Origin of the sequence: Ruminococcus gauvreauii (assembly GCF_025151995.1) — a bacterium.
Taxonomy (GTDB): domain Bacteria; phylum Bacillota; class Clostridia; order Lachnospirales; family Lachnospiraceae; genus Ruminococcus_G; species Ruminococcus_G gauvreauii.
In genome coordinates this window covers 2,825,301-2,882,971 of the sequence record NZ_CP102290.1, presented here as the reverse complement: position 1 = coordinate 2,882,971, position 57,671 = coordinate 2,825,301, and the positions used below count along the sequence as shown (strand labels likewise).

The window sequence follows — 57,671 nt, the reverse complement described above, 5'->3', positions numbered from 1 at the left end:
AATTTATACATCTCAAACTCTTTGTTATGGAGCCCCACGCGCACCTGTTTGTAGATCAGCGGTCCTTTCGATGTCAGTTTGATCAGTATGGCACAAAGAAGCATTGCCGGGGAAAACACCACGATGGCAGCCATCGATCCAAAAATATCCGTGATCCTTTTCAGCGTAAACTGAAACGTGTTGCTGAGCGGAACGTAACGGATATTGACGACTGGAAGTCCCAGCAGATCTTCCGTATACGGTTTGGTCGGAATAATATTATTATAATCCGGGATAAATTTGGTGTGGACCCCCGATTTCTCACAGAGCGCCACGATCTCTTCCAGCCTGCTGTACTCATTCAGCCCCAACGTAATCGCAATCTCATCCAGCCTGTTCTGAGGCAGAATGATCATTAAATTATCTATTCTTCCCAATACTCTAATTCCCCTGTATTCTGTCCCGGCTTCCACGGAATCATCGAGAATCCCCCGCACGGTATACCCCCACTGCGGATTCGACAGAATACGGTCGATATATTCTTCTGCCGCCCTGCTGTATCCCACGAGCAGGATGTGCTTTTGATTCAGACCTTTCTTACGTATATCGCGCAGCACATGCCGGATGATGATCCTGACCAGCTCCTCCGCCACGATATTGATGAAGAAGAAGATAAAAAGTACAGTCCTGGAAAAATCATTCTCCTTCGTCACGTACAGAACCACGATCAGAATAAAGAGCCCGATCGTATTGGCTTTTACGATATTGGCCAGCTCCAGCCGCCTGCCCTGCACACGTTTCGGCGTATAAAGACTGAATGCCGAATACAGGATCAGATAGACCGGTACGATCAGCAGAAGCGTCCCCATATATCTCTGAAAGGAAAGGCGTCCGCCCTCGCTGTCAAAAAACGGAGTCTGGAACTTCAGAAACCAGGACAGCCAGTAGGAAACCATGATGACAATCGCATCGATCAGAATATGAAGACGGTTAAAGTATTTTTGGTTATCTTTTATCAATTTTGATCACCTTTTATACCCTTCCACGCTACTACTATACAATAAGTTGCAAATTTAGGCAATAAAATTTTTATTAACCTTTATGCAGCAGCCTTCTGATAATATTGATCCACAGCTGAAGCTGAATCCAGATATAGTTCCCCAGATGCCTCCAGGAGAACCTGACCTTTTTGCCCTGCCTTCGCCCGGCGGCAGCCAGTGAAAACCCGTTTTTGATTCCGGCCGCATACTCACGCCCGAATCCCCTGCGTGCAAAAAACAGCAGCTTAATGCCGAATCCGGCTGCCAGAAAAGGCAGATTCAGAAGGATCTGAAGAAACGGCATGTTTTTGTAGATCAGATAGATGTTGTTTCTGGAAGAGTAACGCACCTTAAACAGATTATATCTGGAACCGCTCGTTCCGCTGCCCGCATGGTACACACGTGCCCCCGGACAGAACCAGTTTTGATATCCCAGGATATTCGCGCGGTATGCGATATCCATATCCTCCAGATAAGCAAAATGTTCCTCGTCAAACAGTCCGGTCACATTCAGAAACTCCCTGCGGTAAATAACAGCCCCGCCGCAGGAGGCAAAGATCCGCCGCGGCCTGTCATATTTCTTCTCATCCTGACCTTTTCCTGCGGCGAACGCCCATCCGAGCGCATTGTAATAATTCCCCGCATCGTCGATCAGCTCCCGCTGATACATATTCAGCATCTTCGCCGCACAGGAAAACGCCCGTTTCCTGCGTTTGATATCGATGAACAGCTCTCTTACAAAATCCGGTTCCGCCTCGGTATCATTATTCAGCAGGATCACGTACGGCGAATCAGAAGCCAGAATCCCTTCGTTTACGGCACGGCAAAAGCCAAGGTTTTCCGGAAGCGCAACCAGTCTGACCTCCGGGAATCTCTCTTCCACCAGTTCACGGCTGCCATCTGTCGACCCGTTGTCGACCACGATCGTTTCGAACCCGGGATATGTCTGCCGTCTCAGACTTAAAAGACAGGCCTCGATAAACGAAATCCCGTTAAAATTCGGTATCACTACAGAGACTTCCTGCATGCCACCCTCCTGTATTTTTGCCCGGCCGCTCATGCCCGCAGTGAATAATTCCACTTGGACAGCGTCAGGTTTCTGTTATAGTAAGGATCCCCGTCCTTTAAAAGTCCGATCCAGCGGTTTCTCATAAACTCGATTTCCGTCTGGAAACGTCTTACTTTTTCCTCGCTGTCCTCGGCTCCCCGGGATTTCGACTCGTAATGGTAAAGCTCCGCCCACGGATCATAGACGATTAGATATCCGGCTTTGACGGTCCGAAGACACAGGTCCACGTCATTGAATGCTACCGTCAGCCTCTCCTCAAATCCTCCGAGCTGCTCAAACACACTTCTCTTCATCATCATACAGGCAGCCGTCACGGCGCTCACGTTGAGCTGTATCGAAGCCTTATGCATATAACCGGTACGGGAACGCGGCATATTCAAAAACGCATGACCCGCAATGCCGCCGATCCCAATGACTGTCCCGGCATGCTGAATGGTGTCATCCGGATAGTAAAGCTTCGCACCCGCGATGCCAACTTCTTCTCTCTGGCAGTTCCCGAGCAGTTCCTCCATCCAGCAGTCTGAGATCACCTCGACGTCATTGTTGAGGAACAGCAGGTAATCACCGGAAGAAGCCCTGACTGCAAAATTGTTGATCGCAGAATAATTAAATTCTCCCTGCCAGGCAACAATTTTTACATCCCGTTCCTGTTCCAGTTCACGATAATAGGAAAATGTCTCCTGCTCCACACTGTTATTCTCTGCAATTATGATTTCATAATTCGTATATGACGTTTTTTTTCTTACAGAATCCAGACATTTTTTCAATACGTCCGCATGATCTTTGTTTGGAATGATGACAGATACCAGCGGCTGTTCCTTTACCGCATACGTGACGCGGTAAAATCCGAAATCCTTCGTGTGCGTTACCGTGGCGTCTGCCCCGCAGCGTTTCAGGTTTCCCTCGATTGCACGCTTCCCCGCCTCAAATGCATACAGTTTGCTTGCGGGGTTGTCCGCCGTCGAGGCCCTGTGTGTTCTCCAGTGATAGAGCACCTTCGGCACGTGGCAGATCCTGCGCGCTGTCTCCGTGCACCGGAAAATAAAATCATAATCCTGCGCACCGTCATATTCTTTTCGAAATCCCCCTGCTTCTTCCACGATCGTCCTTCTCACCACAAAAAAATGCGTGATATAGTTATTGGAGCGCAGCAGGTCGATGCTGAAATCCGGTTTGAAGTGAGGCTGAAAATGTTCTGTCAGATCCGTCGTCACCTTGTCTTCATCCGTATACACCACATCCGTATCCTCAAACTCTGTGACCGCCTTCGCAACCTCATACAGTGCATCCGGTGCAAGCAGATCATCGTGGTCCAGCAGACCGACAAAGTCCCCCGACGCCATGGCAAATGCCGCATTCGTATTCTCGGCAATTCCGAGATTCTTCTCAAGACTGCATACCCGGATTCTCTTATCAAGTGCCTGATACTGCCGCAGCACCTGTCCCATTTCCTCTTCCCCGGGACTCCCGTTTGCGATGCACAGTTCCCAGTTATCATAGGACTGTTCCCTGACAGAATCGATCATCTGTTCCAGAAAGAGTTTCGGAGTCCGGTAAGCCGGCACCACAACACTGATCAGAGGTTTCTCTTTATTCCATCTGTCCTCTCTTTGTTTTTTCAGTTCCCCGGGATCGATCCTGTGCTTTTCGAACCAAGGACCGTACGGAACTTCATCCGGCTCCATCCGTTCTGAGAGACGCACCATGAACTCTTTCACGCCATAGTGCTTCAGGTATCGGATACCTTTTTGTATGTTATAAGGCCGTATTTTCTTTAAATAATTCACCCACTGGCCCATGCCGTGTACTCCTTTATCCGTTTACTTGAAAAAATTTCTGATTGCTTCCACGACCACTGCCGCTTCATCCATGGACAGGTTATAAAACATAGGCAGCCGCATCAGCCGTTCGCTTTCCCTCGTCGTATGGATATCCTCGCCGCAGAAGCGTCCATATTTCCGCCCTGCCGGAGAGGTGTGAAGCGGTACATAGTGGAACACGCTTAATATCCCCTGCTCTTTGAGGTTTTGAATCAATGCCCGGCGGACAGTCTCATCCTGAACCTTCAGATAATACATATGGGCATTGTGTTCGGCATAGTCGGGGACAAACGGCCGTTCAATATATCCTGCATCCTCCAGTTCTTTCAGGTTTGCATGGTAAAAGTCATAGATCGCGTGCCTTTTTTCATTAATGCTATCCGCGGCCTCCAGTTGTGCGTACAGATAGGCAGCATTCATATCGCTTGGCAGGTAAGAAGACCCGTAATCCACCCAGGTGTACTTGTCTATCTGTCCGCGGAAGAATTTGCTGCGGTTTGTCCCCTTCTCTCTCAGGATCTCCGCTTTCTCAAGATACGTTTCATCCTGAAACAGCAGGGCGCCGCCTTCTCCCATCGTATAATTTTTCGTCTCATGAAAGCTGTAGCAGCCGAAATCGCCGATCGTACCGAGGGCGCGCCCTTTATAGGCGGCATGAACTCCCTGCGCCGCATCCTCGATCACCTTCAGATGATACGTCCCGGCAATCTCCAGGATTTCATCCATTGCGCATGCCACACCGGCATAGTGTACCGGCACGATAGCCTTCGTCTTCTCCGTGACCGCATCTTCGATCTTATTTTCATCAAGATTCATGGTGTCCGGCCGGATATCAACGAACACGATCCTGGCTCCCCGGAGCACGAACGCATCGGCCGTCGATACGAACGTATAGGACGGCATGATCACCTCATCCCCCGGCTGGATGTCCGCCAGGTACGCTGCCATCTCCAGTGCGTGGGTGCACGAGGTGGTGAGCAGCACTTCTTTCGTATGATAATGTCTCTTCATCCAGTCTGAACATTCTCTGGTAAACGGTCCGTCCCCGCAGAGTTTTCCGTTTTCGATCGCTTTTTGCATATATTGTGTCTCGGTCCCCACATAAGGGGCCCTGTTAAATTCTATCATAAGTATCCTCCGGTTTGTTCCGACTAAATCGTATAAATAATGATTCCTGCTATAATGATCATGTTTCCGATCAGTTTCCCCTTCGTGATCTTTTCCTTCAGAATCAGCCAGGACATCAGCAGTACGAACACATAAGCAAAGGAGTCGATCACGGCTCCGTACTTCATGTCCACCCTTGTATAAGCATAGGTATTGAGCAGCAGTACGCCAAAAAACAGGCCGTAAGCCAGCATAACCCGCCAGTTCAGGTACTCATATATTGGATGCCGGTAAGTTTTCCCGGCACTTAATTTCAGCAGTATCTGCGAGAAAGCCGTAAAAAATGTTCCCGCAAACATCAGCAGCATATACATTCTATTCATATCTCTGCACCACCATCACTCCGATAAATACGATCAGCATACCGATTATGTTGTTCACCGTCAGGTTCTCTCTGAATATCAGAACTGCCCAGACCTGTGACCAGATCAGATACACGCTTTTATTCGCGTAAGCCGTCGACAGCGTAAACTTTTTTATCACTTTCTGCCAGGCTATGGCATAGATCCCACAGTCGGCGATCATTAAAAACAGAAACACATAGAGCCAGACGGAGGTAAGTCCTTCCTTATTATACTGGATAGAAGCCAGCTTCGAAAAAATCCCCGTCAAAGAAAACAGCAGAATATTCAGGTGCAGCTGTACGTAATCCTTTGTTTTTCCCATGATTTCTCCCGATTTTTCATTTCGTGAAACTAAAATATTGGGTCAAAAGGTATTTTTCATGATCTTTTGACCCCGGTATTAAACTAATTGATTATATCACGATTCCATCAAGGCTTCAACCAATATCCCAGATATCAGTTGAAATGAACTTTTTATAATGCTATGATAAAGAGGGTTACTTTTAAGTACCGCGAGTCACAAAAAAGAAACAAAGGAGACAGAACATGAGTTTATATTCTGTGGTTGTTCCCGTCTATAATTCAGAACATACCCTTGAAGAGTTATATACACGCCTGCGTGATGTGTTCGAACAGACACTCCGCGAGGACTTTGAACTTATCCTGGTTGATGACAGTTCCCGGGATAATTCGTACCAGATCATGAAGCAGCTGCGCAGCCGTGACCGGCGTGTCAGGATCATACAGATGGCCAGAAATTTCGGTCAGCATCCTGCCCTGCTGTGTGGTTTTTCCTATGCCAGAGGTGATTTCGTGATCACAATGGATGACGACCTGCAGCATCCTCCGGAAGAGCTTCCGAAGATGATCTCTGTGATGAATGAACGGGATGACGTGGATGTCATTCTCGCAAAATATGAAGGCCGCAAACATAACTTTATCCGGAGACTGGGCACGCGTTTCTCTGTCTGGGCGACTTCCAAGATGCTCGGGAAAGATCCGGATCTGGAGATCACAAGTTTCCGGCTGATGCGGAAGTTTATCGTAGACGCCATACTGACGACAAACACACACCTTCCGCAGATCGGCAATCTGCTGGTACAGACCTCCAACAGGATCATCAATGTGCCGGTACGCCACGACGCCCGTGCTTACGGGAAAAGTGGTTACCCTTTCAGGCGGCTGGTCAGGGATCTGATCTACGATATCACGAACCATACCGCATTTCCTCTTCTCGTCGTGCGGGATATCGGAATCCTGGGATTTGCAGTCAGCGTACTGCTTGCATTGTATTATCTGATACGCTATCTGATCTTTGGCGCTTCCGTGGAGGGCTGGACGTCTCTGATACTGATTATGCTCTGCGGATTCAGCCTGATACTGCTCTCCCTGGGCATTATCGGCATGTACCTGATGAATATTCTGAATGAATCTAAAAAAATGCCGCACTATACGGTGCGCCAGAAAGATACGGAGGAATAACATGATGGAAATAGGCGGATATTTCGAACTGGAACATCTGAACAGCCGGCCTTATTATTCCGGTCTCTGCGAATTAAACCTGGGCCGAACTGCCCTGGTTTATTTGCTGGAATCGCTGCAATGCAGGACTCTGCACGTGCCTTACCTTATCTGTGATTCGGTGACCAGCGCATGTGAGCGGGCAGGCTTTTCCCTGCACTACTATCATCTGGACAAAAACCTGGCCCCGGTGCTGGATTGTGAACTATCCGATGATGAATATCTCTACCTGATCAATTACTACGGCCAGCTGTCAGACGAACAGATCCTTGCATTTTCTCAGCGGTACGAACGGATCATCGTCGACAACACGCAGAGCTTCTTCCAGCGGCCGCTGAAAAACATTCCGACACTGTACTCCTGCCGGAAATATTTTGGCGTGAGTGACGGGGCATATCTTTCCTGCAGCCAGACACTGCCCCCTGTTCCTGTGACAGACCAGTCCCAGCACAGGATGGCGCACCTGCTCGGCCGTCTGGAGGATACCGCCTCCGATCATTACACTGAAATGCTGGCGGCAGCAGACAGTTTTCACAGCGAGCCCGTTAAAAATATGTCCCTCATCACCAGAAACATATTAAACGGAATTGATTATGACGCCGTGCGCCGCACGCGCAGCCGCAACTACCGGTATCTGAGTGAGCGCCTCGAACAGGATAACATCATGAATCATATCGTTCCGGACGGACCGTTTGCCTATCCGTTTTACACCAGAAACGGACCTGCCATCCGCAGAGAACTGGCTTCTTTGCATATCTATATTCCTGTCTACTGGAATAATGTCATTGCATCCATGCCGGAGGAATCAGTAGAATATGATCTTGCCGCCAACATTCTCCCGCTTCCCTGTGACCAGCGCTATGGAAACTGGGAGATGGAACACCTTGCAGATGCAGTCCTCACAGTGACGCAGCAGTTTGGAGAATAATCTATGAAAAAACGTTTAATGATTTTAGGTTCCCTGAATGAATTTACACAGCTGGTTAAACTGGCAAAGGAACGCGGTATCTGCACCGTTGTCTGCGACGGATACCCCGACAGTCCCGCAAAACAGATTGCGGATTTTGCCTACGATATCGATGTCCGCGAAACAGTGTCCCTGTCGCGCTATGCCCGCCAGCATGATGTAGACGCCATTATCACCTCGTTTTCCGACCTCCTGTTTGAATGCATGGTCAGGTCCTCCGATAAGGCCGGCCTGGATTGCTATCTCAAACCCGAACAGCTGCCGTTCTACCGAAATAAAATGAAGATGAAGCAGCTTCTGAATTCGCTCAGCATCGCAACACCGCGCCACGTATGCCTGAAACGCGGATTTTCCGATACGGAACTTTCAGAGCTTCGTTTTCCGGCCGTGACCAAACCGCTGGATATGTACGGCTCCCGCGGACTGTATGTGCTGAACTCCCCCGCAGAGGTACGCCGGTATTTTTCCCGCGCCTGCTCGACCTCGCGTGTGAAAGAAATTCTCGTTGAAGAATACAATACAGGGTATGAATTCAATCTGATGTCCTGGGTAATGGACGGCCAGGTTCATATTCTCAGTATCGCAGACCGCGAAAAGACCGGGACCGGAACGCGTGATGTTCCCATCAGTACCAGAAATGTCTATCCATCCCGCCTGATCGGTGATGTCTATGAACCTGCCAAAAATATTCTGGAAAAGTTCATCGCCGCCACTGGCCAGACTGAAGGGGCATTGTCTATGCAGTTCTTCTGGGCTCCCGGGCAGGCGGTCGAGGTCTGTGAGATTGCGGGACGCTTCCTGGGATATGAGCACGAGCTCATAGAATACAGCAGCGGCCTGTCCATCGAAAAACTGCTCCTTGATTCCATCTATGACAGAGATGCTCTCAGAAAAACTTTGAACGAACACTCTGCATTTATGGCAAAGCACAGCGCCGTCCTGTATTTTCACAGCAGGCCGGGGTATATCGGCAGCCAGCAGACCGCTCTTGAAATCACGGAATGGCCGGAAGTTGCGGAGAGCCAGCTGTTTTACAGGGAAGGGGAAGCAGTCGTTATGCACGGTCCGAATCCCTACTTTGCCCGCTATGACATTACCGGAAAGACGCGTCCATACATCGACAGCGTCACACAGCGGATCTATGATACGATGACCGTGAAAGATATTCGCGGAAAGGAACTTCTCTACCGAAACGAGATGCCCCGGTATCCGGAAAATCACTGAAATTCAAAAAATGCTGCCGGCTTCGATCATGAGAAGCCGGCGGCATTTTTTGTTATCTGCAGGACGGCAAGAAGACCGCTGCATAAGTATAGACCGCGCTGATGATAAAGAACATACAGGCGAGCAGGAAAAACCATCTGCCGGCCTTTTCTTTTTTTAATATCCCCGAGAACCATTGCTCATATCCGAGCGTCACGAAATACATGACAGGGATCACCGCAGGCATCACATACCTGCCCTGCGCCTGAAAATCACTTGTATAAGCATACCACACCAGCACGATGGGCGGAACAGCCATCGTCACAAGCATCGCCCACCGGAATACATTTTCAGGGTTCCATCGCTCCCGCCGGTAAATGACCTTCACCTGAGCACTCTCCATGCCTATCATGACTTTTCTGCACTCACATCTGTCCTTCCTGACAAAAAACAACCGCCGAATACCAGTCAGCACGCCTGCACCTCCGACACCGAACAGCAGAATATACAGCTTGCTCAGCAGGAACGGCATGAAGACCTTCATAAAACCGAACGTGCCGATGAAGCTCACCATAACCGTCATCAGCCAGTTGTGCTGCCAGTCCCCGGGCACAAACGCCATCATCCCCAGAATGGACATCCCCGTGGACTGTATCGTCTGACGGTTCGACGGCTTCAGCTCTTCCACCGCGTACATCTCGGCATACTGCGACGACGTCCGCATCCCCAGGATATCGCCGTCATAGATGATATAACTGCGTATGAACCACCAGCCCGCGATCGCCGCGACAAACGCCGTGATCAGCAGTCCCCTCGAAAGCAGAAACCGAACATCCCATTTCCGGTCTCTGCACAGCAGAACCGTGACGCAGAAAAACAGAATGCTCGCGAGGATCACTCCGTATGCGTTGTAGTATGACATGGCACACAGTCCGATTCCCGTACCGAGTCCTGCACACGTCCTGATTTCCCAGCCGCTTTCCAGCGCCCGCACCCACATCAGAATGATCAGGGCCGTCGAGAACAGCGCCAGTCCATCCGTGTTGACATAGGAAAACACGAACAGACAGCCCGGCAGAAACGTCACCGCTAGCGTGAAAAACCATCCGGCCGGCTTTTGAAACAGCCGCCGTGCGATCCGCCGCACCAGAAAGGCAAACCCGGTCCCCAGCATTACGTTCACCATGCGCGCGGCTATCAGCAGTGCCTGTTCACCCGAAGTGAAAAATGATGTGATTTTGACAAACCCCGCCGAAAAAATATACGAAAGAATCGGATTGAATCCATAGGAGATTCCCCACATCGCATCCCGAACTTCCGGGTCTCCGCCGTGAGGCAGCGTGCCGTGACGTGCAATAAAATCCACAATCTGATACCGCATCGCCTCATCCGGCGATGCATTAAACGGCTGGACAACTGCCCACAGAACAAGAAAAACGAAAACGGCAATCAAAAATACCAGCTCAATACGGAACTCTTTTTTTTCATCCTTCATTTGGCATCTCCCGGGAATCACAGGATCTCTTTCAGATAGCGGCCCAGCGCGTCCTGCCATGGCGGAAGTCTGTGAAAACCGTTGTCATCCAGCTTGTCTTTGTTCATACGGCTGTTGTAAGGGCGTTTCGCCTTTGCAGGATATTCTTCGCTCCCTACCGGAACTACATTCACATGCATACCCGCCTGGCGGAAAATCTCCGCTGCAAATTCATACCAGGTGCAAAGTCCTTCATTGGTCGCATGATAAAACCCGTATTTATCCGTCAGGATCATATCCACAAGCAGAACCGCCAGATCGTACGTATACGTCGGCGAACCTGTCTGATCATCCACAACGGTGAGCGTATCATGCGTCTCTCCGAGCTTCAGCATCGTCTTGATAAAGTTTTTGCCGTTTACGCCGAACACCCAGGCGATACGGACGATAAAAAATTTTTCTACGTGGTCTGTCACCGCCACCTCGCCCTCATACTTGGTCTGTCCATAGATGTTCAATGGGTGCCGTTCATCATCCGGTTCCCAGGGACGTGTTCCCTCGCCGTCAAAAACGTAATCCGTGCTGATGTACATCATCTTCAGGTCCAGTTTTTCACAGACTTTCGCTACATTTTCGGTTCCGTACGCGTTGACCCTGCGGCAGATATCCACATGATCCTCCGCTGCATCAACGGCGGTGTATGCGGCACAGTGGATGACTGCTTCCACACGCGCATCAGTGATGACACGCTCCACAGCTCCTGGGTCTGTGATGTCCATCTCCTCCACATCGACTCCTACGGCCTCATGACCGCGCTTTGTAAGCTCATTTACCACGTCATAGCCAAGCTGGCCTTTGACTCCAGTTACCAATATTCGCATCGTTATCTTATCCTCCTATATCCGTCTCAGTGAAAAATCCTGACTGTCAAGCGTCAGATTCGGGTTATAATACGGATCCCCCGTTTTGAAAATATCCGGCCATTTCTTTTCGAAAATCGCGATTTCCCGGTTAAACCGTGCCACTTTCTCCGGCGTGTCCTCCAGTCCCCTGGATTTGGACTCATAGTGGTAGAGTTCTGCATATGGATTGTAGACAATCAGTTTACCTGCCTTTCTTATCTTCATGCAGAAGTCAATGTCATTAAACGCCACCTGCAGCTCTTCACTCAGCCCCCCGACCTGTTCGAATATACTTCTCTTCACCATCATGCAGGCGGCCGTCACCGCACTGTAGTCCTGCGCACAGATGATCCTGTGGCAGTAACCCGTATATCCTCTTGGCTGCATCACGAAACAGTGACCTGCAATTCCGCCGAATCCGATCACGACGCCCGCATGCTGAATTGTATCGTCCTCAAAATACAGCCGGGCACCCACGGCGCCCACGTCATCACGCATACAATATCCGAGCAGCTCCTCCAGGCAGTCCGGGTTGATGATCTCCGTGTCGTTGTTCAGAAGCAGAAAATATTCGCCCTTTGCATGCTGCGCGCCGAAATTATTGATCAGGGAGTAGTTGAAAATGCCATCCCAGTAAATCACATGAGCTCTGGGGTTTTCGAGTTCCAGCTTTTTATAGTACTCAAACGTCTCCTCTTCCGTACTGTTATTTTCCACAATGATATATTCATAATTTTTGTATGTGGATTTCTCCTCGATCGACTGAATACACCGGTCCAGATCTTCCGTATGATCCTTGTTCGGAATGATAATGGATATCAGCGGATCATAATCCCGCAGAAATCTGGTACGGTACAGCCCCAGATACTCCCCTTTAGACACCTCCGCGCGGATTCCCAGCCGGTCGTAATGTGCCTGCACGGCACGCTGACCGGCGTCAAACGCATACAGCTTGCTCTCCGGATTCTCCGATGTGGAGTCCTCATGGCTGCGCCAGTGATAAAGGATCTTGGGAATGTGGCAGATCCTGTCGCTCGCCTCAATGCAGCGGAAGATAAAATCATAATCCTGCGCCCCGTCAAACTCGGGCCTGAGAACACCCGCTTTTTCGATCACGCTGCGCCTGGCAACAAACAGATGACAGATATAATTGACCGTGCACAGCAGATCCAGGTTAAAATCCGGTTTGAAGTGAGGCTGAAAGAACTTATGCCCGTCCATGGACATCTTGTCCTCATCCGAATAAAAAATTTCTGTTTCCGGCTGCTCGTTCAGCGCCTTCACGCACTCATACAGTGCATTCGGCGTCAGAACATCATCATGGTCGGCAAATACGATAAATTCACCCGTCGCGGCGGCGATCGCCGCATTTGTATTCTCTGAGATTTTAAGCGGCGCCTCATGAGAGATCACTCTGATGCGTTCATCAGCCCCCGCATACCGCAAAAGGGCGTCCGCGATCGGTGAATCCGGTCCGCTTCCGTCCGACAGGCAAAGTTCCCACTCGGGGTATGTCTGCTCTTTCACAGACGCGATCAGCGCCTCCAGATAAAGCAGCGGCGTCTTATAGAGCGGTACCACGATACTGAACTTTGGCCGGACCGCAAATACCGCCTGGCGCTGTCTGTCCAGCTCCGCCGATGTCGGCAGGTGTCTGGGCAGCCACTTGTCATAGGAGACAGGCGCCTTTTTCATACCGGCGATCTTACCTGCGACTTTTACGGCAAGCGCCTTTACGCCATGGGAAGCCAGATACCGCGTACCCTTTTTCGCCAGCCGCTGAACTTTATTTTTCACAATAAACGCAGACTGCATCTGGATCGGATAGACTGCTTTGCTGCCCTCCGCCCGGAATACGAGGTAAACCGTCTTCGTCTTCACGCCGTCAAGTTCCAGATAAAACCCACATTTGCTCTCGACTTGCGTCTCTTTAAACATTTCCACGGCGTCCACCCGGTTGTTCCTCTGAATATCGCAGGGAATTTTTTTGCCCTGCTCATCATAGACACTGATCGTAACCGGCGTCCGGTATACAGCCCAGCCTCTGACCTTCAGCGTTTTCGACGATGGACTGGCTTTTTCTTCCTCAATATAATAGAATGGCTTCCCCTGTCGTCTGACAAGGTCCCGCACCGCAATGGAAAACCAGAGAATTTTCTCATTTCCGCGCAGGGCATAAATCTTCAGACGTTTACACTTGTTCAGATCCTGCGGAAGCCGGACAAAAAGCGTAACTTTCTTTCCCTTCATCAGATCCAGATCCGCAAACCGTTCCAACGCGCTCGTATTTTCCCAGTCCTCAAGCCTGACGTCCGAGATGCGGCGGCCGTCCAGCAGGACCTGCGGTTCATATTCCTTCGGCCAGCTCCCCTGCAGAATATACACATCAGGGTCCAGCAGATGAAAGCGTTCTCTTTTTACTTCAAATAATTCTCTTTGCACGTGACTTTCCTCCGTCTTTTATCTTCCGGGAAGTTCTGTATGCCTTTTCAGACTGCAGTCCCCGTCCGCAAGTGTCAGATTGACATTATAATAGGGATCGCCGTTTTTCAGAATATCTTTCCACTTTTGCTGGAAATACTCGACCTCCGTGCGGAAACGCTCCAGTTTTTCCGGTGTATCCTCAAGTCCCCTCGACTTTGACTCATAGTGATACAGCGTCACATAGGGATTGAATACGACCAATTTCCCCTGCTCTCTCACCTTCAGACACAGATCGATATCATTGAATGCCACCGTATAACGCTCATCAAATCCTCCGATGCTGTCAAAATCCTCCCTTGAGATCATGAGACAGGCGGCTGTAACGGCGCTGATATCCTGCGTCGTCACAAGGCGGGCATTGTATCCATATTCTTTGCCGTCTGCCCGGCAGAGAATATGACCGGCGATTCCTCCCATGCCGATCACGACGCCTGCATGCTGTATCGTATCATCCGGATAGAACAGCTTTGCACCGACGATTCCCACGTCGCGTCGCTGACAGTAACCCAGCATCTCTTCCATCCACCCGGGTGCAATCACCTCAATATCGTTGTTCAGCAGGATCAGATAATCCCCTCTCGCGTGACGTGCGCCAAAATTATTGATACTTGCATAATTGAAGGAATCCGTCCAGGTCAGTACTCTCACGCGGTTACACCGCGCCTCCAGTTCCTCATAGTAGTCAAATGTCTCCTGATGCTCACTGTTATTCTCAATCACCAGGATCTCATAGTCAGGATACCTCGTCTTTTCCACAATCGACGTCACACATGTTTCCAGATCATCGATGTGATCCTTATTCAGGATGATGACAGAGACCATCGGATTGCCCTGCACCTTCATGACCGTCCGGTAAATTCCGAAAATATCCGTATTTTCAACCGATGCAGGAATATTCAAACGCTGGTAATGCTCCTCAAGCGCCCGTCTTCCCGCATCCACAGCATACTGTTTGCTCTGGGGATTTCCGGCAGTCGAATCCGGATGCGCCCTCCAGTGATACAGAGCCTTCGGAATATGGCGGATTCTGTCCGTCTGCTCGACACACCGCAGGATAAAGTCATAATCCTGTGCCCCGTCGAACCGGCTGTCAAATCCCCCGGACCTGTCGGCAATCGTCCTCCTGACCACGAAAATATGACAGATGTAGTTGACACTCCTCAAAAGATCAATATTAAAATCAGATTTAAAATTCGGACCGTAATATTTTTTGCCGTCCATGCTGACTTTATCCTCATCCGTATAGATTATGTCAGTCTTCGGATCATCATTCAGTACCTTTACGATCTCATACAGCGCGTCAGGCGCCACAATATCATCGTGATCCGCAAGCATGATGTATTCCCCCGCCGCCATCGCGAGTGCCGCGTTCGTATTCTCAGAGATACCCAGATTCTTCTCCAGTTTCTGATATTTCACACGGCTCTCCTGACCGTACTGCGTCCTGATGATCTCCCCGACACTTCTGTCCGTGCTGCCGTCGGCCAGGCATAACTCCACGTTCTGATATGTCTGTTCCAGCAGCGAATCCAGCATTTCCTTCAAAAATGCAGAAGGTGTGTTGTACAGCGGGATCACAACACTGATCTTCGGACGGTATGCAAAGGCATGATTCCGTTGTGCCCTCAGCTCCTTTTTGCTGACGGCATGTTCTTTCATCCAGATCTGATAGTCCGCATATACGGGTTCCAGCTCCCTTTGAATATGGCTGATAAAGGCCCTCATCCCGTGTTCTCTGATATACGCCCGGTTTTCTTTTCTGCGGGCGGGCGCCAACAGTTTTTTCAATTTTCCGCGTTTTGAGTGCTCATAATCAAATTTCTTAAGATCGACCACATACTCTTTCATCGTCAGACAGTTAGAGAACTGAAGATGATACTCGCGGCAGTCCGTCTCTTTGCGTTTAATGCGGATCTGAAAACCGCACTGCTCATTTTCTGCCTCTTTCGCAACTCCATACGCCTTGTTGACATCAGTGCGGATGATGCGCATCATCTCATGAGGAATTTCTCCTCCCGACTCATCGACCAGGCGTATCTGCTCGTCATGGAACATTCCGAGAACCCACCCCTGTATCGTCATCAGCCCCTCCGTCTGTTCTACGATATCGATTTTGTACGTGATCGTGACATCGTGATACAGCCCGCGGATCTCATCCGTGGTCTTCTCGAGTGCCTTCACCCGCGTCTGTCCGTCCGAGAGGTACAAAGCCGCAGTTTCATGGTTGGCCCAGAGTGCCTCAGCGTCCTCCACCGTCAGGCGGAACCCGATATCCGTCCTCTTCGTGACATCCGGGATCGCCTGCTGCACATCCGGCCGCTCTTCGATCTCCAGCTCGGCAGGATATGCTTTCCCGTCAGCCAGAAATTCATGGCTGACCATCCGCCCGTCCGGCCCGGATGCCCAGCCTCCGATCACGTATTGTATCCCATCCTCACAGTGTATTTCTTCAAAATCAACACTCCAGTATAGCTTCTCCATCAGTTACTTATCCTTTCCGGTCATCTTCTTCAGTTTCCGGTATGCCCTCCAGACTTTCGTATGTTCCATCTCGCTGATCAGCCGGTCGCGCTGCTCAAGCTTCTCCGAAAGGCGGGCAATCTCTTCTTTCTGCCGTCTCGGCACCTCCTGCATGCGGTGAAGAAAATCCGCAATCTCCTGTGTTGCCGTATCCATGATAAAATCCACCATCAGGGCTGTGGCGCCATCCGGGATCTCTGTGATCAGGATCTGCGGATCCATGGTATCAAAGATAATCTGCTGCGCATCCAACACAAACCCATTCGTGACATAAGAACATTTCTTCTGGCCGCCTCCGATATATTCCAGCTGACCAATCGTGAGCACACCTGCGTAAGAACATGGGTCCAGACGAATCTTTTTTATATGCTCAGGAAATGTGAGGCAGATCCGTATCCGTCCCCGGGGCATCGGATAATACAGTGACTGCTCCTCGGAGAATTCGCCGCCGTCAGAATAGAATACCTGCAGCTGTTCATCGCGCCTCTTTTTATGTTCCTGCTCGGCAAGCCGGTACACGGAGAGCACTCCGGGAGAAATGTCATCATACATCTCCCTCACAGGCACATGGTTACCCTGAATATATTCCTGAAAATGCTTTTCCATCTGCAGATACTGCGCGGTTTCCTCCTCCGTGATGCCCATCTCATCAAACAGATTCCATTCCCTGACACAGCTTCTTTTATCACTTGTCTCGGCATAGTAATGAATGATGCGGAACAACACAAATGAGAGCGGAACCGGAAATTCAAAGGTCCACTCGTAGTCGATCAGGTTCCATCCATCACTCACCAGCACATTGGCAAGCACCATATCAATATCCGTCACCGCCAGTGACTTCAGGCCCCTGGGAAGGCTGACATTCCCAAAGACACGGCAGAACTCTTCCGTCATCTGGAATTCAGACTGTTCCCCGCAATCCCGAATCGTGTGCAGATAGCACATCAGCCGCTCTCTGGCATCATCATAATTCTGGCCTGCGATCAGTGTGTCAAGCTGTTCCTCCAGGGTGCTCCCTTCCAGATAATCAAGTTCCACACCTTCTTCACACGCCCGGCATACATTCATCCTGATGGGCGTATTCTCATACTGTCCGGACAGCAGCTCATAAAACCGGCTGATATCCCCGATATGCCGCCGTCCCTCAGGGTAACACGGTGTTTTCCTCACGGTCCGCATACCCGCCTCGTCCTTTACGATATCCGTGCGGATCGCATACGGCGCCGACCGCTCATTGGAGTACTTGGTATAGATAATCTTCTTCATGGACGTATGTTCCTTTCCGTCAGGATTTCGTGCTGCGTCAGTATCACCAGAAATGAATTCGAAAACACCGGAAACAATTCGCTGTCCAGCAGCGTATCGTATGCCTTCGTCTCATCGAACAGCTGCAGCCGCTCTCTGTCAAAATTACAGATATTGCTGTTCAGCTCTCCCACAGACGGAAGATATTCATCGGAGTAGATCGTCATCGGAAATTTATAGTCCGGATACGGATAATAGAATTCCGCCTGAAAGCCTCCGGCGCGGCTGATCACGCGTTCCAGTTCTTTTCTGGAAAATGTGCGGACGCCGTCCGTGTTCGGATACCCCTCGATCCCCTCAAAGCACAGGCCTGCGTGATCCTCCGTGCATCCGGCCCAGTACTTCAGGCCCAGGCGGTTTTCGATCGCCATGATGATCTTTCCGCCCGGTTTCAGATGCCTCTTAATCTTCTTCAGCATATCAATATAAGGCGTACTGCCGCCTATGTAGCCCTGGGAATATTCAAACACACCGATCAGCGTGATGTAATCGTAAGTCTCCTGCATATGCTGCTCGATGTCCTGGAAATTCCCCACATCTATTCTGATATTTGAATATTGCTGATTGCGGTAGGCATTGATATAACTGCGCTTCTTAGACAACTCTACACAGTTGACATATCCGGCCTTTCTGGCGAGAGCCCCCGTGATTGCCCCGCAGCCGGAACCGATTTCCAGCACACGGTCTTCCTTCGTGATCGGTATCCACTCCACGATATTCTGGCGGATATGGGAGAAGTGATACATCACCGGCCAGCTCTTCTTTCTGGCAATCACCTGATTGTACTCGTCTTCCCGGTATTTCATCGCAATACTCAACAGTTCATCCTCGATCTTCCCGTCACTGTAAAGATCTCTCCCCGGATAGTATTCATAATCCAACGTAATGTTTCCAATTATCTCCTGCATATTGACCCTCTATTTTACAGATACTTCAGAATTCATATCATAGAATCCCACCGTATTTTTAACAGATACCACTGTGATATTGCAGGCGTCGTAGAGCCTGTGGTAGACATGAAACTCACCGTCCCTGTAGCCTGTACATCCAAAGGAAATCAGGTATTCGCCTCCCTGAAGATCCATCTTCTGGGTAAACGATGCCTCCCGCACATCTCCCTCATGCTGCGTATCAATGCTGACTTTCTCAAACATCGTATTCGTCCCTGTGATCTCCGTACCTTTGAGATCCTTCAGCGTATACGCGAAGATGGGGTCCTCAACCGTCTCATGAAAAGCCACCTTCATTTTGATGGTAAACTCTGTTCCCTTCTCGACGGTATTCGTGATCTTCCCGGAATCATCGAGCAGTGCGAAGTCTATGACCTCGGCGCGCTTTTCTCCGTACTCCAGTACCTGCGGATTCGTGACCAGCGCATCCTTCCAGAACCCGCCCTCAGGCTGTACATCCGCACCCTGCGCTGCCACGGTCTGCCCTCCGGCATCCAGCGCTTCTTCCCGGGCTTCCTCCTCCTGGTGAACCAGCAGTTTCTTGTACAGGTCCACCATGGGTTTCGGCTGTCCTTCGTCCAGCTTCTCACCGCGGTTCAGCAGTACGACACGGTCACAGTATTTGCTGATGCTGCCCAGGTCATGGCTGACAAATAAAATGGTCTTCCCCATTTTCTTAAAATCCTCAAATTTCCGGTAACACTTCGCCTGAAAAAACACGTCCCCTACGGAGAGAGCCTCGTCCACGATCAGGATTTCCGGCTCGATATTGATCGCAACCGCGAATGCCAGGCGGACGAACATCCCGCTCGAATACGTCTTGACTGGCTGATGGATAAAATCTCCGATATCCGCAAAACTCAGGATCGCATCCATCTTCCGATCGATTTCCTCCCTCGAAAAACCGATCATCGTTCCGTTCAGATAGACATTCTCAAGACCGGTATATTCCATGTTGAATCCGGCACCCAGTTCCAGCAGCGCCGAGATCCTGCCGTTTACGCTGACCTCGCCCCCTGAGGGATTCAGCACGCCCGTTATAATCTTCAAAATCGTCGATTTTCCGGAACCATTTGTCCCGATGATGCCGACGGTCTCGCCCTTATTCACAGTAAAGCTGACATCCCTCAGCGCATAATGTTCCTTCGCTGCTACCTTCATCCCCAGAGTCTCTTTCAGACGGTCCGACGGTTTATTATATAATTTATAGACTTTGCTCAAGTGTCCGACACTGATTGCTATTTCACTCATCATTTAACCTCGATTATAAAACGTCCGCAAAATGGACTTTCATTTTTTTGAACAGGCTTGCGCCGACTATGAAAATGACTGCCGTCACGACCCAGAAATATACGGTGAGACCCGGGTGTTCCCAGAACGCAATTTTATCTATCAGCGCATCACGGTATCCCGTGACAATATAATAGATCGGGTTCAGTTTCAGTATCGTTGCAATTGTACCACCGGACTCCAGGCCCAGATCCTTGAAGCTCCACATGATCGGAGTCAGCCAGACGCCCACCTGCAGAAAAATATTGATAATCTGTGATAAGTCACGGAAGAACACTACAACCGCGCTCGTCAGATAAGAAATGCCGAGCACCAGCATAAAAGCGCTGAAACTGTAATAAATCAGCTGCAGCACATACAGATCCGGGAAATACCCGTGAAGCGCATAGATCACCAGCACAACAAGTATGAAAAACAGGTGCACAAACAATGCCGAGATCACTTTGACCATCGGAAGGATACTGATTTTGAACACCACCTTTTTGACCAGGTAATTATATTCGATCAGCGCATTCGTCCCGTTTACCAGGCTGTCCTGCACAAAAAACCACGGCACCAGGCCGGCCACCAGCCACAATACAAACGGAACGGAGCGGTCGCCCCCGGCCCGCAGTGCAAGACCAAAGACAAACCAGTACACAAGCACTGTCACGATCGGCTGAATGAAAGCCCAGATAATGCCGAGATAAGACCCGGCATATTTCGTTTTAAAATCATTTTTTGCCAGTGAGAGGATCAGTCTTCGGTTCTGATACAGCTCCACCGGAAGCGAAAATATTTTTTTCAGCATATGAACCTCTTATCCCTGACGCTTCTTTGTATACTCTTGAAAGCTTCCCCAGTTCCGGTCCTTTTCAGAAATCGTCAGTTCCATCCCTGAGGGAATCGGCCATTCAATCCCGATCTCCGGATCATTATATGCCAGACCTCCCTCATCATTCGGATGATAGAAATCGGTGCATTTGTATGCAAATTCAGCGGAATCGGAGAGCACCACAAATCCGTGCGCAAAGTTCTTCGGAATAAAGAACTGTTTTTTATTCTCTGCCGACAGAACCACACCGAACCATTTTCCGTATGTCTCTGACCCCGGACGGAGATCGACCGCGACGTCAAACACTTCCCCGCTGACCACGCGCACCAGCTTATCCTGCGGATAATTGATCTGAAAATGCAGTCCCCTGAGCACTCCCTTTTTGGAACTGGACTGATTGTCCTGTACAAATTCCATATCGATGCCTGCAGCCCTGTAATCATTATAGTTGTAGGTCTCCATAAAGTAACCGCGCTCGTCACCGAACACAGCAGGCGTGATCACCTTTAATCCTTCTATCTCACATGTTTCTACTGTAATCTTTCCCATGATCGTATTCTCTCTTTCTTATAATCCTTCAGCAATCTCCAGCAGATACTGTCCATAAGCCGTTTTTAATAAGGGCTGTGCCAGTTCTACCAGCTGTTCTTTCGTGATAAATCCTTTTTTGTATGCGATCTCCTCGATGCAGGAGATGTAAAGACCCTGCCGTTTCTGAAACGCGGCCACAAAGTCGGCAGCGTCCAACAGCATGTCATGGCTTCCGGTATCCAGCCATGCAAATCCCCGGCCAAGGGTCTCTACATGGAGCGTTCCCCTCTGCAGGTATTCATTATTCACGCTCGTGATCTCAATCTCTCCGCGGGCGGACGGCTTTACGTTTTTCGCAATCTCAACGACATCGTTGTCATAGAAATACAGCCCCGGCACGGCATAGTTGGACTTCGGGCGTTCCGGTTTTTCTTCGATGGACAGCGCTTTTCCGTCCCCGTCGAACTCGACGACACCGTACTCCCTCGGATCACGTACATAGTATCCGAAGATCGTTGCCCCTTCTTCTCTCCCGGCAGCACTTTTGAGTACTTTCTGGAAACTCTGTCCGTAGAAAATATTATCCCCGAGCACGAGCGCCACGTTATCATCGCCGATAAACTCTTCCCCGATGATAAACGCATCCGCAAGTCCTCTCGGATATTCCTGCACGGCATAACTCATCCGAAGTCCCAGCTGCTCTCCCGTCCCAAACAGTTCCTCAAAGACAGGAAGGTCTCTCGGCGTCGAGATGATCAGGATATCGCGGATCCCCGCCAGCATCAGCGTTGACAGCGGATAGTAGATCATCGGTTTGTCGTAGACCGGCATGATCTGTTTGGAAATCGCTTTCGTCAGCGGATACAGCCTCGTACCGGAGCCGCCTGCTAAAATAATACCTTTCATTTGTTGTCCTCCCATCGCATAAGAAAGAAGGCTTATCCCGCCTGCGCGTGATAATCCTTCTTCCATTGATTACTGATACATTTCGTTATAATATTTCTGGTAATCACCGCTCGTTACATGTTTCATCCAGTCTTCGTGCTCAAAATACCATTGAATGGTCAGTTTGATTCCCTCTTCGAACATGGTCTCGGGGTACCAGCCGATCTCCTCTTTGATTTTATCAGGAGCGATCGCATATCGCCGGTCATGTCCTTTTCTGTCCGTCACATAAGTGATCAGATCTTCGCTGACGAGTTTTTTTCTCGGATCCCCTTCCGGCAGCATTTCCTGCAGGGTGTCCAGAATGATATGAATGATCTGAATATTCTGTTTTTCATTATGGCCGCCAATGTTGTATGTCTCGAAGAGTCTTCCCTTTTCCTGTACCATGTCAATTCCCTTTGCATGGTCTTCGACATACAGCCAGTCACGCACATTTTTTCCGTCACCGTATACCGGAAGCTTCTTTCCCTGAAGCGCATTGTTGATGATCAGCGGAATCAGCTTTTCCGGAAACTGATACGGCCCGTAATTATTGCTGCAGTTCGTGATATTCGCGGGGAATCTGTACGTATCCATATAGGATTTCACCAGCATATCGGAAGATGCCTTGCTCGCCGAGTACGGACTGTGCGGATCGTACGGCGTCGTCTCGTAGAAGTACTCCCCTTCATGTTCCAGCGACCCGTATACCTCGTCCGTCGACACATGGAGAAATTTCTTTCCCTCTTTAAAGCTGCCGTCCGGCAGCTCCCAGGCTGCCTTCGCCGCATTCAGCATCACCAGTGTACCCAGTACATTCGTCTTTACAAAGACCTCCGGATTGCGTATGCTGCGGTCCACATGGCTCTCAGCCGCAAAATGAACGACTCTGTCAATGTCATGCTCATCAAATATCAGCTGAATCGCATTGCTGTCGCAGATATCCGCCCTTACAAACGTATAGTTCTCTCTGTCTTCTATATCTTTCAGATTCTCGAGATTACCTGCATAGGTGAGTTTGTCCACGTTAATAATACGGATCTCATCACCGTACTTTTTAAACATATAGTGAATATAGTTAGAACCGATAAAACCGGCACCTCCGGTTACGAGGTAAGTTCTCATTGGTTTTTCCTCCGTGTTGGTTTTTTGCTGATTACTGTCTACAGTATACCATCTTATGCCATATTATTCAAGGCGGCTGTGCCCGCCCTCCTTAAAACGTATTTACCACAACCGCACTGTATACCGACGCCAGCAGCAGCAGTGTGCTTGCGCCTGTCAGTATCGCAGTGTCAATGTGTTCCGGCAGGGTATTCCTGATATATCCGGTCCGAAAAGCCAGCAGAAACATCATAGTCACTGGCAGATAGTACCTCCCCTGCACTCCCCGTATAATGTCTGCACCGACGGGGGTAAAGCTGAGATAAAGTGCCGACCACACGAGACAGATCGTCACAAACGCCAGAACTGCGGCGGCGGCTTTCTGGATCACAGTCAGATCCGCTTTTTCACGCCCGCGCACATCGGTGATGGTCACACCCGCCGCCAGCAGCGCCGTCGTCACCATACTCGAATCACCCGCAAGATGTCCCATCTGTCCAAGCCCCCGGTACCCGAAAGTAAAGGAGAAGAATTTCTCCCACAGGCTTTTAAGCAGCAGCTTCGCATAGAGAAGCGGGTGCCCAAACACATACCGCAGCTGTTGTCCCACGCTGGTATCCCCGCCCCTGGCATCCCCTGCCTGGTGCGGGTTTAAAAGCGGCGGCAGTGCAAACGTCGACAGCACCAGCAGAAATGCAAATACAATAAACCCTCTGAACATCCTGCGCTCTTTCACCGTCTTAAATCTTGCGGACGGAATAAAAAGCGCCAGCGCGATCATCGGTATATAGACGGGTTTTGGAAGGCTCGCGATAACAAATGCCGCGGTGAAGACCGCACAGTTTTTATACGATACATGCCTGTCCCTGTCAGCCAGCTCCGGAAGCAGATATGCGATGCCCAGAAAGGTAAACGCCGTCACCGTCGCATCATACGTGTAGGTCACTGCAGAAAACATGGCGGTCGGCATCAGTGCAAGCACCAGCATAATACGCTTGCCAAACGGGATACGGCGAATCGCCAGGAACATGACCGCACAGTACAGGAGCAGGTTCCCCAGTCTTCCGAGTTTGTAGATCGATGTAAAGTCCAGGTGCAAAAGCTGTCCCGCCTTTATCATCAGCGCCTGCGGAAGATAGCTGAAAGAATACATCTGAAATCCGTAATTGTTCTGCTGATTGTCATCCGACGGCTTCTGCGAATCCCAGGACAGGTTACTGTTCCAGAAAGCTTCTTCCTGTTTGTACTCTTCCTCCGACTGCGGGATACTGTACGGCCAGTTGTTCATGCTTGTCTGGATCAGGTCGTTCATGGCAGGCGTCACCGTTATGGTCTCCCGGCCCAGCAGCGTATCAAACAGATAATACGCCCTCCCGAAGTGGATCTCCTCATCCAGCCCTACTTTGTGCACCGGCAGCAGCAGGATCAGCAGACTTCCCACACACAGGCTGACCGTCAGAAAGATACGCTCCGGTTTCAGCTGTTTCCCGCCATGCAGCAGGAACAGGACCAGCAGGATGAGCCCCGCCGCTGCGCAGTGGAACAGAAACCGCCCGGCAGAGTAATTCTCCGTATTGTTGATCGCGACAGCACGGATATTGACGTGCTCAGCCTCCTTCGGCATGCGTATTGTAATCTTGTCCGTGGTATTTCTGATGTTCACGGTGGAAGATGTAAACATGTGATTATTATCATCGGCTATCTTTCTGCCCTTTGAGGAATCCTCCTCCTGATAGTCTCCCACGAGTATCGTCGCATGCAGCTGGCCTTCATAGTCAAATTCATAATACAGCTTGTCAACGTACTGTTCTTCAAAAGACAGCGTCAGGCTTGCTCCCGGGCGTTCGCTGACATAAACACCGTCTGTCAGTGTAAAGCCGTCCGCTTTGATCTGCTCCGCCCCGAGGTACTGGTAATCCGCCTGTTTTTTAACGGGCAGATTGTAGCATAGTTCTCCCAGGACACCCGCTGTAAGAATCACAAAAATCACAGCCGCGATACCGATATATTTATTCCTGAGTTTCTTCATCTTCATCACACGTCCCTTGTTCCTCCCGTTCTTTCTGCAGAAGTGCCAGCTCCTGTGCAAGCTTCTTCACCTTGTTTGATAATCTGGAAACCGCCATCGTCAGGGAAAATATCACGACAAGAGCAAAGCAGAACCCCGCAAAAAACAGCATATTAACCGGCGTTCCGATGCCAAGCACACCCGCCAGCCAGGAAGTCAGCGACGGAAAGCATCCGAACAGCAGCACGCCGATGCCGAGCACGAACCAGGACATTGCATACTTCAGTTCCAGCTTGTTGTTCCGGATCATGTTCACCAGCACAACCAGAGCGCCAACAGCGGCTGCAACCACCAGAATCTGCGTCCTAATATTCATCTGTCTCCTCCTTTCGGATACACTCAATGAGGATCGCCATTGTCACCTTTATCATATAATATACGGACTTCGTCATGGAAATAGACGACACACCGCCGCTTCTCTCTCTCATGACAACCGGTATCTCCTCCACTTTTTTCCCATGCCTCAGTGCAAACGTCACGCTTTCCGGCTCCGGGTAGTCCACCGGATAGTTGTAAGCAAACATCTTTATCACCGACCTGCCTGCCATTCGAAGACCGGAAGTCGGATCTGTGATAACTTTTCCCGTCAGAAGCCGGATCAGCTGCGTAAAATAATGGATCCCGATCCTGCGCATCCCGGACGACTGGAACCCCTTCTTTTCAATGAAGCGTGAGCCGATCACCATGTCCAGGTCATGCTGTTCCAGATGATCCGCCATTTTATTCAGAAACGCGGGGTCATGCTGTCCGTCGCCGTCGACCTGTACAGCCATATCATATCCTTTTTCCAGCGCATACCGGTAACCCGTCTGCACCGCGCCGCCGATCCCCAGATTCACCGGAAGGCTGATCACCGGAAAGCCGTTTTTCCTGCAGATTTCCTCCGTATGATCCGTGGAACAGTCGTTAATAATCATATAGTCAAATTCCGGCGCATACCGTTCGATTTCCAGCACCGTCTTCTCTATACTGGCGCTTTCATTGTAAGCCGGAATAATAATCAGTTTCTTCATGGGTATCTCCCGTCATAGTCCTAAGTGATGGATCTGATCCGCTGTCCTCTCCCAGGTGAAGTTCTTCAGCAGACGCTCTTTTGCTCTTTTGGCGGCTTTGTTGCGCCCTTCGCTGTCGTCCAGAACAGACAGCAGTGAGTTTCTGATCGTCTCAGGACGATTATCACGCATTATCATACCATAGCCTTCGTCCAGAATCAATTCCCGCGAGCCGCCGCGGCTCGTCGTGATCACATAGCACCCTGCCGCCGCTGCCTCCAGCACCGAGGTCGGAAACCCTTCCGGATAGTCCGTCGGCAGGCAATAGATATCCGTCTGCCCAAGCAGCGAGATCACTTCCTCGAAAGACAGCCTGCCGAGCGGCAGAATCCGTTCGCTCTTTCCGGCGCAGACGGCATCCCACTCTTCCCCGTCGCCCGCGATCATCAGAAATACCCTTTTTTCTTCAGGGATATCCCGAACCGCTTTCATGAGATTCAAAATCCCCTTTTCCCTGACCAGCCGCCCCGTATAGGTCACGACGATGTCCTCCGGCTGCAGCCCGTATTCCGCCCTGTAATCTTTTACCGGGTGATTCAGAATCCCTTCAATCTCCGCCGCATCCACCGCATTGTAAAGCGTGCCCTTTGCCCTGATATGAAAATGAGCCAGCCAACGGCAGCACGCCTTCGACACCCCGTAAAAATCATGACATCCCATGCGCTCCGCAACGGTCAGGGCGTGCTCAAACCATCCTCCCACGGTGTCCGCAAATCTGTTTCCGACTGTCATATGGCTGGTCCCGTGGTCGAGCACTATACTCCTGGCCTTGATCCGTTTCGCAAACACGATGCCATAAAGGGAGTGCAGATAAAAGCGCGTCTGTACGATCACCAGATCGAACCCCGTACGTTTCAGCCGCCGGTGAATCTTCCAGAACGTCCGGTCGGGCTTTGACACCGGATATCTGCCGTCCAGCATGTTGAAACACGGCATCCGAAAGACGGGAATTCCCTCCATGTAAGAGAACGTCTCCAGATGCATATCATTGGACGTCACGATCACCACCTTATCTCCCTGCTCCATCAGCGCTTTCGCCAGATGGTACGTATAACGCTCCACACCTCCCAGATAAGGAAAGTAGTGTGAGCAGAAAATACAGATTTTTCTAGCCATTCTCTTTCTCCTTCAGCCGCTTTTATCTCCCCTGCATGCGTTTCAGCATACGCGCAAAAAGACCGGCGGGTATCCACTTCAGCAGTATCTCAAACATTGCCACGGCAGGCGCCGTCCGGCGGTATTTCCACAGCTGCGCCGTCCTTCTTTTCTTTCTTGCCTGTGAAAATGCCAGAATCTGCTCCCTTCGGGGATGGTCGGGAAATTTCTCCAGCAGCTCCCGCACTACGGCACAGGACGTATCCACGCGCCACGTGTAATACTCTTCCTTCGAAGACAGGTGATAGAAAATACCGCTGACATTCTTCCCGTGGCGCCGATAGCTCTGAAGCACCTCCTCGATATAGCAGACCTTCCCCATCGCGGCTGCACACATCGTCACCCATTTATCATGTCCTGTATTCCCTGAAAATGGAAGCATCCGTTTTGCCGCATCCGTGCGCATCACGATCGTCATCCCCAGCGCATAGCAGGTAAACACGGCATTACAGGAGATATCATCTCCTGTACTCCATCGCTCATACGGGTATTTGCTTGTGCCGCGCACACTCTTTACCACCACGCGGTTATCCTCATCGATGATCCTGCGGTCTGAAGTCACCAGAATCGCCCGCTCCTGCTCCAGCACCTCCACACATCTGGAAAGCTTTCCCGCCTCCCACACATCATCCTGGTCGCAGAACGCCAGATATTCACCGGACGCGATCTCCGTCAGCGTCTCAAACGCACGGATGTACCCCAGATTCTCACTGCATCTGCGGTATGTGTACGGCGTTTTTACCAGGATTTCTGCAAGGAGTCCGCTGATATCCTCCCCCGCGCAGTCATCCCATACGATCAGCTCCGTCTCCGGATAATCCTGAGCCTCGATACTGGCAAGCTGCTGCCTTAAAAACGAAAGATCCGGCCGGTACACAGACATTAGCACGGATACTCTGGAACATTTTGACATAGGATTAATCCCTGCTTTCTTTCATCAGATAGTATATAAAAATCACCAGAAATACCAGCGACATCAGCGCCATCGAACACAGGTAGCTGACGGCCCCTCCCATAATCGCGTACCGCCTCACCAGCACAGGCGTGAAGACAAAGGTAAGCCCCGCCGTGACGGCACACCCCAGAAGGCAGGTGAACTGATGCCGCATGATCACGATCGCGTACTGCAGAAGCTGATATACCGCTGTAAAAGCCCCCCCTGCAAGAATGATGCACAGTGCGGCGCGGTGTCCGTCAAGATCGATCCCTGACAGCCAGGACATGACCGGAATCCCCAGCACGTAAGCCCCTGCCACACAGATGAGCGTAATGGCACCGATGATCAGCAGCTGGCGCCGGATGATCCCCGAAAAGGCACGGTAATTCCCATCGTTGTATTCGACGGAGAGCGGCGTGATCAACGGCTTTAAGACAAATCCCGAAAACAGGTTTACGACAAACGCCATCATATATAATGCGTTAAACATCCCCAGATATTCATTGCTGTAATACCGGTCCACGGCATACTTGGACGCATTGATGACATACGCCGTCAGAAACGAATTCACAAACAGCGGCAGGCAGCTGATCATCAGCGATCTCTGCTTACTCCAGGAAAAATGAATCTTCAGACCGCCGAACGCCCCGATCAGTGTCCCGTCGATCACAACGACAGAGATCAGATAAACAATGCCGAGTGCAGCTATGGCCATCAGCAGGTTCCTGGTCACAAGCAGCACAACGGCGAATCCCCCCAGATACAGGGCCGTCTTCACAAATACCGCCCTGCAGGACACGTCGTACCTGTTTTTCTGCTGATATCTTCCCTCCAGCAGATCAGAGACCGATTCACACATCCTGAAGCCGATCATCAGGACAATTGCGGCCATCTTTTCTCCGCGATACCCTCCTGCTGCGATCCAGATCACACCGACAACTGCCATGGCAGCCGTGGTGATCAGCCTGGACGCACAGTAGTCCCCGAAGCTGTACTTCTCCAGCACATCCGAGACCTGGAATGTCCGCATATTATAATAGCCGATCGTCACCAGCTGATTTCCGATGGACATTGCAATGGCAAAGATTCCTGCGGCGGCTGCCCCCAATATATTTGACACGCCCAGCGACATGACGAAAGAACTGCCCGCATACAGCATGCCGGCAAGCACCGTCCAGAAATACGTCTTTTTCATGGTACCGCCGTCCGGCGGCATAAATATCCTGGTGATCATGACCCGCTTCGCTCTCCGTTCCCAAAATCCAGTTCGGCCGGCGGATGATTATGACGCTTCTCTTCCGGCGGAAGTTCCATGTAGTTCCTACCGTACCTCGTGCGGAGATATACATGCGGCCGATGCGGGAAACTCAGCTCCATTCTCTCAAACATAAGTTTTCTCACCGGATAAATATCGCTGCGCCGCAGCATGCTCGTATACGGCGTCGGGTCAAACAAAAAGGCAACCCTCAGCGTGTCCTCATCCCGGTACCTCACAGCCGCTTCCTTCGCCTTACGGTAAAGGTATTCCGGAGAAACACGGAACATCTTAAGCAGCCTGTTTGCCAGTTTCGATACAAGCAGCATGGTCTTCGCCTTCCATCCGTCCGCATACACCGTCGGCTCCGAAATCTGCCGCAGTACCAGCAGCTTTCCGAAAATCCATGCCTGCATCGCCTGACGGCGAAGCTCTCTGTCACTGTCCGCCACATTGTCAAAGCAAAAGATATCCACCGCGATACCGGACTCGTAGCCGCATGTCACCGCATCCTCATCGCGAAATTTTGTTCCGGCTTTGTACCATTTGGTGATCATGACCGGAAAAGAAGCATCCACCTCCGTGTTCATCAGATGATACGCTCCCTTCGATTCCCTCCCGGCAATCTCCAGAAAGCGGTCGTAATGCTCCCTCGTCATTCCAACATCGATATCGTCATCCCATGGAATAAACCCGCCGTGCCGAACTGCCCCCAGCAGTGTTCCTCCGCATCCAAAATACTCGATGCCGTTTTCCCGGCAGAGCGTATCGAAATCTTTCAGTATTTCACACTCGACATCCTGCAGTTTCTGCAGTATCTTCGGATCGTATTCCCTGTACAGCATCTTATCACTCCTGTTCTTCTGGAAACACCAGTTTTACGATCTCATGACCCCCGCGTTCGTCTTCCGGCGGAAGCTGCATATAGTCCCCGTACTGCCGGCGCAGCATGGCATCATTTTCCGCGGGCAGATTAATCCAGACGTCTTCAAACCGCTCCCGCCTCAGCGGAAACAGCTCGTCTTTTTTGATCACCCAGAGATCCGGATTCATGTCATCCAGTATCGTATAATATCCGGAGGTACCTGCATACTTTTGCATCAGTTCCTCATATCTTGAAACGATCCTGTCCACCGACGGACCCGGTTTCATTATGTAATAGCCGAGACGGCAGGCAGCTCTGACCAGTTTCACTTTCAGCCCGTTTCCCTCAAAATACGGTACGCCCGTATTTTTGATAATGTACAGCCGGTTCCAGAAACGGAGCGAACGGTACAGCCCGGCGCGTTTCCTGCCCGACGCCGGGACGTTGTCGTACGGGAAAATATCGAGCTTGATCCCGGGATGCAGCGGCCATCTCTGGTTCCATTTCGTCATAAAGACAGAGCCCTTCGGAAACATCTGCAGATAAAATCCCTGCACCCGCTTCTGAAGAGGCGCGCTGTAGAGTTCATATTTTTCATCCATCTCAACCTTCGCTATCGCAACGAAACGGTCATAATCCTCCCTGAGCATCCCGACATCCATATCATCATCCCACGGGATAAAGCCCTGATGGCGGACGGCGCCGATGGCCGTACCCGATATTGCAAAATACGTAAGTTCATGTTTCGCACATATCCGGATAAACTCCTTGAGTGTTTCCATACTGTATTTCCTGATTTTCCGGTAATCTTCTTCCGTGTATTGAATCATCATTCTTCCCCGTTATTATCTCTGTGCGGCCCCGCTGCATCCTTCAGTATCTCCACCGTGTGCGCCAGACCCGTCTCTATCGGAAACTTCGCGTCCCAGCCCAGGCTTTTTAGTTTCGCTGCATTCAGCACTGCATGGGTCGCCGTCGAATAGCCTGCACGTTCCTGTTCATCCGGCAGTTCATAGACCACCCTCGTCCCTGCTAACCCCGCCAGCAGACCGGCAAGCTCTTTCAGTGTCAGATCAGACCGGGGGTCCGCAATATTATAAGCCTCACAGGCTCTTCCCTTCAGCAGCAAAAACAGCAGCGCCGATACTGCATCCGCCACATACGTATAGGAATACAGCTGCTTTCCCTCACTTTTGAGCACAATATCTCTGCTGTTCACCGCGTCTCTGATAAACTGCGCCAGCGCCTTGCTGTCGTCCGCCTGCATAGTCGGTCCGTACACGCGGCTGAACCGCCCCGTGACAAACTCCACCTGATACTGCGCGGCGTAAGCCTGGCAGATGCTCTCACAGAGCCTCTTGCTCTCAGGATAGCCGGCGCGCACCGTATTGCAGTCAATGTATCCGAGATCGCCTTCCTCAAATGCCGGGACTGCCTGCACATTTTCCCCATAGATTTCGACGCTTGACATCAGCAGCACTCTCTGCGGACGTTTTTTCCTGGCGTGTTCCATCAGATTCAGCAGTCCTGTGACGTTTCCCGTGATCGTCCCCACCGGGTCCCCCGCGTATGCCCTGGGGTGTGTATTGCTCGCCCCGTGAATGATATAATCGTATGCCGGCTCATCCTCAGATAGCGGCATGGTCACATCCCACTGTTTGAAAAACAGCCGGCCAAAATCGCCGGCTCTTTCATTTTCCATGACAATTCCCTGGTCCCCGAAACGACTCCTGGCCTTCTCAGGGTTTCTCCCGGCAGCCCGGATATTGATCTCGTTGGCATATGCCCTGTTCCGTTCCATCAAAACATCGATGAGAAACGACCCGATCAGACCCGTAGCTCCGGTGATCAGCAGCTCTTTTTTCCTCAGCTTTTCCCAGGGAAGAGCAAGCCTGGACACTGTTTTCACATCACTGTTATACTGTTCATATTCTATCATACTCATACCCTACTTCAGCCAGGTGTTTTCTTCCAGTTTCAGATACGCCTTGAAAAGCTCCAGGTCATCCTTCGTCGTCAGTTTGATATTGCGGTCAGATCCTTTTGCAAAATACAGCGTCTCTCCGAGATCAACCATCATCGTGTTCGTGTAGGCGGACCCGTAGATTCCGATTTTCTCTGTAAACGCCTTCTCATACGCCCACCGAAGCTTCCCGTACCGATAGGCCTGCGGAGTCGCCACTCTTCGCAGCGTTTCCCTCGGAATATATTCACAGGTGGAATCCTCATCCCTGATCTTAAAAATCTGTTCATTGTACGGCATCGCAGTCACCGCATTGCCCTTCTGGCGGCACACGGCGATCACATCCGATAATACGCTGACATCAACCAGCGGCCGTATCCCGTCATGGACGATGATGATGTCATCATCGGCACAGTCATTCCTCAGATACTCCACCCCGTTGCGGATCGATTCCTGTCCGGTTGCCCCTCCGGAAGTTATCCACCTGAGCTTCGTGATATTGAACTGATTCGCATAGGCTCTCAGCACATCGTGCCAGCCGTCCAGGCAGACGACCTCGATGGCATCGATCTCCTCATGCTTTTGAAACGCCTCCAGTGTATAGACGATCACCGGACGGTCATAGATATTGATGAATTGTTTCGGGATATCCTGGTTCATCCTGTGCCCGCTCCCGCCGGCAATGATCAGCGCAACATTCATGTTATTACCTCTTTTTTCTTCTCTTTCTCTTCTTCCGTCTGGCAGCTGCCTTCACGATGATCAGCAGCAGGGCAGCCGCGATCAGCGCTCCGAGGACGATGATGATGATCCGGTAAGTGCCGTTCACACTCTCATCCTGATTTTTTGGTGCGCCCTCAGTTACCGGCGCCGGTTCTTTCGTCACGGCCTGCGGCTCTTCCTTCTCTTCCTGATCAGCCTCTTTAGCTGCATCGAGTTCTTCCTGTGAAACGGTCACGGTTCCCACGGTATAGTCATTGTACGTGTACGTCCGGAACACTCCGTCCTCGATATCCACGGACGTTTCCGTGAGATCGCTTTCCGTCACTCCCTTCGGCACAAGAAGTTCTCCTCCCTGCACCTCAAGCTCTTCAAAATTCCCGAATCCATAGTCAAAAAGGGCTTTCGTATCTGCACACACCTGTCCCGGGTCCGCCCGCATCACAACGGCGATCAGCCGGATACCGTCACGCTCCGCCGCAGTCACAAGTGTGTTTTTGGACAGGTCTGTTACTCCCGTCTTACCCCCGATACACCCCTCATAATACTCAGGCGCCGTGGGAACGATCATGGCGTGATGGCTGGATACCGTGCGCGCCTCAGGATTGAGGTTAGTGGGCGGAATCGTATATTCCAGCGTGCCGATGATCTTTACAAATTCCTCATTTTTTAAAGCCTCTCTGAAGATCAGCGCCATATCGTTTGCTGTCGTCCAGTGGTTCTCGTCCGGAAGTCCGCTCGGATTATTGAAATGGGTGTTCGTGCAGCCCAGCTCCTGCGCTCTCTCATTCATCATCTGTGCAAACGCTTCCTGACTTCCCGCGACGTGTTCCGCCACCTGGGCTGCGACTTCATTAGCCGACCGTATCATGACAGCATACAGACACTGTTCCATCGTCAGGACCTCGCCGACCTGCATGTTGATATTGCTGCCCTCCGCCATCCTCGCAAGCCCTGATTCCGTAAACGTGACCTGCTCGTCCAGCTTACAGTGTTCCAGCGCCAGCAGAGTTGTCATGATCTTCGTAATGCTGGCCGGATATCTGGTCTCATCCTTACCCTTGTCAAACAGTACTTCCCCTGTCTTCGCATCCATCAGGACCGCCGTCTCCGAGTATGTATCCGCCCCCTGCGGCCATCCCTTTGTCTCGTTTGTCTTAACTGTGTATTTCTCATCATTATGAACTTCTGCCCACGCCGTCTGTGTAAACAGCATGCATACCAGCAATGCCAGGATGATACTGTAAGTTTTTTTGTTTTTCATGTTTCCCACCTTTATGATCTGTTTTTGTTACTCTGTCTGCGGTTCTGTCATCACCGGTCCCTGTTCCCCGAAAGCCGTCTCTGTCTCCACCGGCACCGGGTCCGGCATTTGTTCCGGTGTCTCCTCCGGCGTCACAGAGTTCTCTGGTTCCGGCGATTCCTCCGGAGATGGACTCGCCTCCGGTTTGGGAATCTCTTCCTGTGCAGGCTGCATCTGCTCCATCGCCGCAGCAAGCGCCGCCTCCGCGGCATCAGTCTCCGCCTGGGTATAACCATCCCGGTAATTCTCCAGAATCACTTTTGCATCATCATATGCATGCTGCAATGTCTCCCAGGATTCCTCCGTATACAGGGCTGCAGTCTCATCATTATTCGGATACCGGGTCTCTTTCAGCGCCTTCTTCGCGGCCAGCCCCGAGACATCCGGTGCCCTCACCAGACTGTCAAGTGCGCTTCTGAGCGAAGATTCTGCGTCATCCAGCGCATCCTGACCCGCCTGCACATAATTCTCAAGCACTTCCTGCGCCTTCAGGTATGCCTCCGTCAGCGCCTGCCATGAGGGAATGCTGTAATCGGATTCATTTCCGTCCAGCACTGTCCGGGCATCATCCGCCGCCGCCCAAAGACCGGTTCGGTCAGGCAGTTCAATCCCGAGGATCGGGCTTTCTCCGTCTCCCGGTGAACCATATGCGGAATTCTTCGGGCGAAGCTGGATATGGACAGCCCCGATCTCACCGACCGCCTTCCCGGAACCGCTCGTCTGAACGCCCGCGGTTCCGCCGTTTACTGCCCATCCAAGCCAGCCGTAATCGACAACATACACCTGATAGTACAGGTCATACTGATCTTTGAGCGCTCCGGTCAGCCGCATCTCGATCGCCTGGATCCCGCCTCCGTTTATTCCGGATATACCGCTCATCTCTCCGTTTTTCTTCCAGGTTCCGTCTGCCGATGTATCCCATCCTGCTTCTCTCTGGCAGGTCCGGTACTCCAGGTTTCCGGCCGCCGGCTGTGATTTCAGTTTAAAGGCAGCCGACGCTATGCCATATTCCCCGGATTTCACCGCATTGTACTGCAGCATGGACTGTTCCTGTGCCCCGCTGCTGCTCACGTCCGTGGTCACACCCGTAATGTCAAAAAGAGCTCCTGTCTGACTGTGGAATGTATATACATAGTCGTCCCAGGTCTGAATGCTGCCTTTGATCTGTCTGCCGGCTGCCCCGGGGCCCCCGGCCACCTGGAAATAGTAAGTATTTCCGTCAATCGTGCGGAACCCTTTCGCAGCCTTACCGAGTACACCGGCTGTTCCCGAAGGCTCCAGGTAATACTCATGTGCACCAATCGTCTGCCACCCCAGCAGCATCTTTCCTCTGATCCCTCCGACAGTTCCTCCCTTAATGAAGTAATACTGTTCGTTGCCGACCGTCTGCCAGCCTGTCAGCAGTGTCCCTTTGACTCCGGCCTCTCCCGACGGATTCAGGTAATACGTCTTACCGTTTAACGTCAGCCATCCGGCGGCGGCACATCCCCGTACCCCGGCTGTCCCTGAAGGATTCAGATAATACGATTTTCCGCCGATCGTCTGCCAGCCTGTCAGCAGCATTCCCTTAGTCCAGCTGACATTGCCGGTCCTGTTGAGATAGAACATTTTGCCGCCGATATTCAGCCACCCTGTCAGCATCCGGCCCGCGGTGCCTTTTTCTCCCGCCATCTGCAGATAGTAGGTACGTCCCTTATACACCTGCCATCCCTTCATAACCTGACCGCAGTCGCCTCCCGCTCCGCTTTCTTTCAGATAGAATATTTTTCCTCCGATCGTCTGCCAGCCTGTCAGCATCTCACCGCTGTCCTTTTTAAAATAATACGTCTTTCCATCGATCACTTTCCAGTCTGTCAGCATAGCGCCCTGCCTGTAATACGCAGTGTCTTTGCGGTTAAGAAAATAATAGTTCCCCTTATATTTTATCCAGCCAGTTTTAGCCTTACCTGTCTTGTCAAAATAATACCACTTGCCGGATATTTTCTTCCAGCCGACTGCCGGGCGCCCTGCCGTATCCATGTAATACCGTCCGCCATCATACGTAAACCAGCCGCCTTTGATGCTTTTCGCGGAGCATGTATATCCCGCAGCTGTAAACTGCGAAACAATCGCCGCCTGTGCCGTCGAACAGGTGCTTTTCACATCAGTTCCCATACTGCGCAGCAGATTCTGAGTACCGCTGTCCATATTCGATACCGGCCCCGTAACCACGGCAGTCCCGGGTGCGAATTTTTTCAGAATATCGTCCGGATTATTCTGCCTGTATCCGTGATGGGGGAGTTTCAGAATATCAGTGTTCCCCAGTTTTTTATTGTTCAGCAGCCATCTTACGACTTCCGGAACTGCATCTCCCGTCAGCACGGTAGTTCTTCCGCAGGCATTTACTTTGATGATAATGGAATTGGAATTCTCATCCGGTATCTTTTTGCGAACCACCGTGTTATACAGTGTAAGCTTCATCTGACTGCCCAGTTTTATCTGCATGCCCTCCGTCAGGTTCTGAACCACTGTCACCCTATTATCGCGGGCGGCCCCCAGCAGCCCGTTATAAATATATGAATTGTCCCATCTTTTGTTGGTAGCGGACAGGTTGCTGTCTGAGTATTTCTTTAGATAAAGTTTCTTTGGTTTGAAATAATTGACGATCTCATCACCGCTGCCTATATGATCGCTGTGTGCATGTGTTCCAATATAAAAATCCAGATTTGACGATGTCACTCCTACAGACTTCATATAATAGATCACCTGCTGTTCAAATCCCTGATCTGTCACGATGCCGGTACGATATGGATACTTAAGATCATCACCCTGCGGATAGTCCCAGTCCTCGCCGGAATCTACAATCCCAAAACGACCGTTGTCTTCCAAGAGTATCGCATCCGTAGATCCCTTCAGCGCGATATAATGAATTCTTGCAGCCGCCTCCACTTTGGCAGATGCCCAAAATGTAATGCAGAGTACGACGACTGTACTCAGCATAAATTTAATCCTGCGTGACATAATTCACTCCTTAAATGTAACTGTTACCCTTAAATTATCAATTTCCCCGTTGTCTTCTATCCATACTATACACAGAAAAGCATGGTTTTACAAGCTGTAACCATCTCTCATACCTCTTAAACGTCCAAAGGCGGGCACCAAATCAAACCGTTTTTATAAAAACGGAATGTCAATGACCCACCTCTTAAAACAAAATAAATCTTTCTCCATAAACACAATCCGGAGTACATCATGTCCCCCCGCTTACTCTTTATTCAAATCACATTTGATCTGAGTCGTTGAGATCTCAGGCGTACGCGGCAGATATACAACATCACAGCAGTCTTTCAGAAAATCAAATTTTCCTTTCCAGTCATCTCCTATCACAAAGGTATCAATATGATATTCTTTCACATCAGACACTTTTTGCTCCCAGTTTTTCTCCGGTATCACAAGATCAACATAACGGATTGCCTCAAGCAGCTGTTTTCTCTCTTCATAAGTAAAGTAGCACTTCTTCTGCTTCATATTCCAGTTAAATTCATCCGTCGACAGCGCAACGATCAGGTAATCTCCCAACTGTTTTGCCCGTCTCAGAATATTGATATGCCCGTAATGCAGCAGGTCAAATGTACCGTACGTAATCACTCTCTTCATGATTCCTCCATTTTTTCCTATTGCATGAATTCTTCATATTTATCCATGACTTCCTGCGGATCTCCCAACATTTTGACCTCGCCTTCGTGCAGCCACAGCACGCTCGTGCAGAGCTCACGAATAGTATCCGAGCTGTGCGAGACAATGATAACGGTTCTGTCCTTATCCATGATCAGTTCTTTCATCTTCTGATAGCTTTTCTTTTTGAACTTTGCATCTCCAACACTTAAAACTTCATCAATCAGCATGATATCGGTCTCCAGTATCGCAGTGATGGAAAATGCCAGCTTCGAGTACATACCGCTTGAATATGTTTTGACCGGCATATCGATAAACTTCCCAAGTCCGGCAAACTCGATGATTTCACCCACCTTTGCCTTTACCTGGTCTTCTGAAAATCCCAGCAGCATTCCTGACAGATAGATATTCTCCCTGCCGCTCAGCGCCTTCTGAAATCCGACTCCGATCGCCAGGAGTGAGATTGAATACCCATGAAGGTCGATGCTGCCGGAATCAGCCGAGAAAATCCCGGCCAGCGCCCGTAGCATCGTAGATTTTCCGCTCCCATTCTTTCCGACGATACCCATGATATCACCTTTAGGGACTTTAAAAGAAACTCCCCGGACTGCCTCGAATACCTCTGCCTTACTTTTTTTCAGCTTAAAAAAACTTTTCTTTACAGAAAAGGACTTCAGACAGCGATAGCTGATCCGCAGATCCTTTACCTCGATCGCATATTCCTGCTCCTGCATACCCTAAACCACCTTTGCATAACCATTTTCATATCGATAGATAATCTTAACGCCAATCGCCGCGACAAGAATCCCCGCCACCAGCCACAGCGCGAATATTCTCATATCCGGCGTCTGTCCATACAGCAGACACTTTCGAAGCCCGTCCAGAATATAGGCAACCGGATTCAGCTTTAAGGCCCACTCCCCGTAAGGTGCCGGGAGCCTTGTATTGACCGAATAAAAGATACCGGTGACATAGAACAGGAGACGAAGAAGTATATTCACTATGTTGCTCATGTCTTCCACAAAAACCCCCAGATGCATGAAGACCGTCATCACAGCAAAGGTAATAACCATCAACAGGAATACCAGCGGAATTGCCAGGAGAATATTCCATGTCAGATCCACGCGGTATACCACCATCATGCACGCCACGATAACAAATGAAATCAGCATCTTAAACGCATCAACGCCCATCCTCGTGTACGCCAGCACGTACTTGGGCATATACACCTTGTCAATAATTGATTTGTTATTTTTTACCATCCTGACGCTGGCCTGTACACATTTATTAAAGAAAGTCCATGCAGTCAGTCCGACGAAAATAAAAGCCGTAAAATACGGTTCCCTTCCGTCAAAAACCACGCCAAAGATAAATGCATAAATCAGCATAAAACACAGTGGATCCAATATCCACCAGATCCAGTTCAGATAGGAGCTTGCTACTTCTGCTTTCAGCTGTGATTTTGCAGACCGGACGACGTAGCCGGCATATTTTTTTGTATCTCTAAAAAATTGCATTTCATACCATCCTCATACTATTCTTCCCATTCTTCATCAAGGCAAAGCAGCCTCATAAACGCAAATATACCACTTTTCAGATACAATGGCAAGAAAAAGTAACAATTACTGTCCTTTTACGTGTTCCTTGGTAATCAGCTCATCCAGCTGCTCTTTACTCAGTCCCTCGGTGCTTTCTTTCATGAACATTACTTTAACCGTCATAAATATCAGCTTCAGATCCAGCAGCAGAGAATAATTCTCAATATACATCAGATCCAGTTTCAGCTTGTCATACGCCGTCGTATTGTATTTTCCATAAACCTGGGCATACCCGGTCAGCCCGGCCTTTACTTTCAGCCTGTAGGAAAACTCCGGAATCGATGCCTCATATTTTTTTATGATCTCGGGACGCTCCGGTCTGGGACCCACGAGACTCATATCCCCCTTCAGGATATTGAAGAGCTGCGGAAGTTCATCCAGCCTTGTCGCCCGGATAAATTTCCCGACAGGAGTGATTCGGCTGTCATTCCTGGTTGCCAGTACAGCCACCCCGTTCTCTTCTGCATTCACGATCATGCTGCGAAACTTATAAACATGAAACTTCTTTCCGTTAACGGTCACACGTTCCTGTTTAAACAGCGCCGGCCCGCGGTCATACAGTTTTACCGCGATTGCCGTCAGCAGCATAAAAGGACTGGCCGCCACCAGCAATATCAACGACACCACAAAATCCATCCCGCGCTTCAGCAAACGCTGTTCAAAACTCAGTCCCTGATTTCTCGACAGAAACAGCGGTGTGTCAAACAGGTGTAATATCTCTGCATTCTTCAATATAATGTCCGATATCTTCGGTGTCGTATAGACCCGTATCCCCCTCTGATAGCAATACTTCAGCAGGTGGTTTCTGCTTTTCGCATGGATATCACACAGTATCACACCGTCGTATTTCAGGATCAGTTTCTCAACTTCTTCCATACGCCCCTGAATATTCACATGCTCACAGATATTGTATTTGTCGCGGCGCTCATACATTTTCCTCATCAGCGGCTGCGGAGGACGTTCCTCATAGACCAGCAGCATTTTCCGCGGCGGAAATGCCTTATAGTACAGCACATGAAATGCCTGGATAAACAGCACCGCGATCAGTATATCCACCGCAGTCATCCCCAGTGTAACCGTGATCAGCCATCTCAGTCGATAAAGCTTACCTGATATCAGCAGGATCTGAATCAGTACGATCACATGCATGGCAACGATCGAAAGTACCTGGGACAGGATAATACTGCTTTTCTTCATATATCCGATCTTAAGGCCTCCGAAGGCATTCAGAAACACAAGCAGCAGGATCAGATAAACCGCAATCATCAGCAGGTTTCCTTTGTTAAGATACGGCTTGCGCAGTTCCTGGTTATAAAAGCGATACCAGCAGACGGCAAAAACCGCCGTCTGAGCTGCCACAAGGATCATGGCAGACAGAAAACGCATAATTCGTTTGTATTGTTCAAAATCTTTTCTTTGGTTCATCTTTTCTCACCTGGTATCATATAATAGAGTCAGGGGCAAAAAGGTTTTGCCCCATGATACCTGCGGATTGCTGCGCACTGCGTGCTCCCGCAACCCGAAAAGCATTCGAAATCCGCCCTGTCCGGGCTGCTTTCTCATGTTTTACGTGTCTCAAAGTCATGCTGTTTCATGCAGGCATGAAACGCAGGACCTTTTGACCCTGGTATCATATAATTTTTTACATTATACTACATACGCTGTTTGTTTAAAAGGTTAATTTTTTGGCAACAGCATTCAGTACATTGTCCGTCCCATGTCCGCAGCTGTCCACAAACTCCTGCCTGAACCGCCGCGTCTGCTCGGCGGCAGCCTCATATGCGCCCTGTTCTTTCAGTCCTTTCAGCAGGCTCAGCAGCTCATCTTCCGTCACGCTGCCGCCCGGCAGCCATTTTCTGATATCAAAATACATTCCCCGCGCCGCCTCATACTGTTCATAGTCGTAAGCAAAGCAGACCATGGGCTTTTCCAGGATCGAATAGTCAAAAAACACGCTGGAATAATCGGATATCAGAATATCAGAAGCGATCATCAGTTCATTCAGAGATTCGTAATCTGACACATCACGTATGGCATTCGTATCCTCCGGCAGCTGCATGTTCCGCACGGCCTCGTAATGTGCCCGCACCAGAATGACGGTTTCCTCCCCCAGCGCCCTGAACCATTTTTCCCAGTGGACCGGAGGTGCAAATACACACTGCAGCGCCTCGTTCTTCTCATACTCACGGAAGGTCGGCGCATAGAGGATGACGCACTGTCCGGGGGCAATCCCCAGATTTTCCCTGCAGGCAGCGCGCTTCTCACGGGTCACCCAGGCCAGTTCATCATTGCGCGGAAGCCCCGTCACACGGCAGATCCCCGGCTTCAGCTCAAACACCCGGGTGAAGATTTCCATCTCGTAGGACGACTGTGTCGTAAAAAGATCCATATTCCATGTATTTTTGCTCTTAAATGAAACATTTTGTTCTTTCAGATCATTCCCCATCTTCTTGAGAGGGGTTCCATGCCACGTATTCACAAAAAACGTATGTTTTCCCACAAATCCAAGCCCTCTCTCCAGAGAGGAGTTTGTGATCCATACCCTCGCCTTAAGTGCCGTCAGAAAATACGGTAATGTATCCGACTTGATTTTCTCACCGTTTTTCACTGTGAATTTCTCCGGTTCCTGAAACGCCCACACAAAGCGAAAGCCGGCAAACCGCGGGTCACGGCACATCGCTTCATAGATGGCTCTCGGACTGTCGTTAAACGACTTACCGCCGAAGCTGTTGAACAGGATCAGCCGCTCATCCGTTCTGACAAACAGTTTCAGGAAATTTAAAAGCCCGGTCCCCAGATAGTAATACAGGTCATATACCGGTCTGCAGTATTTAATAAACGACATCAGTTTTCTTTTCATCTTAAAACCTCATCATAGATTCGGCTCATCACCTTTTCCACCTCACACGTATCATACCTGACGACCGCTCTCTGATTATAAGCTCCCATTCTCCTGCAGCACTCGGGATCCCTCTTCAGGCGCCTGATCCCCTCTGCAAATTCATCAGGATCTTTCGCGCTGACCAGAATACCGCCGCGCCCTTCCTCGATCAGATCCACATTGCCCCTGATACGCGAGACGAGAGCGGGCAGGCCTTTCGCCATAGACTCCATGAGCGCCACCGACAGGCCTTCGCGCCGCGAGGGAAACACAAACAGATCTGCCGCTTCATAAAGCTGTGCCACATCATTGCGGTATCCCAGCATCGACACACAGTCTGAAAGCCCTTTGTCTGCAATTTCTGCTGCGAGCCTGTCCCGCAGGCATCCCTTTCCGCAGATCAGATACCGTATGCCCGTCCGGTCCATCTTCTGCAGCGCCTCAAGGACAGCCATGTGATTTTTATTGGCATCCAGTTCCCCCACCGAGAGCAGACAAAAATCACCCGGCTCTACCCCCAGTGATCTGCGGAACGCCTCACGGTCCGCAAGTTTCCGCTCTCGGGCAGCAGACAGGTTGATCCCCACGCCCGGAATGCGCACAACCTTTCCCGCATGAAAGCTGCGTGCGCGCTGATAGTCTTCACGGTTGATCGTTATCTGTACGTCTGTCCACCGTGACAGCAGACGTTCTACCGGGTAATAGATCATCCAGTTTATAAGCGGCGCCCCCTTAAAAAAATGGAATCCGTGCGCCGTATAGATAATCTTCATTCCCCGCTTCCGGTACTTCCTTCCGGCAAGACGCGCCATGGCTCCGCCCATCGGCGTATGGCAGTGAATGAGCTCAAAATGTTCCGATGCCAGAAGCTCCTGGAGCATGCGGTACGCATGAAAATTCTTGATTTTGAACGGAGAGCGCTCAAACGGGATCTGATGGCAGATCACTCCTGAGCCCTTCAGCCTTGTTCCGCTGCTTCCGTAGGAAGACTGTGTAAAATCAGCCGCATAATGGACCTCATATCCGATACTCTGCAGATACTGCACATTTTTCATCTCAAACTGCGGTATAAAATCCCCCACATGCGTCACCAGCAATACTTTCTTCATCATCTTATCCCCTTCTGCCCGTCCCGCACAGCGCATGAAGCCGGTCGATCACCGCCCTGCTCGTGTGCGGACCGTCCAGATAATTAAACTTCTCATGGAATGTCTGATACCGTTCATCGTATGCAAACTCACTGTATGCCCTCCTTACGGCACGGTACAGCTCCTCTTCCGTCCTCACAATGTCACCCGGAAGTTCTCTGATATCCAGATAGAAATCTCTTATATTTTTCTGGTAAGCTTCCAGGTCATACATGAAAAACAGCACCGGGCGTTTCAGGTTGGCATAGTCAAAAAACACGCTGGAATAGTCCGTGATCAGCAGGTCACTGACGAGGTACAGTTCATTGATATTATCCCAGCGGGCAGCATCGATGACGATCCCTTTCCACGGCTTCAGGTCCACCTGTTCCGTAACGAAATAATGGGTGCGGAACAGCATAACATACTCGTCCCCCAGCTCCCGGCAAAAGTTTTCCAGTTCAAATCCCATGGTAAATGCACATCCGTCCTGTGTGTGCTGGTCGTCTCTGAAAGTCGGGGCATACAGGATCACCTTCTTATCCCCCGGAATTCCCAGCCTCCTCCGTATCTCAGCCTCTTTTGCAGTATCCGGCTGAAACAGTTCATCGTTCCTTGGATACCCAAGCTCCAATACCTTTCTGCGTTTGTCCTCCTCACTAAGCCCAAATGCCGACGCAATTTTTTCGGTGTAAAAAGAAGAGGGAGACAAAAAATACGTCACCCGTCCGCCCTCTTTCTGATAGTCCTTTTTTATCTCTGCAGAGGAGAGCACATTGTTCCCCTCCACCATGATGTCACACCCCAGCCTCTTCAGCGGCGTTCCGTGCCACGTCTGCAGAAAACACTGATCGTTCCCCGGAACAAGGCAGTGCCGTGTCCTTGAATTGACGATCCAGAATTTTGCCCGCGCAAAGGCCTCATAGTATTCCCGTGTCCCCAGCTTCACGATCGTTGTATTTGGATTTTCCAGAATCCAGGAATACTTTTCCGGTTCCCTGAATACCCAGATGAAACGGTATCCCTCGCCGGCCTCCTTTTTCAGCAGCTCTTCATAGATTGCTCTCGGACTGCAGGCATACTGCCTTCCCTGATAAGATTCAAACACATAAAGCTTCTCATCCGTCCTGCAACGTGCGCGGATCATCTTATATTCCGCATTCCATACCGCTCTCCCTGCCGTCCTTGCAGCGCGCCGCAGCAGTGCATTTTTTTTAATCATTCGGTACAACGCCGATTTCAATCCTGACATTTCCATATTCCTTTCTCCTTAGTCCTCCGGATTCAGACGGTAGACACGGTGTCCCTTGACATCACCTACCGCCACATAGCCCATCGCTTCAAAGTCATCCCGGGTCTGTCCGGTACGGTCCCATACGAAATAATTGATCCCCTCCTCACGAAGCAGGTGGTTGATCGTTTCCGCATCAGCCTCATCACTGCTCATCTGCGAGAAAATGCCTGCCTGTGTCTGCGTCAAATCCTCACGCCGGAACGCGTTCCTGCCGTACGGCATATAGAACGACGCGTCATACTGCCGGATATAACACACAAGATTATTCGGCACCACAACATGCACCTCATTGATCCCCTGCTCCATGGCATCAGCTTTGATCAGCCTGCAGACGGATACCGTAGGTGACGGAAGCTTATAGAGATCTGTCTTTGCCGTATAATGTCCCTGAAAATAGACACAGGTCCCCGTAACGCCGATAACTGTCACCATAACGGCCAGCAGAACCGCCTGTATCCCTTTTGACCGGAACCTGGATAAAAACAGGGCGCCTGCATAGGCGATGATCAGAACCGACGGCAGGATCCAGAACATTCTCCAGTAAACGGACCGTCCGATAAAATACTTCATGATCAGATCTGCCGTATAAGGGCAGAGATACAATCCCGTAAACAACAGGGAAAACACGATGAAAATTACATTCTCTTTCTTCTTTTTTATGGTCAGAAGCAGATAAAGCAGTGCAACCGCCAGTAAAATAATGTGCCAGCTGCCGTTCGTATATTTCTCAAACATCTCCAGCACTGTCGTCCATGTTTTCTGCATGCTCATTCTCCGTAATTATTTGATGATCAGATAGATTACCGAATATACGATATTCGGAATACAACACAAAAAGCTGAATAAGATAATCTTTCCATTCCAGAATCTCACGGCGCTGACAACCGCCAGCAGGCCGAGCACCACTGCCCCCAGCATGATTCCCATCGATGAGACAAGGCAGCAGGCCAGCATCAGCGCCCCCAGCATGATATAGTCCAGCGGATGATGATTCTTTCCATAGGCCCGAAGCCCGTAATAGAACACCCCCGGAAGCAGCGCCCCTGCCAGTACGGCTTTTCCCTGCCAGACACGGATCAGCAGAAACGTTCCCTGCGTATACACGGAATATCCGGAGAAGATATAAACTGCAGCAGCCAGGATCAGAAAATACCCCACCGCCTCCTTTTTATCTCCGAACAGCCTTCTGCCAAGCATCGCATAGATCATGTAGGCAAAAGGAATGAAAACAATCGGAAAGATGGTATGTGCGATAATCGTTACATGTACACCGGTAATCGCACCGATGACCGCTACAAAAACAGGAAACGGAGAAAGTACATAACGGGACGGCAGCTCATCATACGTCTCCCCGGTATACGGATCCACTTCAAACATGGAATCCGTCTCCACCGCCGCTGCCGCAGCTCCCACGTAGAAAGAATCATCATCATCCACATGCTGCCCCACCGCGAGCACGGCAGCCTGCAGCACAATGATCAGGACTGCGGCCCATGACTGCCACGGCAATGCTGCTGCCCGTTTAAAGAATGATACCAGCATCTTTCCATAAAAAGTCACGTTCAGAATCAGCGACAACACGCACAAAACGGCAATTACTCCGCCGTATATGCGGAGCATCACCGTCAATGTCGTGTGCATAAAAATCATGGGAACCGCCAGCAGCTCGCATAAAGCCATCATAACAATGATTCCTGAACAATAGTTCAGGATCAGCGAATCCCTTTCTTCCCTTGCAAATTTGGTATACAGCATGCCGAGCATCATGGGGACGATCCCCATGAGTAAAATCAGCATGCCAATCTGAGAAAGTGTCATATTCCCGTCCTCTATTCTTCTGGATCCTCTTCCGGTTCCGGATACTCGACCCGGTTCTCAATGCGGAGAACCTCAAGCTCTGCCCTGCGTTTTTTCTTCTTCTGGAATCGTTTTACACTTAAAACCACATAGCTTGCTCCGACAGCTGCAAGTGCTGCACAGAGCACCCACAGAAAGACTGTGTATTTCCATACATAAATCACCTGAATATCATGCGGTCTCTGGATATTTGCAAATGTAAATTCTTCATCATTCACGATGTGTTTTACCTTCACACCATCCACATAGATATTCTTCAATACATAGTCTTTTGCCGGTTTAAAGGAAACCGTATAGTTTTCATCGCTGTAAACACGGCTCGCTTTCTTCGAAACGGTGCCGTTTTTAGCCTCAGCCGTCACCATATACGCAGGAATCTCTTTAAATGTTACAGAGACGCTGTGCGGAGTCTTAATCTTTTTAAACGTAACCGATGTCTGATCTTTATCCGGCACCGCATCTTTTCCGTCGACAACCAGTTTATCAATCTCATAATGCTCATCCGGCGCAAACTCCACTGTGACGTCCTTATCGCGGTAGATCAGCTGTTTTTCATCAATCGTTCCGTTTACAGCATCCGTCTCAATTTCGAACTTCGGAATTTCCGTGCAGATGACGTTAATCCTGTGGTCCCTCGTCAAACTCGAAAACAGATAGGACTCTTTATACTCCCTGACCGTCACCGGCTGATCGTCAACCGTGATCTCTTTTACCTCATAATTTTCAATCGGCTGATACTCTATCGTGTAATCGCTGCCAAGATCGATGCCCTCCGCCGATTCGGTGATCGTACCGTTTTCGATAGATGTTTCTATATTATATGCCATGGGCAGCGTCGCCCCATACAGCGCGATCCTGCGGGGATTCCTGATGGCGCAGCCCAGCACAAAACTTCCCGGTGATAACTCCGAGATTGATTCAGCCTCCACGATCTCTGAATCGGACGCCAGCGACAGCTGATACTGTCCCAGCAGCTGCTGCTCCTTTCTGGAGTATACCTGGACCGTCCCGTTGTATTTTGTATTCTTGTTATACGGAATACTGATGATATCATCTCCGCAGACACACAGATCCTGAAACGTACCTGCACCACCGAGATCGATCATGTCGCCAAGTTCATTGGTAATATTAAAATCCAGATCAGCTTCGACGAACCCAAATCCGCCGTCTCCGCTTTTTTGAATCAGATAATTATTATTAGTGAGGCTGAAATCAATCGCCTGAACATTCCAGTCATCTGAAATTTTAACCTTGCGTTTGAATTTCAGCGTGTCCGCATCAACGATAAAAAGACAGCCTTTATTCTCAGGACTCAGATTTCTTCCTCCTGCGATCACAAGTTCCCGTGTATAGGGATTATACGCCATTCCATTCCCATGCTCATAATCCATCTCCGTGACAGATTTTGCATAGCTGTAAGGGCGCACCTCGTTTCCGTTCTCATCCGTACTTCCCTTATAAAAAGCCACAAGGGTATCCGGCTCCGGAGCCGCGTTTGATGCATTGATCAGGCATACCACATACTTGTCCGTACTGCACATAGCCTGAAGATTCGCCGTGTTATTCCCAATCTCATATTCTGTAAGCAGTGTCCACTCAGAATTCTGAAGGGCATCTGAGGATTTCAGATCCGCCCGGCATTCTACCGCACTGCACAGAAAAAGGACTGCCAGAAAACACAGTGCTTTCAGCAATTTTCCGTATTTTTTTCTAGTTTGTACCATAACCCTGAATTATATATACTCCTGTCCCGAAAATTTTATCCCCTCAAATAAAATTCCATATAATCAGCGTTATTATAACACAAGTCAAAGGCAGATGCAAAAAAATGCGGCTTATTTTTCCATATCTTCCTTACGAATCTTCCAATGCCCTCTCAGCTCCCTGAAAAATCCCCATACGATCAAAATCATGATGATTCCGAGCGGAAACGCCGCAATGATGGATATCGTCTGCAGGTTGGAGAGCGTACTCTCCGAAAACAGCAGTGCGATCGGCAGCAGGAGAAAGACACAGGACCAGAACGCCCGCAGTTTCTTGCGTGGTTCTTTCTCTCCCGTCAGATCCTTTTCCGAGTATCCCGCCACCACCAGTGTAATGGCGTCAAATGTGCTGGCATAAAATGCGATCATTGCGAGTATCAAAACCACCAGCGCAATCCTGGTGACAGGAAGCTGATCAAAAACTTTTAATATCACTTCAGCCGGAGAAGCCCCTCCTGCAAGCATGCCTGCCAGATCGGCTTTTCCCGTTGTCTGTACATGCAGTCCAAAACCGCCGAACACGATAAATGACAGATAGGTCCCCAGGAGTCCGCAGGACAGCCCTCCGAGAATCGTCTGTTTGATCGTGCGCCCCTCCGATATCCTCGCAATAAAGAACGGTGTCGCCACAAACCATGCGATCCAGTATGCCCAGTAAAAGATCGTCCAGTCCTGTGGAAAGCCTGTCCCGCCGCTCCCCGACAGCCTCAGAGGATCCATCCAGGTGGACATGTGAAAGAAATTATTGACAACGTTTCCGATCGCAGAAATTCCCGTCTCGATAATATAGATCTTTGGTCCAAAGAGAAAGAATATCCCGAGCAGCACCGCGAATATTACAACGCAGATGGTTGCCAGATGCGAAATCGCTTTCATCCCTTTCATAACGGCAAAGATAAATACCACGCCGATTACCAGCAGAATAATGATGGATGTGATCTCCGAAGTCTCCACACTGAACACACGGCCGATCGCCGCAGACAGAAGCGGCGTCGCCAGTGAGAATGTGGTAGCCGTCCCGGCAAGAAGACCCACCACGGCGATCATATCAATGACACGCCCCGGTAATTTATCGGACCGCTGCTTTAAGATTGGCCGGCATGCCTCCGACAGAGTCTGGCGCTTTCTGTTTTTTACAAACATCATATATGCGTAGGCACATGCCGGCAATATGTAGAACCCCCAGGGGATTGGGCCCCAGTGGAACAGCGGATACGCAGACGCCCAGTCCTGCCGCTGTGCCAGCGTCATATTCTCCATCGCAAACGGCGTTGCCGTATAGTAGTAGCACCACTCGATGAGCGACCAGTACAGGATATCCGCCGCCATCGTGGAAGTAAAGATCATGGCTCCCCAGCTGAATGTACTGTACCGCGGCTTCTCCGTATTGCCCAGCCGGATGGATCCATATCTGGAGAAAGCCAGCCCGACGGCAATCAGGATGATCGCAAGTCCCAGTATGATATAAAAGAACCCCAGTTCATTCACAAATATATTTTTCAAAAATCCCACGACACTCTGCGCCCGCTCAGGAAAGCACATCAGCAGTGCGGACAGCGCCGCGATCACAACCAGTGGTACGATGGTGATCCCCCAGTCAATTCTACGGTTTTTATCTTCCATAACGTTTTTGATACTCCTCTCTCAGCTGTTCTGCCCTTTTCAGGCGATCCGTCCCATAAGTTCCAAAATCTTCCCCTTCTCTTTCCTTCAACACTGTCCAGGCGCTCCACAGGATATCCTGGCTAATTTTAAAAATCAGGATTTTTTCCAGTTCTCCCGGTTTAGCTTTCCTCCTGAAATAATGGTAAAGCAGCAGTTCCTCTTCGTCCTCTGTAAATTCGCACTCCAGCAGATGAGACGCCAGATCCCACATCGGATCATTATAACCCGAATATTCCCAGTCGATCAGATACATCCTTCCGTCTTTGTCAAGCACAAGGTTCTCAGGCACAAGGTCATTATGGCAAGGCTTCCTGTCAATGCCGATCTGCTGCAGCCGTTCCTGCAGTGTATAGAAAAAGTCGTCCATCTCCTCAAACCCCTGATACCAGACGGCGCCGCTCTTTGCAATCATTCGTTTGTATTTCTCATACTCTTCCAGCACGGAGAAGGACCCATACAGCTTCATCCCCGAATGGTGCAGCGTGCGCAGGATTCCTGTAGTCTTTCTGATCATCTCTTCCAACCGTGCCGTCTTTCCATTTAAAGTCACAGCGCCCTGGATACATTCTGTCACCTTTACACCGGAATCTGCATGAAAGTAAACATTTACCGGGTTGATACCCGCTGCAGATGCAAGCGCACTGTTGTGCTGTTCATTTTTCCTGTTGATCATCTCCTCCGTGCATGCCCCCGGTATCCGCAGAATATATTCCCGGCCATGAACGCGCACAAAGAAATTAGTATTCGTCATACCGCCCCCGATGCGGACTTCTTCGATCTCCCCATCGTCAAGCTTCATACAGTGTTTCAGTGTCTCCCTCGCCCTGTTTTCTTTCTCCAGACGTTCGCGCTTTACGATCCTCGGATAAATTCGGTTCCTTGCCATATCGTAGAGACTCTGATTTTCAATGACCGTCCATGCAAGATCGTCCAGGAATATTCCCTGAATCTTATACAGGCGTCCGATCGACTCGAGAACGTACTCATAATTCAGCATCGGATTCGTATTATCACGGAAATATTCCAGCATCTTCTGAAACAGACGCAGCGTGATCCTGCTGATTCCCAGCATTTCTCCGTCGATGTGATTCATCTGTCGGATATCCTTGGATATTCTGAAGACCGTATGGTCTTTTCCAAGTTCCACATACGCCTCATCGCTGGAACCGCTTGGAACCGTCATAAGTACACAGTTCGGCACCGGCTGATTCATCAGCGCAGTCACCGCCTTTTCCTCAAAGACCTGGTTGCTCTCCACCAGCAGAAAATCTTCCTCCACAAACTCAGCCGCGAGCGAAAGTGACTCCATGGTTCCTGTCCATTTATACCGTGGATTGCTGATCAGCGTGACATTCCGTTTTTCAAAATACGACTGGTACTGTTCTTCCATGGCGCCTGTTACGATGCAGACGCGTTCAATTCCATTCTGGGTCAGAATGTGCAGAATCCTGTCGATAACTGCCGCACCGTTTAGTCTCAGAAGCCCTACTGGACAGGGAAATGACGGATTGTCCCCCGCTGCCAGGATAACCGCCGTTCTGACCCTATCCGTCCCGGCCCCGATCCTCAGCTTCACATTCTGCTGGCCCTCCTTCAGAGCTGCCAGATAGGATTCTCCCCGTTCCGTCAGATAATATCGTTTTCCCGACTTTAACAGATAATCTGCCTGCTCCATTTCCTTCAACAACGCATTGACCGTCCCGAGTGACATCCCAGTATCACCCGCCAGTCCCCGCTGATTCTGAAATTCATGATGATTCATCCAGTTCAGTATTTTTTCAAATTTTTCCGTTTTATTCATAAGATTACCCCGATGTTCATTTTTTGAACATATTTTATTATACGGATTGAACATAAAAATGTCAAGCCTACCTTTACGCACGACACATCTGAGAAGTTTTTATTGACACGTTTCGTGATATGCGTTACAGCCAGTAGTGACACGCATAGTGTCTATTTAATCCGGCATCTATTACAATTCTTTACGGATAATCCACAGAGCAAAGAGGATCAGAACTGTTCACTCACAGTTCTGATCCTCAACACTCTTTTTAAAAATTAAAAGTTTACTCGCCACATAATTAATCACGATCACCAACGCATTGGATATCACCTTCATGATCATGTCATTCCACCCGAAACGTTCCACACAAATGTACATGACGGCAAGATCGAGCACCCCCGTCAGCAGCCTGCATGTAAAAAAAGATGCAAGCTCCCGTATCATCAGGCTCTTCTCAAATGACCTGCTCTCAAACACAAAGAGCTTATTGGTAATATAGGCGAACAACACGGCGGCAGCCCATGCTGCCGCCGTGCTGCCTGCCGTCCCCATCTTCAGCATCCGCGCACAGAGGTAATATACGATAATATTGACCGCCGTTGTACATACGCCGAAGAAAAGATAACTGATCACACTTTTATATCTGTTCCACGATTCTTTCATCTATCAGATGTTCGGGTCCGTCGGATCCCAGTTCTGGCTCGGGGGAATCAGAATTGTCGCCGGTTTATCAAACGGCAGATACAGGTTATCTCCGATTGTTACCTGCATACCAATCGAACAATTGTCATAAATCCATTTCGCATCCCTCACACAAAGGCGCACACATCCGTGTGATGCCGGTGAACCGAGGCGGTTATATTCCGCTGCCGGCAGCGCATAAGGATTAGGAGCACTTCCCGCTACCGAATGGAACAAAACACCACCGACAATTCTTGTCGCATACTGTCCCCAGGAAGGTCCCATCAGTTCTTTCCAGCGATATTTGACCGTTGTATTGAACGTACCCGCTGGTGTTTCCGTTCCCGGCAGCCCCACAGAACATGTCATGGCTTTTACCGGGATCTGGTAATTTCCTTCTTTTTTATAAATCATCACTACATTGCGTACCCTGTCAACCGTCGCATAGTATGGTCCGCTGACCATACTGGATACGTCCTGCACGAGTGACCCCTGGGGGCCTCCGCTGGAATTCGGACGGAAATAGTACTTATAAGAGTCCACATAATTCCACCCGGTTGCCATCGCGCCGTTTGATTTCAGATAGTACCACTGACTGCCGTCTCTCAGCCATCCTGTTTTCACGGTACCGTTCGACTGGAAATAGTACCACGTATTGGATATTTTCTGCCAGCCGTTCTTGGCCATCTGACCTTTGGTGCCGTATGCACCTGTCTCCTGCAGATAGTATTTCTTGCCATCAATGTTCTGCCAGCCTGTCAGCAGGCGCCCCGCATTGCCCACTACACCCGCGCGCTGGAAGAAAAAGCGTTTGTTTCCGATTGTCTGCCAGCCTGTCAGACGGGCACCTTTCGAGCCGTATGCACCAGTCGGCTTAAAGTAGAAGACCTTACCGCTGATTCCTCTCCATCCGGTATACATCTGCCCCTGGACGCCCTTTACACCGCCCTGCTGAAAGTAAAATACCTGGCCGTCGATCGTTCGCCAGCTGGTATACATCTTACCGATATTTCCATCTGAATTCCCCTTCTGGAAATAGAACACTTTCTGATTCAGCGTTTTGAATCCCGTGTATAACTGGCCCTTCTCTCCGATATTTCCTCCCATCTGGAGATAGTAAACATTCTTTCCAATCGTCCTCCAGCCTGTATACATCTGGCCTTTGGATCCCGCGTCACCGCCGACCTGGAAATAGTATCTCTTGCCATTCATTGCCTTCCAGCCTGTTGACATTTTTCCGATATTTCCATCAGCATTTCCCACCTGAAAATAATAGACCTTGCCATTCATTGCCTTCCAGCCCGTATACATCTGCCCTTTGGCTCCGATATCACCGCCGATCTGAAAATAATAGTTGTTATTTCCAATCGTCTGCCAGCCTGTCAGCAGTCTGCCTTCTGCATCAAACGCATATCTCTTGGAGCCGATGAGCTTGATCTCGCCGCTCACCGGTACGCCGTCTTCTCCAAGATAATAATACTTATTTGCCTCGGTAACCCACACGGACTTCATCATCGCACCGAGACCCAGGGACGGCTCCTCACCATTCGGATTAAAATAGTATTTTGTCCCGTTGACCGTCTGGAATCCTGTCTGCAAAATCCCTGCATCATCGAAGAAATACGTCTTCCCGTTGATATCCTGCTGCAAACCTTTTACAGGCTCTTCGCCTGGCGTAGTTCCATAATACAGCCAGTCTTCTCCGACTTTCTGCCAGCCTGTCAGAGCCGCAGTATTTTGCGTCGCATCCGCAGAAGCCGCTGAGTTTCCGTCAAGCCCGCTGTCCGGCACGGGTACTGGTATGACTTCTGCATCCCCTGTGTCTTCCGGCTCTTCGGTTACATCCGGTTCTTCCGTGGCATCCGGCTCCTCCGTCACTTCCGGTTCTTCAGCCGGCGGCACCTCCGGTACGATTGCGTCCTCCACGGCACTATCACTCTCCGCAGATGGAGACTCCTGCTCATCCTGCAGAATACTCCCAGACTGAGGATCCCCCTCTGCCGCGTACACGACGCCGAAAGCCCCCAGACTCAAACACATGCACGCCGCTATTGCAATAATTTTCTTTTTCATCTTCCACGACACCTTTCGCTTTTACTGTGTGTTTTACAGTTACTTATTTCTTTCCCATACAACAATCATATATTAGATGTTGGGGTCTGTCGGATCCCATGTCTGTCCGGCAGGAATTTTAATAGTTGCCGGCTTGTCAAACGGCAGATACATGTTGTCACGAATGACTACCTGCATACCCAGATCGCAGTTATCGTAGATCCATTTGGCATCTCTCACACAAAGGCGTACACACCCATGAGATGCGGGTGATCCCAGCATATTATAGTTGCCTGCCGACAGGTTGTATGATGTTGTATTGCTTCCTGCCACAGAGTGGAACAGAATACCTGCAACAATCCTTGTACAATACTGTCCGTAAGAGGGTCCCATCAGTTCACCCCAACGCAGTTTCTCTATCGTTCGGAATGGGTACTGATATGAGCTCCTCGGTGTTGGAGTATCAGGCAGCCCAACAGAACACGTCATTGCCTTCACCGGGATGCGATACTTTCCTGTCTCATCCTTGGCATAGATCGTCACAACACAGTGTGTCCTGTCAATCTCTGCACGATATCCGTCTCTGCCTTCCTGACGCCCGATCAGCCCGGACACATCCTGCATCAGAGATCCCTTCGGTCCCCCGCTGGAGTCCGGTCTGAAGTAATACTTATAGCTGCTGATACTCGTATCTCTGTAGGATGAGTTGTTAATCGGTACATATGTCCAGCCGGTCGCCATCGCGCCTTTTTCCTTCGGCTGCAGATAATACCATTCATTCTTATACCGCTGCCAGCCCGTCAGGCTTGCACCGCGCACTCCGTGAGCTCCCGTTTCCTTAAACCAGTATCTCTCTTTGTTTAGCGTCTTCCATCCGGTATACATCTGACCCTTTTCACCTTTGACGCCGTTTATCTGGAAATAATAGGATTTGCCTTTCATCGTATGCCAGCCCGTATACAGCGCGCCGACGTTACCGTCAGCATTTCCCACCTGGAAATAATAAACCTTGCTGTTCATGGTCTTCCAACCGGTGTACATCTGACCTTTCTCGCCTGCTTTACCGCCCATCTGGAAATAGTTGACGTTTTTTCCGATCGTCCTCCATCCGGTATACATATGACCCTTTTCTCCAACTTTGCCGCCGATCTGGAAATAATACCTCTTTCCGTTCATTGTGCGCAGTCCCGTATACATTTTGCCGATATTACCGTCCGAATTCCCCTTCTGGAAATAATAGACTTTGTTATTCATCGTACGCCAGCCCGTATACATCTGGCCTTTTTCTCCGACATTGCCTCCCATCTGGAAGTAATTGATATTATCACCGATCGTACGCCAGCCCGTGTACATGTGTCCACGCTCTCCGAGATCTCCTCCCATCTGAAAATAATAGACCTTGCCATTCATCATCTTACGGCCGGTATACATCTTACCGATGTTTCCATCATTGTTACCCTTCTGGAAATAATAGACTTTGTTGTTCATCGTTCGCCAGCCCGTATACATCTGGCCCTTCTCTCCGAGATCTCCGCCCATCTGGAAATAATGGATGTTGCTTCCGATCGTCTGCCAGCCTGTGTACATTCGTCCCCGTTCTCCGAAATCACCGTCGGGGTGGAAGTAGTAGACTTTACCGTTCATCATCTTACGGCCAGTATACATCGCGCCAATATTTCCATCCGTGTTTCCCATCTGGAAATAATAGACTTTGTTATTCATGGTCTGCCAGCCTGTATACATCCGGCCCTTCTCTCCTGCACTTCCGTCTGCCTGAAGGTAATATGTATTATCACCGATCGTCTGCCAGCCGGTCAGCAGTCTGCCGTCCGCATCAAAGCAGTATCTTTTCGATCCGATCAATGCCTGACCGATCAGCGGCACACCGTCATCTCCCAGATAGTAATCCGCTCCTCCTTCATTAATCCAGACAGAAGTCATCATTGCCCCCAGTCCCAGGGAGGGCTCCTGTCCATTCGGATTAAAATAATACCTGACGCCTTCTATGGTCTGGAAGCCTGTCTGTAAAATTCCTGCATCATCAAAGAAATACGTCTTACCATTGACAGACTGCAGTCCTGTCAGCTCTGCACCGTCTACGAAATACTTCCATCCGCCCTGACCATCCTGCGCCCATACACCGGCCGTCGACTGGTCAGCCTGATTGAGATCATCATCCGTCGGCAGGATGTTATCCGTATCTGCCGCAGCTCCCGGAATCTCTGTCACTTTGCTGCCGGTATCCGACCCGTTCCCCGTCTCCTCTTCAGGCGTGGCCGGTAACTCCCCAGGCTGGAATCCCTCCGGAGTCACTTCTCCCGCAGACTTCTCCTCCTCCGGTTCTGTTGTTTTCTCTGTTTGTCCGGACTCCGTGCCTTCATTCCCTGTGCTTTCCACAGTAACTTCCGGCTCACCCGGTTCCTCAGAAGCAGCGTTTACACACGTTGCCATCATCAGGGTTATCCCTGCACACAACAGGGCTGTACGTATTTTTCCATAAGACATAGCAATACTCTCCTCTCCCTCAAACTCCACCTTCGCTATGTATAAATTTACACTATTACTATGGAAAAATCAACCGCAAACC

Annotated in this window: 47 protein-coding genes (1 of these 47 only partly in view); 3 read left to right on the top strand and 44 right to left on the bottom strand. The window is 50.1% G+C overall.

All coding sequences use genetic code 11. The features are described 5' to 3' along the window. The 6 genes from NQ502_RS13750 to NQ502_RS13725 all read right to left on the bottom strand — a co-directional run. A protein-coding gene (locus NQ502_RS13750; RefSeq protein ID WP_028528229.1) for an undecaprenyl-phosphate glucose phosphotransferase crosses the window boundary here: on the bottom strand, positions 1–998 show its 5' portion. Its footprint begins 406 nt before the window's first position; 998 of the gene's 1,404 nt are visible here — the first part of the coding sequence; its start codon is at positions 996–998; its stop codon lies off the left edge, out of view. A gap of 73 nt (positions 999–1,071) precedes the next feature. Beyond that, a complete protein-coding gene (locus NQ502_RS13745; RefSeq protein ID WP_028528228.1) occupies positions 1,072–2,046 on the bottom strand; it encodes a glycosyltransferase family 2 protein in 975 nt (324 codons plus the stop codon). 29 nt (positions 2,047–2,075) lie between these two features. Continuing rightward, positions 2,076–3,887, bottom strand: coding sequence for a glycosyltransferase family 2 protein (locus NQ502_RS13740; RefSeq protein ID WP_028528227.1), 1,812 nt, complete (start codon positions 3,885–3,887; stop codon positions 2,076–2,078). 21 nt (positions 3,888–3,908) lie between these two features. Next, complete coding sequence (gene rffA / locus NQ502_RS13735; RefSeq protein WP_028528226.1) at positions 3,909–5,036, bottom strand: dTDP-4-amino-4,6-dideoxygalactose transaminase; 1,128 nt, start codon at positions 5,034–5,036, stop codon at positions 3,909–3,911. A 23-nt stretch (positions 5,037–5,059) separates the two neighbouring features. Beyond that, positions 5,060–5,398 (bottom strand): EamA family transporter, encoded by a 339-nt coding sequence (locus NQ502_RS13730; protein WP_028528225.1) that lies wholly within the window; start codon positions 5,396–5,398, stop codon positions 5,060–5,062. Then, positions 5,391–5,741 carry an EamA family transporter gene (locus NQ502_RS13725; protein WP_028528224.1) on the bottom strand — a complete coding sequence of 117 codons (351 nt, stop codon included), beginning with the start codon at positions 5,739–5,741 and terminating at the stop codon, positions 5,391–5,393. Before NQ502_RS13725 ends, NQ502_RS13730 begins: the two co-directional genes overlap by 8 nt. A gap of 224 nt (positions 5,742–5,965) precedes the next feature. On the opposite strand from NQ502_RS13725, the gene NQ502_RS13720 reads away from it, so the two are divergent. Genes NQ502_RS13720 through NQ502_RS13710 form a run of 3 tightly spaced genes read left to right on the top strand, consistent with a single transcriptional unit; the run spans position 5,966 to position 9,131 of the window. Continuing rightward, positions 5,966–6,901 (top strand): glycosyltransferase family 2 protein, encoded by a 936-nt coding sequence (locus NQ502_RS13720; protein WP_028528223.1) that lies wholly within the window; start codon positions 5,966–5,968, stop codon positions 6,899–6,901. 1 nt (position 6,902) lies between these two features. Beyond that, positions 6,903–7,868 carry a hypothetical protein gene (locus NQ502_RS13715; RefSeq protein ID WP_028528222.1) on the top strand — a complete coding sequence of 322 codons (966 nt, stop codon included), beginning with the start codon at positions 6,903–6,905 and terminating at the stop codon, positions 7,866–7,868. Positions 7,869–7,871: 3 nt separating this feature from the next. After that, positions 7,872–9,131 carry an ATP-grasp domain-containing protein gene (locus NQ502_RS13710; RefSeq protein WP_028528221.1) on the top strand — a complete coding sequence of 420 codons (1,260 nt, stop codon included), beginning with the start codon at positions 7,872–7,874 and terminating at the stop codon, positions 9,129–9,131. Positions 9,132–9,183: 52 nt separating this feature from the next. On the opposite strand, the gene NQ502_RS13705 is transcribed toward NQ502_RS13710, so the two are convergent. From NQ502_RS13705 to NQ502_RS13520, 38 genes are all read right to left on the bottom strand, one after another. Then, entirely contained in the window at positions 9,184–10,605 is a 1,422-nt protein-coding gene (locus NQ502_RS13705) for an ArnT family glycosyltransferase (protein ID WP_044983139.1), read from the bottom strand. A gap of 17 nt (positions 10,606–10,622) precedes the next feature. Continuing rightward, complete coding sequence (gene rfbD / locus NQ502_RS13700) at positions 10,623–11,465, bottom strand: dTDP-4-dehydrorhamnose reductase (protein ID WP_028528219.1); 843 nt, start codon at positions 11,463–11,465, stop codon at positions 10,623–10,625. Between the two features lie 15 nt (positions 11,466–11,480). Then, positions 11,481–13,928, bottom strand: a complete 2,448-nt coding sequence (locus NQ502_RS13695) for a glycosyltransferase family 2 protein (RefSeq protein WP_028528218.1) — start codon at positions 13,926–13,928, stop codon at positions 11,481–11,483. A gap of 18 nt (positions 13,929–13,946) precedes the next feature. After that, a complete protein-coding gene (locus NQ502_RS13690) occupies positions 13,947–16,451 on the bottom strand; it encodes a glycosyltransferase family 2 protein (protein ID WP_049898089.1) in 2,505 nt (834 codons plus the stop codon). Between the two features lie 3 nt (positions 16,452–16,454). After that, a complete protein-coding gene (locus NQ502_RS13685; RefSeq protein WP_028528216.1) occupies positions 16,455–17,756 on the bottom strand; it encodes a hypothetical protein in 1,302 nt (433 codons plus the stop codon). Beyond that, positions 17,753–18,703 (bottom strand): SAM-dependent methyltransferase, encoded by a 951-nt coding sequence (locus NQ502_RS13680; protein WP_028528215.1) that lies wholly within the window; start codon positions 18,701–18,703, stop codon positions 17,753–17,755. The genes NQ502_RS13685 and NQ502_RS13680 overlap by 4 nt, the downstream gene beginning before the upstream one ends. A 9-nt stretch (positions 18,704–18,712) precedes the next feature. Then, positions 18,713–19,996, bottom strand: coding sequence for an ABC transporter ATP-binding protein (locus NQ502_RS13675; protein WP_028528214.1), 1,284 nt, complete (start codon positions 19,994–19,996; stop codon positions 18,713–18,715). Between the two features lie 13 nt (positions 19,997–20,009). After that, positions 20,010–20,825 (bottom strand): ABC transporter permease, encoded by an 816-nt coding sequence (locus NQ502_RS13670; protein WP_044983138.1) that lies wholly within the window; start codon positions 20,823–20,825, stop codon positions 20,010–20,012. A 9-nt stretch (positions 20,826–20,834) separates the two neighbouring features. Next, positions 20,835–21,398 (bottom strand): dTDP-4-dehydrorhamnose 3,5-epimerase, encoded by a 564-nt coding sequence (rfbC, locus tag NQ502_RS13665; RefSeq protein ID WP_028528212.1) that lies wholly within the window; start codon positions 21,396–21,398, stop codon positions 20,835–20,837. 18 nt (positions 21,399–21,416) lie between these two features. After that, entirely contained in the window at positions 21,417–22,286 is an 870-nt protein-coding gene (gene rfbA, locus NQ502_RS13660) for a glucose-1-phosphate thymidylyltransferase RfbA (RefSeq protein WP_028528211.1), read from the bottom strand. 69 nt (positions 22,287–22,355) lie between these two features. After that, a complete protein-coding gene (rfbB, locus tag NQ502_RS13655; RefSeq protein ID WP_028528210.1) occupies positions 22,356–23,432 on the bottom strand; it encodes a dTDP-glucose 4,6-dehydratase in 1,077 nt (358 codons plus the stop codon). Between the two features lie 91 nt (positions 23,433–23,523). After that, the gene (locus NQ502_RS13650) at positions 23,524–25,446 is read right to left on the bottom strand and encodes a DUF2142 domain-containing protein (protein WP_028528209.1); all 1,923 of its coding nucleotides are present in this window, start codon (positions 25,444–25,446) and stop codon (positions 23,524–23,526) included. Then, positions 25,421–25,795, bottom strand: coding sequence for a DUF2304 domain-containing protein (locus NQ502_RS13645; RefSeq protein WP_028528208.1), 375 nt, complete (start codon positions 25,793–25,795; stop codon positions 25,421–25,423). The genes NQ502_RS13650 and NQ502_RS13645 overlap by 26 nt, the downstream gene beginning before the upstream one ends. After that, complete coding sequence (locus NQ502_RS13640) at positions 25,785–26,492, bottom strand: glycosyltransferase family 2 protein (protein WP_028528207.1); 708 nt, start codon at positions 26,490–26,492, stop codon at positions 25,785–25,787. The genes NQ502_RS13645 and NQ502_RS13640 overlap by 11 nt, the downstream gene beginning before the upstream one ends. Positions 26,493–26,504: 12 nt before the next feature. Continuing rightward, the gene (locus NQ502_RS13635) at positions 26,505–27,647 is read right to left on the bottom strand and encodes a glycosyltransferase family 4 protein (protein ID WP_028528206.1); all 1,143 of its coding nucleotides are present in this window, start codon (positions 27,645–27,647) and stop codon (positions 26,505–26,507) included. A gap of 22 nt (positions 27,648–27,669) precedes the next feature. Then, positions 27,670–28,599: a glycosyltransferase gene (locus tag NQ502_RS13630; protein ID WP_028528205.1), complete on the bottom strand. Its 930-nt coding sequence runs from the start codon at positions 28,597–28,599 to the stop codon at positions 27,670–27,672. 4 nt (positions 28,600–28,603) lie between these two features. Then, positions 28,604–29,857: a lipopolysaccharide biosynthesis protein gene (locus NQ502_RS13625; protein ID WP_028528204.1), complete on the bottom strand. Its 1,254-nt coding sequence runs from the start codon at positions 29,855–29,857 to the stop codon at positions 28,604–28,606. Continuing rightward, positions 29,854–30,723 (bottom strand): LicD family protein, encoded by an 870-nt coding sequence (locus NQ502_RS13620; protein ID WP_028528203.1) that lies wholly within the window; start codon positions 30,721–30,723, stop codon positions 29,854–29,856. The genes NQ502_RS13625 and NQ502_RS13620 overlap by 4 nt, the downstream gene beginning before the upstream one ends. A gap of 4 nt (positions 30,724–30,727) precedes the next feature. Further along, positions 30,728–31,576: a LicD family protein gene (locus tag NQ502_RS13615; RefSeq protein ID WP_083963221.1), complete on the bottom strand. Its 849-nt coding sequence runs from the start codon at positions 31,574–31,576 to the stop codon at positions 30,728–30,730. Further along, the gene (locus tag NQ502_RS13610) at positions 31,573–32,682 is read right to left on the bottom strand and encodes an NAD-dependent epimerase/dehydratase family protein (RefSeq protein WP_207637656.1); all 1,110 of its coding nucleotides are present in this window, start codon (positions 32,680–32,682) and stop codon (positions 31,573–31,575) included. The genes NQ502_RS13615 and NQ502_RS13610 overlap by 4 nt, the downstream gene beginning before the upstream one ends. Before the next feature lie 9 nt (positions 32,683–32,691). Continuing rightward, positions 32,692–33,408 carry an IspD/TarI family cytidylyltransferase gene (locus NQ502_RS13605; protein WP_028528201.1) on the bottom strand — a complete coding sequence of 239 codons (717 nt, stop codon included), beginning with the start codon at positions 33,406–33,408 and terminating at the stop codon, positions 32,692–32,694. 4 nt (positions 33,409–33,412) lie between these two features. Beyond that, positions 33,413–34,690: a D-alanyl-D-alanine carboxypeptidase family protein gene (locus NQ502_RS13600; protein ID WP_044983136.1), complete on the bottom strand. Its 1,278-nt coding sequence runs from the start codon at positions 34,688–34,690 to the stop codon at positions 33,413–33,415. Between the two features lie 27 nt (positions 34,691–34,717). After that, the gene (locus NQ502_RS13595) at positions 34,718–37,729 is read right to left on the bottom strand and encodes an N-acetylmuramoyl-L-alanine amidase family protein (RefSeq protein ID WP_028528200.1); all 3,012 of its coding nucleotides are present in this window, start codon (positions 37,727–37,729) and stop codon (positions 34,718–34,720) included. Between the two features lie 243 nt (positions 37,730–37,972). Next, the gene (tagD, locus tag NQ502_RS13590) at positions 37,973–38,365 is read right to left on the bottom strand and encodes a glycerol-3-phosphate cytidylyltransferase (protein ID WP_028528199.1); all 393 of its coding nucleotides are present in this window, start codon (positions 38,363–38,365) and stop codon (positions 37,973–37,975) included. Positions 38,366–38,382: 17 nt separating this feature from the next. Continuing rightward, positions 38,383–39,117 carry an ABC transporter ATP-binding protein gene (locus NQ502_RS13585; protein WP_028528198.1) on the bottom strand — a complete coding sequence of 245 codons (735 nt, stop codon included), beginning with the start codon at positions 39,115–39,117 and terminating at the stop codon, positions 38,383–38,385. A gap of 3 nt (positions 39,118–39,120) precedes the next feature. Further along, positions 39,121–39,900 (bottom strand): ABC transporter permease, encoded by a 780-nt coding sequence (locus tag NQ502_RS13580; protein ID WP_028528197.1) that lies wholly within the window; start codon positions 39,898–39,900, stop codon positions 39,121–39,123. Positions 39,901–40,005: 105 nt separating this feature from the next. After that, positions 40,006–41,406, bottom strand: coding sequence for a sugar transferase (locus NQ502_RS13575; RefSeq protein WP_028528196.1), 1,401 nt, complete (start codon positions 41,404–41,406; stop codon positions 40,006–40,008). A 244-nt stretch (positions 41,407–41,650) separates the two neighbouring features. Further along, complete coding sequence (locus NQ502_RS13570) at positions 41,651–42,841, bottom strand: CDP-glycerol glycerophosphotransferase family protein (RefSeq protein ID WP_028528195.1); 1,191 nt, start codon at positions 42,839–42,841, stop codon at positions 41,651–41,653. Next, on the bottom strand, positions 42,838–43,974 hold the full coding sequence (locus tag NQ502_RS13565) for a glycosyltransferase family 4 protein (protein WP_049898088.1): 1,137 nt from the start codon (positions 43,972–43,974) through the stop codon (positions 42,838–42,840). Before NQ502_RS13565 ends, NQ502_RS13570 begins: the two co-directional genes overlap by 4 nt. 1 nt (position 43,975) lies before the next feature. After that, positions 43,976–45,247 (bottom strand): CDP-glycerol glycerophosphotransferase family protein, encoded by a 1,272-nt coding sequence (locus NQ502_RS13560; RefSeq protein ID WP_049898087.1) that lies wholly within the window; start codon positions 45,245–45,247, stop codon positions 43,976–43,978. Between the two features lie 12 nt (positions 45,248–45,259). After that, positions 45,260–46,048, bottom strand: coding sequence for a hypothetical protein (locus NQ502_RS13555; RefSeq protein WP_028528193.1), 789 nt, complete (start codon positions 46,046–46,048; stop codon positions 45,260–45,262). Positions 46,049–46,063: 15 nt separating this feature from the next. Continuing rightward, on the bottom strand, positions 46,064–47,101 hold the full coding sequence (locus NQ502_RS13550) for a DUF6077 domain-containing protein (protein WP_028528192.1): 1,038 nt from the start codon (positions 47,099–47,101) through the stop codon (positions 46,064–46,066). Between the two features lie 11 nt (positions 47,102–47,112). After that, complete coding sequence (locus NQ502_RS13545; protein WP_049898086.1) at positions 47,113–48,864, bottom strand: InlB B-repeat-containing protein; 1,752 nt, start codon at positions 48,862–48,864, stop codon at positions 47,113–47,115. Positions 48,865–48,975: 111 nt separating this feature from the next. Further along, on the bottom strand, positions 48,976–50,526 hold the full coding sequence (locus NQ502_RS13540; protein WP_044983135.1) for a BCCT family transporter: 1,551 nt from the start codon (positions 50,524–50,526) through the stop codon (positions 48,976–48,978). Further along, on the bottom strand, positions 50,516–52,369 hold the full coding sequence (locus NQ502_RS13535) for a phosphotransferase (RefSeq protein ID WP_044983152.1): 1,854 nt from the start codon (positions 52,367–52,369) through the stop codon (positions 50,516–50,518). Before NQ502_RS13535 ends, NQ502_RS13540 begins: the two co-directional genes overlap by 11 nt. 219 nt (positions 52,370–52,588) lie before the next feature. Further along, a complete protein-coding gene (locus NQ502_RS13530; RefSeq protein WP_242830253.1) occupies positions 52,589–52,984 on the bottom strand; it encodes a GtrA family protein in 396 nt (131 codons plus the stop codon). 33 nt (positions 52,985–53,017) lie between these two features. Next, positions 53,018–55,105 (bottom strand): L,D-transpeptidase family protein, encoded by a 2,088-nt coding sequence (locus tag NQ502_RS13525; RefSeq protein ID WP_028528188.1) that lies wholly within the window; start codon positions 55,103–55,105, stop codon positions 53,018–53,020. Between the two features lie 72 nt (positions 55,106–55,177). Beyond that, on the bottom strand, positions 55,178–57,589 hold the full coding sequence (locus NQ502_RS13520) for a L,D-transpeptidase (protein ID WP_028528187.1): 2,412 nt from the start codon (positions 57,587–57,589) through the stop codon (positions 55,178–55,180). Positions 57,590–57,671 lie beyond the last annotated feature (82 nt).

What these genes read in the sequence shown, in the direction of transcription:
- NQ502_RS13745 (WP_028528228.1), bottom strand. Translation starts at nt 2,046, where the DNA reads ATGCAGGAAGTCTCTGTAGTGATACCGAATTTTAACGGGATTTCGTTT.
- NQ502_RS13740 (WP_028528227.1), bottom strand. Translation starts at nt 3,887, where the DNA reads ATGGGCCAGTGGGTGAATTATTTAAAGAAAATACGGCCTTATAACATA.
- rffA (WP_028528226.1), bottom strand. Translation starts at nt 5,036, where the DNA reads ATGATAGAATTTAACAGGGCCCCTTATGTGGGGACCGAGACACAATAT.
- NQ502_RS13730 (WP_028528225.1), bottom strand. Translation starts at nt 5,398, where the DNA reads ATGAATAGAATGTATATGCTGCTGATGTTTGCGGGAACATTTTTTACG.
- NQ502_RS13725 (WP_028528224.1), bottom strand. Translation starts at nt 5,741, where the DNA reads ATGGGAAAAACAAAGGATTACGTACAGCTGCACCTGAATATTCTGCTG.
- NQ502_RS13720 (WP_028528223.1), top strand. Translation starts at nt 5,966, where the DNA reads ATGAGTTTATATTCTGTGGTTGTTCCCGTCTATAATTCAGAACATACC.
- NQ502_RS13715 (WP_028528222.1), top strand. Translation starts at nt 6,903, where the DNA reads ATGATGGAAATAGGCGGATATTTCGAACTGGAACATCTGAACAGCCGG.
- NQ502_RS13710 (WP_028528221.1), top strand. Translation starts at nt 7,872, where the DNA reads ATGAAAAAACGTTTAATGATTTTAGGTTCCCTGAATGAATTTACACAG.
- NQ502_RS13705 (WP_044983139.1), bottom strand. Translation starts at nt 10,605, where the DNA reads ATGAAGGATGAAAAAAAAGAGTTCCGTATTGAGCTGGTATTTTTGATT.
- rfbD (WP_028528219.1), bottom strand. Translation starts at nt 11,465, where the DNA reads ATGCGAATATTGGTAACTGGAGTCAAAGGCCAGCTTGGCTATGACGTG.
- NQ502_RS13690 (WP_049898089.1), bottom strand. Translation starts at nt 16,451, where the DNA reads ATGGAGAAGCTATACTGGAGTGTTGATTTTGAAGAAATACACTGTGAG.
- NQ502_RS13685 (WP_028528216.1), bottom strand. Translation starts at nt 17,756, where the DNA reads ATGAAGAAGATTATCTATACCAAGTACTCCAATGAGCGGTCGGCGCCG.
- NQ502_RS13680 (WP_028528215.1), bottom strand. Translation starts at nt 18,703, where the DNA reads ATGCAGGAGATAATTGGAAACATTACGTTGGATTATGAATACTATCCG.
- NQ502_RS13675 (WP_028528214.1), bottom strand. Translation starts at nt 19,996, where the DNA reads ATGAGTGAAATAGCAATCAGTGTCGGACACTTGAGCAAAGTCTATAAA.
- NQ502_RS13670 (WP_044983138.1), bottom strand. Translation starts at nt 20,825, where the DNA reads ATGCTGAAAAAAATATTTTCGCTTCCGGTGGAGCTGTATCAGAACCGA.
- rfbC (WP_028528212.1), bottom strand. Translation starts at nt 21,398, where the DNA reads ATGGGAAAGATTACAGTAGAAACATGTGAGATAGAAGGATTAAAGGTG.
- rfbA (WP_028528211.1), bottom strand. Translation starts at nt 22,286, where the DNA reads ATGAAAGGTATTATTTTAGCAGGCGGCTCCGGTACGAGGCTGTATCCG.
- rfbB (WP_028528210.1), bottom strand. Translation starts at nt 23,432, where the DNA reads ATGAGAACTTACCTCGTAACCGGAGGTGCCGGTTTTATCGGTTCTAAC.
- NQ502_RS13650 (WP_028528209.1), bottom strand. Translation starts at nt 25,446, where the DNA reads ATGAAGATGAAGAAACTCAGGAATAAATATATCGGTATCGCGGCTGTG.
- NQ502_RS13645 (WP_028528208.1), bottom strand. Translation starts at nt 25,795, where the DNA reads ATGAATATTAGGACGCAGATTCTGGTGGTTGCAGCCGCTGTTGGCGCT.
- NQ502_RS13640 (WP_028528207.1), bottom strand. Translation starts at nt 26,492, where the DNA reads ATGAAGAAACTGATTATTATTCCGGCTTACAATGAAAGCGCCAGTATA.
- NQ502_RS13635 (WP_028528206.1), bottom strand. Translation starts at nt 27,647, where the DNA reads ATGGCTAGAAAAATCTGTATTTTCTGCTCACACTACTTTCCTTATCTG.
- NQ502_RS13630 (WP_028528205.1), bottom strand. Translation starts at nt 28,599, where the DNA reads ATGTCAAAATGTTCCAGAGTATCCGTGCTAATGTCTGTGTACCGGCCG.
- NQ502_RS13625 (WP_028528204.1), bottom strand. Translation starts at nt 29,857, where the DNA reads ATGATCACCAGGATATTTATGCCGCCGGACGGCGGTACCATGAAAAAG.
- NQ502_RS13620 (WP_028528203.1), bottom strand. Translation starts at nt 30,723, where the DNA reads ATGCTGTACAGGGAATACGATCCGAAGATACTGCAGAAACTGCAGGAT.
- NQ502_RS13615 (WP_083963221.1), bottom strand. Translation starts at nt 31,576, where the DNA reads ATGATGATTCAATACACGGAAGAAGATTACCGGAAAATCAGGAAATAC.
- NQ502_RS13610 (WP_207637656.1), bottom strand. Translation starts at nt 32,682, where the DNA reads ATGATAGAATATGAACAGTATAACAGTGATGTGAAAACAGTGTCCAGG.
- NQ502_RS13605 (WP_028528201.1), bottom strand. Translation starts at nt 33,408, where the DNA reads ATGAATGTTGCGCTGATCATTGCCGGCGGGAGCGGGCACAGGATGAAC.
- NQ502_RS13600 (WP_044983136.1), bottom strand. Translation starts at nt 34,690, where the DNA reads ATGAAAAACAAAAAAACTTACAGTATCATCCTGGCATTGCTGGTATGC.
- NQ502_RS13595 (WP_028528200.1), bottom strand. Translation starts at nt 37,729, where the DNA reads ATGTCACGCAGGATTAAATTTATGCTGAGTACAGTCGTCGTACTCTGC.
- tagD (WP_028528199.1), bottom strand. Translation starts at nt 38,365, where the DNA reads ATGAAGAGAGTGATTACGTACGGTACATTTGACCTGCTGCATTACGGG.
- NQ502_RS13585 (WP_028528198.1), bottom strand. Translation starts at nt 39,117, where the DNA reads ATGCAGGAGCAGGAATATGCGATCGAGGTAAAGGATCTGCGGATCAGC.
- NQ502_RS13580 (WP_028528197.1), bottom strand. Translation starts at nt 39,900, where the DNA reads ATGCAATTTTTTAGAGATACAAAAAAATATGCCGGCTACGTCGTCCGG.
- NQ502_RS13575 (WP_028528196.1), bottom strand. Translation starts at nt 41,406, where the DNA reads ATGAACCAAAGAAAAGATTTTGAACAATACAAACGAATTATGCGTTTT.
- NQ502_RS13570 (WP_028528195.1), bottom strand. Translation starts at nt 42,841, where the DNA reads ATGAAAAGAAAACTGATGTCGTTTATTAAATACTGCAGACCGGTATAT.
- NQ502_RS13565 (WP_049898088.1), bottom strand. Translation starts at nt 43,974, where the DNA reads ATGATGAAGAAAGTATTGCTGGTGACGCATGTGGGGGATTTTATACCG.
- NQ502_RS13560 (WP_049898087.1), bottom strand. Translation starts at nt 45,247, where the DNA reads ATGGAAATGTCAGGATTGAAATCGGCGTTGTACCGAATGATTAAAAAA.
- NQ502_RS13555 (WP_028528193.1), bottom strand. Translation starts at nt 46,048, where the DNA reads ATGCAGAAAACATGGACGACAGTGCTGGAGATGTTTGAGAAATATACG.
- NQ502_RS13550 (WP_028528192.1), bottom strand. Translation starts at nt 47,101, where the DNA reads ATGACACTTTCTCAGATTGGCATGCTGATTTTACTCATGGGGATCGTC.
- NQ502_RS13545 (WP_049898086.1), bottom strand. Translation starts at nt 48,864, where the DNA reads ATGGTACAAACTAGAAAAAAATACGGAAAATTGCTGAAAGCACTGTGT.
- NQ502_RS13540 (WP_044983135.1), bottom strand. Translation starts at nt 50,526, where the DNA reads ATGGAAGATAAAAACCGTAGAATTGACTGGGGGATCACCATCGTACCA.
- NQ502_RS13535 (WP_044983152.1), bottom strand. Translation starts at nt 52,369, where the DNA reads ATGAATAAAACGGAAAAATTTGAAAAAATACTGAACTGGATGAATCAT.
- NQ502_RS13525 (WP_028528188.1), bottom strand. Translation starts at nt 55,105, where the DNA reads ATGAAAAAGAAAATTATTGCAATAGCGGCGTGCATGTGTTTGAGTCTG.
- NQ502_RS13520 (WP_028528187.1), bottom strand. Translation starts at nt 57,589, where the DNA reads ATGTCTTATGGAAAAATACGTACAGCCCTGTTGTGTGCAGGGATAACC.